Origin of the sequence: Natrinema altunense (assembly GCF_000731985.1) — an archaeon.
Classification (GTDB): domain Archaea; phylum Halobacteriota; class Halobacteria; order Halobacteriales; family Natrialbaceae; genus Natrinema; species Natrinema altunense.
Window position 1 is genome coordinate 384,230 of the sequence record NZ_JNCS01000001.1, and the last position, 52,441, is coordinate 436,670.

The 52,441-nt window shown below is 66.2% G+C and carries 66 protein-coding genes and 1 pseudogene (2 of these 67 cut by a window edge); 32 read left to right on the plus strand and 35 right to left on the minus strand.

Annotated elements, in window-relative coordinates; all coding sequences use genetic code 11:
• On the plus strand, positions 1-227 hold the final stretch of the coding sequence (locus ALTAJ2_RS01980; protein WP_007110515.1) for a TIGR00341 family protein. The gene continues 1,114 nt to the left of window position 1, outside the view; the window shows 227 of its 1,341 coding nt (coding positions 1,115-1,341); its start codon lies off the left edge, out of view; its stop codon occupies positions 225-227.
• Positions 228-235: 8 nt separating this feature from the next.
• Here ALTAJ2_RS01980 and ALTAJ2_RS01985 read toward each other — a convergent pair whose 3' ends face one another.
• The 3 genes from ALTAJ2_RS01985 to ALTAJ2_RS01995 all read right to left on the minus strand — a co-directional run bounded on the left by ALTAJ2_RS01985 (position 236) and on the right by ALTAJ2_RS01995 (position 2,222).
• Entirely contained in the window at positions 236-424 is a 189-nt protein-coding gene (locus tag ALTAJ2_RS01985) for a hypothetical protein (RefSeq protein WP_007110514.1), read from the minus strand.
• Positions 425-503: 79 nt separating this feature from the next.
• A complete protein-coding gene (locus tag ALTAJ2_RS01990; RefSeq protein ID WP_007110513.1) occupies positions 504-710 on the minus strand; it encodes a dodecin family protein in 207 nt (68 codons plus the stop codon).
• Between the two features lie 81 nt (positions 711-791).
• Positions 792-2,222 (minus strand): MATE family efflux transporter, encoded by a 1,431-nt coding sequence (locus ALTAJ2_RS01995; RefSeq protein ID WP_007110512.1) that lies wholly within the window; start codon positions 2,220-2,222, stop codon positions 792-794.
• 109 nt (positions 2,223-2,331) lie between these two features.
• On the opposite strand from ALTAJ2_RS01995, the gene ALTAJ2_RS02000 reads away from it, so the two are divergent.
• Entirely contained in the window at positions 2,332-2,913 is a 582-nt protein-coding gene (locus ALTAJ2_RS02000) for a hypothetical protein (protein ID WP_049900869.1), read from the plus strand.
• Here the strand turns inward: ALTAJ2_RS02000 and ALTAJ2_RS02005 are convergent.
• Entirely contained in the window at positions 2,902-3,987 is a 1,086-nt protein-coding gene (locus tag ALTAJ2_RS02005) for a geranylgeranyl reductase family protein (RefSeq protein ID WP_007110510.1), read from the minus strand. The two genes, ALTAJ2_RS02000 and ALTAJ2_RS02005, sit on opposite strands and share 12 nt — an antisense overlap.
• 61 nt (positions 3,988-4,048) lie before the next feature.
• Between ALTAJ2_RS02005 and ALTAJ2_RS19370 the strand changes: the two genes are divergently transcribed.
• Positions 4,049-4,219, plus strand: coding sequence for a hypothetical protein (locus ALTAJ2_RS19370; RefSeq protein ID WP_007110509.1), 171 nt, complete (start codon positions 4,049-4,051; stop codon positions 4,217-4,219).
• Here the strand turns inward: ALTAJ2_RS19370 and ALTAJ2_RS02010 are convergent.
• The 6 genes from ALTAJ2_RS02010 to ALTAJ2_RS02035 all read right to left on the minus strand — a co-directional run bounded on the left by ALTAJ2_RS02010 (position 4,211) and on the right by ALTAJ2_RS02035 (position 7,639).
• The gene (locus ALTAJ2_RS02010; RefSeq protein WP_007110508.1) at positions 4,211-4,567 is read right to left on the minus strand and encodes a hypothetical protein; all 357 of its coding nucleotides are present in this window, start codon (positions 4,565-4,567) and stop codon (positions 4,211-4,213) included. The genes ALTAJ2_RS19370 and ALTAJ2_RS02010 overlap by 9 nt on opposite strands.
• An 82-nt stretch (positions 4,568-4,649) precedes the next feature.
• Complete coding sequence (locus ALTAJ2_RS02015) at positions 4,650-5,234, minus strand: GTP-dependent dephospho-CoA kinase family protein (RefSeq protein ID WP_007110507.1); 585 nt, start codon at positions 5,232-5,234, stop codon at positions 4,650-4,652.
• Between the two features lie 5 nt (positions 5,235-5,239).
• Complete coding sequence (gene spt4 / locus ALTAJ2_RS02020; protein ID WP_006185929.1) at positions 5,240-5,437, minus strand: transcription elongation factor subunit Spt4; 198 nt, start codon at positions 5,435-5,437, stop codon at positions 5,240-5,242.
• Between the two features lie 2 nt (positions 5,438-5,439).
• Positions 5,440-6,009, minus strand: a complete 570-nt coding sequence (locus ALTAJ2_RS02025) for a DNA-directed RNA polymerase (protein ID WP_007110506.1) — start codon at positions 6,007-6,009, stop codon at positions 5,440-5,442.
• The gene (locus ALTAJ2_RS02030) at positions 6,010-6,402 is read right to left on the minus strand and encodes a PIN domain-containing protein (RefSeq protein ID WP_007110505.1); all 393 of its coding nucleotides are present in this window, start codon (positions 6,400-6,402) and stop codon (positions 6,010-6,012) included.
• 4 nt (positions 6,403-6,406) lie between these two features.
• The gene (locus ALTAJ2_RS02035) at positions 6,407-7,639 is read right to left on the minus strand and encodes a translation initiation factor IF-2 subunit gamma (RefSeq protein WP_007110504.1); all 1,233 of its coding nucleotides are present in this window, start codon (positions 7,637-7,639) and stop codon (positions 6,407-6,409) included.
• A gap of 186 nt (positions 7,640-7,825) precedes the next feature.
• Here ALTAJ2_RS02035 and ALTAJ2_RS02040 point away from each other — a divergent pair, with 186 nt between their 5' ends.
• Positions 7,826-8,830 (plus strand): DUF5787 family protein, encoded by a 1,005-nt coding sequence (locus ALTAJ2_RS02040; RefSeq protein ID WP_007110503.1) that lies wholly within the window; start codon positions 7,826-7,828, stop codon positions 8,828-8,830.
• 34 nt (positions 8,831-8,864) lie between these two features.
• Here ALTAJ2_RS02040 and ALTAJ2_RS02045 read toward each other — a convergent pair whose 3' ends face one another.
• The 4 genes from ALTAJ2_RS02045 to ALTAJ2_RS02060 all read right to left on the minus strand — a co-directional run bounded on the left by ALTAJ2_RS02045 (position 8,865) and on the right by ALTAJ2_RS02060 (position 12,132).
• The gene (locus ALTAJ2_RS02045) at positions 8,865-9,689 is read right to left on the minus strand and encodes an MBL fold metallo-hydrolase (protein ID WP_007110502.1); all 825 of its coding nucleotides are present in this window, start codon (positions 9,687-9,689) and stop codon (positions 8,865-8,867) included.
• 81 nt (positions 9,690-9,770) lie between these two features.
• Complete coding sequence (locus ALTAJ2_RS02050) at positions 9,771-10,100, minus strand: hypothetical protein (protein ID WP_007110501.1); 330 nt, start codon at positions 10,098-10,100, stop codon at positions 9,771-9,773.
• A gap of 56 nt (positions 10,101-10,156) precedes the next feature.
• Positions 10,157-10,552 carry a DUF2237 family protein gene (locus ALTAJ2_RS02055; protein WP_007110500.1) on the minus strand — a complete coding sequence of 132 codons (396 nt, stop codon included), beginning with the start codon at positions 10,550-10,552 and terminating at the stop codon, positions 10,157-10,159.
• Positions 10,553-10,716: 164 nt separating this feature from the next.
• The gene (locus ALTAJ2_RS02060) at positions 10,717-12,132 is read right to left on the minus strand and encodes an ATP-binding protein (RefSeq protein WP_007110499.1); all 1,416 of its coding nucleotides are present in this window, start codon (positions 12,130-12,132) and stop codon (positions 10,717-10,719) included.
• A 147-nt stretch (positions 12,133-12,279) separates the two neighbouring features.
• Between ALTAJ2_RS02060 and ALTAJ2_RS02065 the strand changes: the two genes are divergently transcribed.
• Positions 12,280-12,651 (plus strand): universal stress protein, encoded by a 372-nt coding sequence (locus tag ALTAJ2_RS02065; protein ID WP_049900864.1) that lies wholly within the window; start codon positions 12,280-12,282, stop codon positions 12,649-12,651.
• Between the two features lie 2 nt (positions 12,652-12,653).
• Entirely contained in the window at positions 12,654-13,250 is a 597-nt protein-coding gene (locus tag ALTAJ2_RS02070; protein WP_007110497.1) for a GNAT family N-acetyltransferase, read from the plus strand.
• Between the two features lie 21 nt (positions 13,251-13,271).
• Here the strand turns inward: ALTAJ2_RS02070 and ALTAJ2_RS02075 are convergent, their stop codons facing one another.
• Entirely contained in the window at positions 13,272-13,730 is a 459-nt protein-coding gene (locus tag ALTAJ2_RS02075; protein ID WP_007110496.1) for a universal stress protein, read from the minus strand.
• 116 nt (positions 13,731-13,846) lie between these two features.
• On the opposite strand from ALTAJ2_RS02075, the gene ALTAJ2_RS02080 reads away from it, so the two are divergent.
• Positions 13,847-14,314 carry a universal stress protein gene (locus tag ALTAJ2_RS02080; RefSeq protein ID WP_007110495.1) on the plus strand — a complete coding sequence of 156 codons (468 nt, stop codon included), beginning with the start codon at positions 13,847-13,849 and terminating at the stop codon, positions 14,312-14,314.
• Between the two features lie 170 nt (positions 14,315-14,484).
• Positions 14,485-15,681, plus strand: a complete 1,197-nt coding sequence (locus ALTAJ2_RS02085) for a DHH family phosphoesterase (RefSeq protein ID WP_007110494.1) — start codon at positions 14,485-14,487, stop codon at positions 15,679-15,681.
• A 32-nt stretch (positions 15,682-15,713) separates the two neighbouring features.
• Here ALTAJ2_RS02085 and ALTAJ2_RS02090 read toward each other — a convergent pair whose 3' ends face one another.
• Complete coding sequence (locus ALTAJ2_RS02090) at positions 15,714-16,151, minus strand: DUF5807 family protein (RefSeq protein ID WP_007110493.1); 438 nt, start codon at positions 16,149-16,151, stop codon at positions 15,714-15,716.
• A 297-nt stretch (positions 16,152-16,448) separates the two neighbouring features.
• On the opposite strand from ALTAJ2_RS02090, the gene ALTAJ2_RS02095 reads away from it, so the two are divergent.
• Positions 16,449-16,949, plus strand: coding sequence for a PadR family transcriptional regulator (locus ALTAJ2_RS02095; RefSeq protein ID WP_007110492.1), 501 nt, complete (start codon positions 16,449-16,451; stop codon positions 16,947-16,949).
• Between the two features lie 6 nt (positions 16,950-16,955).
• Here the strand turns inward: ALTAJ2_RS02095 and ALTAJ2_RS02100 are convergent, their stop codons facing one another.
• Complete coding sequence (locus tag ALTAJ2_RS02100) at positions 16,956-17,393, minus strand: DUF7112 family protein (RefSeq protein WP_049900861.1); 438 nt, start codon at positions 17,391-17,393, stop codon at positions 16,956-16,958.
• 27 nt (positions 17,394-17,420) lie between these two features.
• A complete protein-coding gene (locus tag ALTAJ2_RS02105) occupies positions 17,421-17,819 on the minus strand; it encodes a 30S ribosomal protein S6e (protein ID WP_007110490.1) in 399 nt (132 codons plus the stop codon).
• Between the two features lie 411 nt (positions 17,820-18,230).
• Here ALTAJ2_RS02105 and ALTAJ2_RS02110 point away from each other — a divergent pair, with 411 nt between their 5' ends.
• The 4 genes from ALTAJ2_RS02110 (at position 18,231) to ALTAJ2_RS02125 (ending at position 20,715) form a co-directional block, all read left to right on the plus strand.
• Positions 18,231-18,509 carry a hypothetical protein gene (locus ALTAJ2_RS02110; protein ID WP_007110489.1) on the plus strand — a complete coding sequence of 93 codons (279 nt, stop codon included), beginning with the start codon at positions 18,231-18,233 and terminating at the stop codon, positions 18,507-18,509.
• Between the two features lie 53 nt (positions 18,510-18,562).
• Positions 18,563-18,907 carry a hypothetical protein gene (locus ALTAJ2_RS02115; protein WP_049900858.1) on the plus strand — a complete coding sequence of 115 codons (345 nt, stop codon included), beginning with the start codon at positions 18,563-18,565 and terminating at the stop codon, positions 18,905-18,907.
• Positions 18,908-18,982: 75 nt separating this feature from the next.
• Entirely contained in the window at positions 18,983-19,399 is a 417-nt protein-coding gene (locus ALTAJ2_RS02120) for a hypothetical protein (protein ID WP_007110487.1), read from the plus strand.
• A 77-nt stretch (positions 19,400-19,476) separates the two neighbouring features.
• Positions 19,477-20,715 (plus strand): MBL fold metallo-hydrolase, encoded by a 1,239-nt coding sequence (locus ALTAJ2_RS02125; RefSeq protein WP_007110486.1) that lies wholly within the window; start codon positions 19,477-19,479, stop codon positions 20,713-20,715.
• A 39-nt stretch (positions 20,716-20,754) separates the two neighbouring features.
• Here ALTAJ2_RS02125 and ALTAJ2_RS02130 read toward each other — a convergent pair whose 3' ends face one another.
• From ALTAJ2_RS02130 to ALTAJ2_RS02145, 4 genes are all read right to left on the minus strand, one after another.
• Positions 20,755-22,047 (minus strand): DUF5305 domain-containing protein, encoded by a 1,293-nt coding sequence (locus ALTAJ2_RS02130; protein ID WP_007110485.1) that lies wholly within the window; start codon positions 22,045-22,047, stop codon positions 20,755-20,757.
• Positions 22,048-22,085: 38 nt separating this feature from the next.
• A complete protein-coding gene (locus tag ALTAJ2_RS02135; protein WP_144240177.1) occupies positions 22,086-23,246 on the minus strand; it encodes a signal peptidase I in 1,161 nt (386 codons plus the stop codon).
• A gap of 241 nt (positions 23,247-23,487) precedes the next feature.
• Positions 23,488-24,033 (minus strand): DUF1102 domain-containing protein, encoded by a 546-nt coding sequence (locus ALTAJ2_RS02140; protein WP_007110483.1) that lies wholly within the window; start codon positions 24,031-24,033, stop codon positions 23,488-23,490.
• A gap of 11 nt (positions 24,034-24,044) precedes the next feature.
• Positions 24,045-24,575, minus strand: coding sequence for a hypothetical protein (locus ALTAJ2_RS02145; RefSeq protein ID WP_049900856.1), 531 nt, complete (start codon positions 24,573-24,575; stop codon positions 24,045-24,047).
• Between the two features lie 518 nt (positions 24,576-25,093).
• Here ALTAJ2_RS02145 and ALTAJ2_RS02150 point away from each other — a divergent pair.
• Together ALTAJ2_RS02150 and ALTAJ2_RS02155 are read left to right on the plus strand one after the other, a co-directional pair.
• Positions 25,094-25,765, plus strand: coding sequence for a DUF7344 domain-containing protein (locus ALTAJ2_RS02150; protein WP_007110481.1), 672 nt, complete (start codon positions 25,094-25,096; stop codon positions 25,763-25,765).
• Between the two features lie 86 nt (positions 25,766-25,851).
• Positions 25,852-26,427: a hypothetical protein gene (locus ALTAJ2_RS02155; RefSeq protein WP_007110480.1), complete on the plus strand. Its 576-nt coding sequence runs from the start codon at positions 25,852-25,854 to the stop codon at positions 26,425-26,427.
• A gap of 118 nt (positions 26,428-26,545) precedes the next feature.
• Here the strand turns inward: ALTAJ2_RS02155 and ALTAJ2_RS02160 are convergent, their stop codons facing one another.
• Positions 26,546-27,469 carry a TIGR03571 family LLM class oxidoreductase gene (locus ALTAJ2_RS02160; RefSeq protein WP_007110479.1) on the minus strand — a complete coding sequence of 308 codons (924 nt, stop codon included), beginning with the start codon at positions 27,467-27,469 and terminating at the stop codon, positions 26,546-26,548.
• A 171-nt stretch (positions 27,470-27,640) separates the two neighbouring features.
• A complete protein-coding gene (locus ALTAJ2_RS02165) occupies positions 27,641-29,614 on the minus strand; it encodes an aconitate hydratase (protein ID WP_007110478.1) in 1,974 nt (657 codons plus the stop codon).
• Between the two features lie 285 nt (positions 29,615-29,899).
• Here ALTAJ2_RS02165 and ALTAJ2_RS02170 point away from each other — a divergent pair, with 285 nt between their 5' ends.
• From ALTAJ2_RS02170 to ALTAJ2_RS02200, 7 genes are all read left to right on the plus strand, one after another.
• Positions 29,900-30,382: a deoxyuridine 5'-triphosphate nucleotidohydrolase gene (locus ALTAJ2_RS02170; RefSeq protein WP_007110477.1), complete on the plus strand. Its 483-nt coding sequence runs from the start codon at positions 29,900-29,902 to the stop codon at positions 30,380-30,382.
• A gap of 79 nt (positions 30,383-30,461) precedes the next feature.
• Positions 30,462-31,016: a hypothetical protein gene (locus ALTAJ2_RS02175; RefSeq protein WP_007110476.1), complete on the plus strand. Its 555-nt coding sequence runs from the start codon at positions 30,462-30,464 to the stop codon at positions 31,014-31,016.
• A gap of 124 nt (positions 31,017-31,140) precedes the next feature.
• Positions 31,141-31,605 (plus strand): hypothetical protein, encoded by a 465-nt coding sequence (locus tag ALTAJ2_RS02180; protein WP_007110475.1) that lies wholly within the window; start codon positions 31,141-31,143, stop codon positions 31,603-31,605.
• Between the two features lie 95 nt (positions 31,606-31,700).
• Positions 31,701-32,138 carry a hypothetical protein gene (locus ALTAJ2_RS02185; protein ID WP_007110474.1) on the plus strand — a complete coding sequence of 146 codons (438 nt, stop codon included), beginning with the start codon at positions 31,701-31,703 and terminating at the stop codon, positions 32,136-32,138.
• Between the two features lie 103 nt (positions 32,139-32,241).
• Positions 32,242-33,141, plus strand: coding sequence for a phosphogluconate dehydrogenase (NAD(+)-dependent, decarboxylating) (gnd, locus tag ALTAJ2_RS02190; RefSeq protein ID WP_007110473.1), 900 nt, complete (start codon positions 32,242-32,244; stop codon positions 33,139-33,141).
• Between the two features lie 196 nt (positions 33,142-33,337).
• Positions 33,338-33,643 (plus strand): HalOD1 output domain-containing protein, encoded by a 306-nt coding sequence (locus ALTAJ2_RS02195; protein WP_007110472.1) that lies wholly within the window; start codon positions 33,338-33,340, stop codon positions 33,641-33,643.
• 561 nt (positions 33,644-34,204) lie between these two features.
• A complete protein-coding gene (locus ALTAJ2_RS02200) occupies positions 34,205-35,431 on the plus strand; it encodes an orc1/cdc6 family replication initiation protein (protein ID WP_006185974.1) in 1,227 nt (408 codons plus the stop codon).
• A gap of 656 nt (positions 35,432-36,087) precedes the next feature.
• Here ALTAJ2_RS02200 and ALTAJ2_RS02205 read toward each other — a convergent pair.
• On the minus strand, positions 36,088-36,453 hold the full coding sequence (locus ALTAJ2_RS02205; RefSeq protein WP_007110471.1) for a 4a-hydroxytetrahydrobiopterin dehydratase: 366 nt from the start codon (positions 36,451-36,453) through the stop codon (positions 36,088-36,090).
• 139 nt (positions 36,454-36,592) lie between these two features.
• On the opposite strand from ALTAJ2_RS02205, the gene ALTAJ2_RS02210 reads away from it, so the two are divergent.
• Entirely contained in the window at positions 36,593-38,032 is a 1,440-nt protein-coding gene (locus ALTAJ2_RS02210) for an HNH endonuclease (protein ID WP_007110470.1), read from the plus strand.
• A gap of 168 nt (positions 38,033-38,200) precedes the next feature.
• On the opposite strand, the gene ALTAJ2_RS02215 is transcribed toward ALTAJ2_RS02210, so the two are convergent.
• Complete coding sequence (locus tag ALTAJ2_RS02215) at positions 38,201-38,644, minus strand: hypothetical protein (RefSeq protein ID WP_007110469.1); 444 nt, start codon at positions 38,642-38,644, stop codon at positions 38,201-38,203.
• 281 nt (positions 38,645-38,925) lie between these two features.
• Between ALTAJ2_RS02215 and ALTAJ2_RS02220 the strand changes: the two genes are divergently transcribed.
• The 3 genes from ALTAJ2_RS02220 (at position 38,926) to ALTAJ2_RS02230 (ending at position 39,842) form a co-directional block, all read left to right on the plus strand.
• A complete protein-coding gene (locus tag ALTAJ2_RS02220; RefSeq protein ID WP_239647684.1) occupies positions 38,926-39,162 on the plus strand; it encodes a hypothetical protein in 237 nt (78 codons plus the stop codon).
• Positions 39,163-39,296: 134 nt separating this feature from the next.
• A complete protein-coding gene (locus ALTAJ2_RS02225; RefSeq protein ID WP_007110467.1) occupies positions 39,297-39,569 on the plus strand; it encodes a winged helix-turn-helix domain-containing protein in 273 nt (90 codons plus the stop codon).
• A 108-nt stretch (positions 39,570-39,677) separates the two neighbouring features.
• Entirely contained in the window at positions 39,678-39,842 is a 165-nt protein-coding gene (locus tag ALTAJ2_RS02230; RefSeq protein WP_239647686.1) for a hypothetical protein, read from the plus strand.
• Positions 39,843-40,100: 258 nt separating this feature from the next.
• On the opposite strand, the gene ALTAJ2_RS02235 is transcribed toward ALTAJ2_RS02230, so the two are convergent.
• Positions 40,101-40,613 (minus strand): SHOCT domain-containing protein, encoded by a 513-nt coding sequence (locus ALTAJ2_RS02235; RefSeq protein WP_049900848.1) that lies wholly within the window; start codon positions 40,611-40,613, stop codon positions 40,101-40,103.
• A 209-nt stretch (positions 40,614-40,822) separates the two neighbouring features.
• Complete coding sequence (locus ALTAJ2_RS02240; RefSeq protein ID WP_050031415.1) at positions 40,823-41,218, minus strand: PadR family transcriptional regulator; 396 nt, start codon at positions 41,216-41,218, stop codon at positions 40,823-40,825.
• Positions 41,219-41,443: 225 nt separating this feature from the next.
• Here ALTAJ2_RS02240 and ALTAJ2_RS02245 point away from each other — a divergent pair, with 225 nt between their 5' ends.
• The 4 genes from ALTAJ2_RS02245 to ALTAJ2_RS02260 all read left to right on the plus strand — a co-directional run bounded on the left by ALTAJ2_RS02245 (position 41,444) and on the right by ALTAJ2_RS02260 (position 42,819).
• A complete protein-coding gene (locus tag ALTAJ2_RS02245) occupies positions 41,444-41,710 on the plus strand; it encodes a transcriptional regulator (protein WP_193365025.1) in 267 nt (88 codons plus the stop codon).
• 7 nt (positions 41,711-41,717) lie between these two features.
• Positions 41,718-41,984, plus strand: coding sequence for a hypothetical protein (locus tag ALTAJ2_RS02250; RefSeq protein ID WP_007110463.1), 267 nt, complete (start codon positions 41,718-41,720; stop codon positions 41,982-41,984).
• 275 nt (positions 41,985-42,259) lie between these two features.
• A complete protein-coding gene (locus ALTAJ2_RS02255; RefSeq protein WP_007110462.1) occupies positions 42,260-42,508 on the plus strand; it encodes an IclR family transcriptional regulator in 249 nt (82 codons plus the stop codon).
• A gap of 53 nt (positions 42,509-42,561) precedes the next feature.
• Positions 42,562-42,819: a hypothetical protein gene (locus ALTAJ2_RS02260; RefSeq protein WP_007110461.1), complete on the plus strand. Its 258-nt coding sequence runs from the start codon at positions 42,562-42,564 to the stop codon at positions 42,817-42,819.
• A 409-nt stretch (positions 42,820-43,228) separates the two neighbouring features.
• Here ALTAJ2_RS02260 and ALTAJ2_RS02265 read toward each other — a convergent pair whose 3' ends face one another.
• The 3 genes and pseudogenes from ALTAJ2_RS02265 to ALTAJ2_RS02275 form a co-directional block, all read right to left on the minus strand.
• The gene (locus tag ALTAJ2_RS02265) at positions 43,229-43,630 is read right to left on the minus strand and encodes an HVO_A0114 family putative DNA-binding protein (protein WP_007110460.1); all 402 of its coding nucleotides are present in this window, start codon (positions 43,628-43,630) and stop codon (positions 43,229-43,231) included.
• A pseudogene (locus ALTAJ2_RS20400) lies at positions 43,627-43,977 on the minus strand (toxin-antitoxin system TumE family protein). The gene ALTAJ2_RS02265 and the pseudogene ALTAJ2_RS20400 overlap by 4 nt, the downstream one beginning before the upstream one ends.
• 127 nt (positions 43,978-44,104) lie before the next feature.
• Entirely contained in the window at positions 44,105-45,364 is a 1,260-nt protein-coding gene (locus ALTAJ2_RS02275; protein ID WP_007110458.1) for a hypothetical protein, read from the minus strand.
• Between the two features lie 148 nt (positions 45,365-45,512).
• Here ALTAJ2_RS02275 and ALTAJ2_RS02280 point away from each other — a divergent pair, with 148 nt between their 5' ends.
• Positions 45,513-45,899 carry a DCC1-like thiol-disulfide oxidoreductase family protein gene (locus tag ALTAJ2_RS02280; protein WP_007110457.1) on the plus strand — a complete coding sequence of 129 codons (387 nt, stop codon included), beginning with the start codon at positions 45,513-45,515 and terminating at the stop codon, positions 45,897-45,899.
• Between the two features lie 86 nt (positions 45,900-45,985).
• On the opposite strand, the gene ALTAJ2_RS02285 is transcribed toward ALTAJ2_RS02280, so the two are convergent.
• Positions 45,986-47,224, minus strand: coding sequence for an MFS transporter (locus tag ALTAJ2_RS02285; RefSeq protein WP_007110456.1), 1,239 nt, complete (start codon positions 47,222-47,224; stop codon positions 45,986-45,988).
• Between the two features lie 110 nt (positions 47,225-47,334).
• Between ALTAJ2_RS02285 and ALTAJ2_RS02290 the strand changes: the two genes are divergently transcribed.
• Entirely contained in the window at positions 47,335-47,838 is a 504-nt protein-coding gene (locus ALTAJ2_RS02290; protein WP_007110455.1) for a TIGR03668 family PPOX class F420-dependent oxidoreductase, read from the plus strand.
• Positions 47,839-47,854: 16 nt separating this feature from the next.
• Here the strand turns inward: ALTAJ2_RS02290 and ALTAJ2_RS02295 are convergent, their stop codons facing one another.
• The 3 genes from ALTAJ2_RS02295 to ALTAJ2_RS02305 form a co-directional block, all read right to left on the minus strand.
• Positions 47,855-50,395, minus strand: coding sequence for a heavy metal translocating P-type ATPase (locus tag ALTAJ2_RS02295; protein WP_050031425.1), 2,541 nt, complete (start codon positions 50,393-50,395; stop codon positions 47,855-47,857).
• A gap of 144 nt (positions 50,396-50,539) precedes the next feature.
• Positions 50,540-51,787, minus strand: a complete 1,248-nt coding sequence (locus tag ALTAJ2_RS02300) for a WD40/YVTN/BNR-like repeat-containing protein (protein WP_007110454.1) — start codon at positions 51,785-51,787, stop codon at positions 50,540-50,542.
• Between the two features lie 91 nt (positions 51,788-51,878).
• Positions 51,879-52,441, minus strand: the 3' portion of a protein-coding gene (locus ALTAJ2_RS02305; protein WP_007110453.1) for an LUD domain-containing protein. 103 nt of this gene lie beyond the right edge of the window; only the last 563 of its 666 coding nucleotides appear in the window; its start codon lies off the right edge, out of view; it ends in the stop codon at positions 51,879-51,881.

Sequence of the window (52,441 nt, forward strand, 5' to 3'; positions counted from 1 at the left end):
AAGTCGAACTCGACGGCGACTACCCGATACAGTCGGTCGAGCGGATCGTCGTGACGGTCTCAAGCAGCGAGCCCGGTCCGGTGCCGGGGCTCGCCGACCGACTGTACGAGGAGATCAGCCCTCACAGCGACGCGGGAGTCGCGGTCGAGGTTCAGTACGTCGTCACCCAACAGCGAGGGGGGAACGGCGACCAACAGGTGTCGATTCGATCCGCGGACGGACCATGAGGGCCGTCTCAGTGTAGCGCCGCTTCGAGGCCGGCACCGATCGCAACGCCGAGCGGCAGCCACAGTGCCAACTCCCCCGTTACAACGCCGATGACGACGCCGATCGCGATTCCGACCGCGATGCCGCTTCCGATGGGAGTCTCATCGGCGTCGTCTCCCCCCGGTGCAGTCGTCGGATCGTCCTCCCGTTCGACCATGGATCGCCGAGAACGCCGAGCACTAACAGCGGGTTTCGGTTCGGGGACCGGCAGGACGGAATCGGTCCATCTCGAGAGCCTACCGCTGGAGTCCGAACGAGACGTGAATCGTCGTCGTGTACTCCTGAATCCGGCCGTCCTGTACGTCGGCCGTCTGAGACTCGATTTCGATTCCGGTGATCCCCTCGAGCGTCTCGTCCGCGTCGTCGAGCGCGGACTGTGCGGCGTCTTCCCACGACTCGGTGGAGGTACCGACCAGTTTGATGACTTTGGCGGTTTCGCTCATGGTGCGCGGGAACGGACGCCGCCGGCGAACATAGTCCTTGGCCGGGGGCATGCCGGCACGGGGTGTCCCACCCGAGGAACGTTAGCCGGGTCCAGAGGACGGCCGGTACCGGCGGCTCACCGCCTTCCAGCGGCCGATCCGGAACAGCCAGTAGTTGATCCCGCCCGGGACGGCGGTCTCGAGGAACAGGGCCAAATAAAGCCCGCCGATGCCAAGCGGCGTGACGAGTCCGAGCGCGGCCGCCGGGAGCGCGAAGGCGTAGCGACCGAGCAGGGAGGCGACGAACGGCCAGCGAGTGTCGCCGGCTCCCAGTAGCGCCCCCGCGGCGGCCCCGTCGATGCCGTAGCCGATCGAACTGAGCGCGCCGACGGCGACGAAAACGGCGGCCTGTGCGACCGCCGCGGGGTCGGTGACGAACAGCCCCGCGATCGGCCGCGCGAAGAGCACGACCAGAACGGTCACTGCAGTGTAGATCACTGCCGAGAGCCGAATGATTCCCGCGCCGTACGCTCCCGCCTCGGTTTCCTCGCCGGCACCGAGGTGTTGCCCGACGAGCGAACTCGAGGCGAGCGACAGCCCCCAGTTGACGCTGTTGATCAGGGCCCGAACCCGACGACCGACCTCGAGGGCCGTGACGACGACGGGGCCGAACGAGGCGGCGATCCAGAGCAGCGGGAAAACGATCGCGCCCTGTGCGAGCCGGCGGCCGATCTCCGGCAGCGAAATCTCGATCAGTTGGCGGAGCAGCGTCGGCTCGAACCAGGGACCGCCTCGAGCGATCGGGACGGGGCTGGGCTCCATCCCGAGCCGGCCGTACGACCGGCCGACCATCCCCCACGCGAGGACGAGCGTCACGAACCCGCTCGCGAGTGTCGTCCCGATCGCCGCGCCCGCAGCGCCGAGTCCGAACCCGAAGATGAGCGCACCGCTGAGGACGATATTGAGGAGCGCCCCGCCGGCGCGGGCGACCATTTCGGTGAACGTGTCGCCGACGCCCGTATACGTTCGACTGGCGATGAGGTTGAGGAGTTCGAAGACCACGGCCGGCGCGACGTAGACGAGGTAGACGCTCCCGTGACGGAGTGCGGCCGGCCCCGCACCGAGCAGGCCGATCAGCGTGTCTGGGACGGCGAGAAAGAGGCCCACGATAGGAAGCGAGACGCCGAGCGCGAGCAGGACGCTCTGGTTGACCGCCAGCGACGCACGGGCGGTCTCCTCGCCGCCGTAGTTCTGCGAGACGAGCGTCACGGTGCCCCCCGCGAGACCGAGCCCCAGCAGCGTCACGATCTGCCAGTAGCCGAGCGCGAACGCCAACCCCGCGGTCCCCGCCGTCCCGACGGCGATGCCGACCATGGCGAGGTCGGCCGTCTGCTTGGACATGATCGCGAAGCCGGTGACGATCCGGGGCCACGCCAACTCCATCGTCGGGCGAAACCGCTCGGCATCGATGATCCCACAGCGCTCGAGCGTGCGTGCGACGAACTCGACCGCGGTCCTGCGCCGCCCAGTCATCCCTCTCCCGTTGCAGCAGAGGCCCCTTCCGTCTGTCGTTCGCCGAACCGACCCACGGATATGGAATAGTGTCTACACTTATCCTGCTTCGATGTGAGGTGCCAGACGTATGCGTCCGCCCTTCGCCTCCGGCCCTGCCGTAGCGATGACGTCGCCGTCGATAGCGAGCCACGAGTCATCGGTGCCGCTGGCACTGCACGACCTCGACGACATCGAAACCGTCATCGATGCGGTCGCCGGCTCCCCGTGGTACGTCCAGTCGACTATCGCTGCACTGTTCACGCTCAGTATCGGTGGCCTCCTGATCGCGACCGCACCGGCCGGAACGCGACGGCGGACGGACCGGGCACTCGAGGTCCCCCTCACCGCGTTTCTATACGGGTGTCCGCTCTTGAGCGGCGTCATCGGCCTGTCGCTGCTGATCGCGATGACGGTGACCGAACGGACGCTCGTCGTTCTCGCGGTCGTCGCGTCGCTCCTCGTGGCGGTGATCGTCAGCGTGCCCGGCTATCTGGCGATCGGCCGCCTCGTCGCCGACGACTGGCTACCGGCGTTGGGTGTCGCGGTCGCCGTCTCCGCGGCCGTCGGTGCCGTCCCCACCCTCGGGACCCTGGCCGGGTTTCTGATCAGCAGTTTCGGGATCGGGACGGTCGTCATGGGACTGGTGCACGGCCGCGACTCAGCGACGTGAGAGCATCGTCTTGAGGTGCTCGAGCGAGACGAGCGATGTCGGCCGATCCATGTGGACGCCGATTTCGCCCGACAGCGACCCCAGTCCGAGCCGTTGGACGGGTTCGGGCAGCGAGTACGCCCGCCGAATCCAGCGGCCGAGTTGCTGTTCTCGCTCGAGATCGGCGCGCCAGGCGCGTTCGTAGGCCGCGAGCGTGGCCGGTCGATCCGGATCGATCTCGCGGACCGCGTGATCGGCGCTGGTCATGCCGTAGAGGATGCCGCCGCCGGTGAAGGGCTTGGTCTGGGCGGCCGCGTCGCCGATGAGAAAGCCCCGACGGGACGTCACGCGATCGGGCGGACCGATCGGGATGGCCCCCGAGCACCGATGGGCGACGTCGATCTCGTAGCCGTCGATCAGGTCCTCGAAATGCTTGGTGACCTGGACGCCCGGCGGGGCCGCCAGCCCGTACTCGACACCGGCCTCGCCGCGGGGGATTCGCCACGCGAAGAAGGTCGGGGGCGTGAGGTGGACATCGACGAAGTCCTGGTGGTCGTCCTCCTCGGAGAACGCGAGCACCCCGTGAAGCAACTCCTCGGGCCGGGGAAGGTCGAGTTCGTCTCGGACCCTCGAGCGCGGGCCGTCACAGCCCGCGAGCATCTTTGCCTCGAACTCGCGGGTGCCGTCGGGGCCGCTGGCGACGACCGCGACGCGGTCGCGGTGTTCGGTGACCGACGTGACCGTGTGTGCCTCGCGAACGTCTGCACCCGCCTCGCGGGCCAACGCCGCGAGATGGCGGTCCAACCCCACGCGGTCGATGACGTTCGACGCGACGTCCGTCTTGTAGAACGGGTAGGCGTCGCTGGTGGGGCCGCCGACGTGGAACCGCGCGCCGTAGATCTCGTTTTGAAACAGGTCCTCACGAGCGTCCTCCCCCGTGAACTCCCAGATGTCCGTACTCACGTGGCCCGAACAGGCCAGCGGCTCGCCGATCCGTCCCTTCTCGAGGGCGAGGACGTCGTAGCCCTCCGCGGCGGCTCGACGGGCGAACCGCGCGCCCGGCGGGCCGACGCCGACGACGAGGAAATCGTACATGCTCGGGACGTTCACGGCGGACGGTAAATAGGTTCTCGAGATACGCCCGGAGCCAATACCGATGCCGCTTGTCGAGCGTCGCACGAACGAATCGGTACCGCCGTCGGGGTGGGGGTTGGAGTTCGGACAGCGGCTCGAGGACGGGGACGCGGTCGCACTCGAGATCGAGGGGAGTGGCACGCTCGAGTACGCCGTCGTGGAGCGAGCGGCCACCGCCGGCCGATTACGGTGAGCGATGCCCGTCACGCCGATCGCGTGCGGCACTGGCGGTGAGGAGGAAGCCGATCACGCCGAGATAGCCGACGAAGGGGACGATACCGAGTCCACTGGTGTCGAAGGCCGTCGCGCCGAAGAGACTCGCTCCGAAGAGGCCGATCGCGTACCCGATCCTGTCCGGTGTCCGCCCGAACGAGAGCCCCTCGAGCGAGAGCAGTTCGGGCGTCCGGACGGCGAAGTACGACCAGCCGGTGTACAGCGCGCTCACGCCGAGGCACACGCCCCAACCGGCGTCGGTGAGGAGCGACGCAACCGTTCCAACGCCGATTCCGATACCGACCGCGATCGGGAGGGCACGATCCATGATCAAACCGTCACCGACATCCCCGATAAGAGCGACGACCCTGATCAGCTAGCCCGGCCGCGAGTCGATCGCGACCGACGCGCTACGCCCCGTCGTCCGTATCCTCGAGAAGCGCCCAGAATCGTTCGGTGTCGCCCTCGAAGCGCTCGAGCAGGTCGCGCATCTCGGCGCGGTGGTCGTCGTCGACTTTCACGTGGACCATCCCCTCGTCGGGCTGGCCGTAGACGACGCTCGCGCCCGAGGGCGCGGCGACGATCGCCGGTAGCGCAACGAGGTCCTCCTCGCCGTCGACCAGAATCGTGGTCGGCTCGTCGGTCGCGAGCGCGCGCCGGAGCGCCCGGACGACCGGCGCGCCGAGTTCGGCCGGCGGGTTCCGAACCTCGATACTCGCACCCTCGGTGACCGCATCGTGGATCTCCTCGTCGACCGCGCTGCGTTTCGTCCGCCCGTCGACAAGCGCGACATCGGGACGGTGGCCCGCCTGCAGGAGGTGGTAGGTGACGACGTCGCCGACGGCGATGACCGGACCGTCGACGGCCTCGAGGAGCCGTTCGGCGTCCGTCTCGATCGGACCCATCGGCTCCTTGAGTTCGTGACGAAGGTCGTCGGGCAAAACCAGTAGCTGTTCGTCGGCGGCGAGCGTCGGCGCTTCGTCGTCGCGGGTCACGCGAGTCAGCGAACCTTCAGGGCGTACGCGCCCGGTTCGGTGATCTGCATCTCCGTCGCGATCTGACTCTCTTCGGGGTGGGCGATGATGACGTAGCCCGCCCAGTCTTCGGTCAGCGACGAGGAGTTACAGGCGTCACAGGTCTCGTTATCCGGTTCGTTGACCCGGTGACACTCGCGACAGACGAGACGGTCGGATGCCATGGTTATTCACCTGCAGCCGCTTCGCGTTTTTCGCGTTCGTCCTCGAGCCAGCCGTGCTTGCCGAGCCCGGGCTGTTTCGCGGTGAGCCCGATCTTCGAGTCGCGGGGGTTGCGCTCGTCGATGCTCTTGGTGACGATGCGGGCCCGGACGGCGTCCTCGACGCCGAGCGAGCGGGCGGATTCGTTCGAGGCGAGTTGCTGGTTTTCGCCGTCGAAGGCGAGATACTCGTCGCTGATCTGCGAGACGTGCAGCAATCCGTCGACGGGGCCGATCCCGACGAAGGCACCGAACTCGACGACTTCGACGACGGTGCCGTCGACGACTTCCTGCATCTGCGGATCGAAGGTGACGGCGTCGAACTCGGCCTCGTAATAGACGCCCGGACGGTTCGGCAACACCGTTCCTTCACCGATATCGTGGACCTCGGTGACGGAGACGACGCTGCCGACCTCCTCGTCCATCCGCCCCTCGAGTTTGTCCTGGAGCAGTCGTTTGACTCGATCCGGCGAAACGTCGCCGAGCTCTTCCGGCGGTACTTCTACTGTGTCCTTCAGTCTAACCCGTTTGTACATCTATGGTTGAGTGATCGCTAACTTGTTTCTCCCGCGTAATGCAATTACCGGTCTGCTCGCTTCGAGCACTCGGTCGCGCAGCGGGCGGTCGTTCGTGACGACGTAGTCGACGGTTCCCTCGCGGGCGAGTTCGACCAGCGCGTCGTCGGCGTACGATGCCTCCGTGTCGACGACGAGACAGCGTTCGGTCGCCAGATCGTGGCCGACGGTCGCCGCCGTCCCCTCCTGGCCGCCCTTTTCCGAGAGCCGCCGGAGTTCCTCAAGGACGGCCTGTGGGATCGTCGGTTCGTAGGCATCTAGCAACCGCTCGAGTTCCTCGAACAGCCGCACGTCGAGTTCGACGGGCATCATGAGCGCGCTCGTGTCGATGGCGACCCGCGTCGGCGTGCTCATCGCCTCAATCCGTGAGCGTTCCCAGGCCAATCAGCCGCCAGCGAGCGCCGATACGGCGGTTGATCGCGATTTTCGTGCCCGGATCGGCCGCGACGGGCCGCTTGAGCGCGACCTCGCATTCGCCCTCGCGAGCGCTGGTGACCGAGCCGACGGTCGTCGCCGTCCCGACAGTCATCATCAGCGGTTCACCGGTGCTGATCTCGTCGACCGTCTCGCCCTGGTCCGCGCCGACGACCCGCTCGAGCAGGTCGACGTCCATGGTGAACTCGTTCCACGTCGGCGGGAGCGAGCCCGGCGGACCGGCCATCCGGCCGGCCAGCGCGTCGCCTTTGGTCAGCGAGGGGTCGAGCCCGGTCCCGACACCGAGCAGCCCGCCCGGCGTGACGGTGTCGGCGGCTTCGCCGCCGGCCTGCAGCGAACGGATGGTCGTCTCGATCGGGACGTACTCCGTTTTGCCGCCTTCCTCGACTTCGCGGCCGGGTCGGATCTCGATATCGTCGCCGACCTCGAGTTCGCCTTGCACGAGGCTGCCGCCGAGAACGCCGCCGGCGAGGTCCGTCGCGGTCGTCCCGGGTTTGTTGATGTCGAAACTGCGGGCGACGTGCATCCGGGGGTCGGCGTCGGGGTCCCGATCCGGCGTGGGAATCTCCTCTTCGATGGCCTGCATGAGCAGGTCGAGGTTGACCTCCTGGCCCGCGGAGACGGGAACGATCGGGGCGTCTTCCGCGACGGTCCCCTCGACGAACTCCTTGATCTGCTCGTAGTTGTTCCGCGCGGTCTCGCTGTCGACGAGGTCCACCTTGTTCTGTGCGATGACGATGTTGTCGATCCCGATGATGTCGAGCGCCATCAGGTGCTCTTCGGTCTGGGGCTGTGGGACGGGTTCGTTGGCGCTGACCACCAACACGGCACCGTCCATCAGCGACGCGCCCGACAGCATCGTCGCCATCAGGGTTTCGTGCCCCGGGGCGTCGACGAACGAAACGGTCCGGAGCGGCTCGCTCGGCGTGCCGTCCGCACACTCTTCTTCGACGGTGTAACACTCGGGTTCGTCCAGTCCCTCGCAGTGACGGAACGTGGCGTCGGCATAGCCGAGCCTGATCGAGATCCCGCGTTTCATCTCTTCGCTGTGTTGGTCCGTCCACGAGCCGCTGAGCGCTTGCACCAGCGTCGTCTTGCCGTGGTCGACGTGACCGACGAGTCCGATGTTCACCTCCGGTTGTCGATTTCCTACCATAAGACGATGAGTAATCTTGGGTAGTGATTCCGCTGTGCGACTGATAAAGGTTGCGAGCTATCGCTTGGCTCGGACGGGGCGGTGTGCTGACAGTCCCCAGCCAACCGGGCGCCTCTCACGGGTCGGGTCCGGTCGACGATTCGAGCCCGCCGAATCCGACGACTTATTTCGGTTCCCACACTCCCTGTGACCGTGTCGGAGTTCGCCTTCGAACTCGAGTTGTGCGCTCGCCTCGAGGAGCGACGCGACGATATCGTCGCCCGCCAACTCGGCGGCGGCGTCGCCGAACCCGGTGGGCGAATCCTCGATATCGTCCGCGTCGAACCCGGACCCGAATTCGAAGAGCGCGTCGCGATCACGAGCGAGACGATCCCGGACGCCGCCATCGAGTCGGCCGTCGGCACCGGGCAGGCGCGCTACTGGAAGGACGCCTTCGACTGCCATCCCGAGCGCGCTCGCAGCGCCACGGAGCGGGCGCTCGAGATCGACTTCTTCGAACGCGACCACAGCGCCAGCGCGGCCAGCAGCCGCGAGTACGTCCGCCAGGTCGCCCGCTACCCGGATTGGTACGACCGCATCGTCGGGATCGAGAACAAGCCGGATCTCGGCCGTCCGGGGGATCTCGAGGCCCAACTGCGGACGGACGTCAGCCTCGGCCTGGTCGACGAGGTCGTCCTCGCGACCGAGAGTTACGTAACACGCGCCCACCTGCACCGGCTCCCCGATGCCGTGGGCGTCTGGCGAGTTCACCGCGACGGGGCCGATGCGGGCCGCTCGCTCGAGATCGAGGTGCTCCGCGAGCCGACGCCGTTGGCGGTCGACGAACCCGGGATCGAGCCCCTCGAGTCCCAGCCCGGTCGGACGGAGATCGCGACCGTCTCGCCCGCCGCGAAGGCGCGGGCCCGCCGCCGGATCGCCGAACGGGCCTACGGAAAGGGCTGGCGGACGTACGACTTCCCCGGGTGTGCGGCCTGCCACCCGGCCGACGCGAGCGGCGCGACGTTACCGTACTGCGAGTGGAACGGTCGCGTGATCGACGCCGGATCGGAGTGTGGGAGCGCGTGTCCGGGCTACGAGGCGGCGTCGGCGACCACCGTCGATCTCGAGGCCGAACGCGATCGGAAAACGTCGTGGGAGGCCGAGCCGAGCGGCAAGCGTCGACGGCAGTCGGGGCTGGATCGGTTCGGCTGACGCTCGCGTCAGCGGCGTCGAAGGACGGCCGCAGTCACAGGACGTACTGCTCGCCGTCGATCGCCAGCGGCTCCTCGAACGCCTCCGCGGCGGGATAGAAGTGGGCCAGATGGACCAACCGCGTCCGCGCGGCGTCCAGTTCCGCGGCCAGTGCGAGGGCTCCCTCTCGAGTCATGTGTTTCGTCCCGAACGTCCGGGCGACGCCGGCGGCGTCCTCGTGGCGGCCGCCGAGGGGGTGATGCTCGCAGAGGCTCGCCGGGACGATCGCGTCGGCCAGCAGGAGATCCGGATCGGCCAACACTGCGCGGGATTCCTCGGGAACCGCGTAGCTCGTATCGCCGGTGATCGACAGTTTCGCGCCCGTCTCCGGATCTTCGACGGCGAGCCCGTAACAGACCAGCGGCGGATGTTCGACCGGCACCAGCGTCACGTCGAGCCCGCAGATCCGCTCGGTCTCGAGGGGCGTCGTCGGCACGACGGTAACGCGATCGAGGTAGTGATAGTCGTCGCGAACCGTCTCGGCAACGCTCGCTCCCGTCCGGGGATCGGTCTCGTCGGCCGCGTAGACCGCGAGGTCGTCCAGCACGCGGAAGACGTTGCCCAGTCCGTCGAGGTGGTCGAAGTGGATGTGGGTGATGACGGCGGCGTCGGGCAGCGGGACCTCGTCGCGGAGGAACTGATACCGGAAATCGGGGCTGAAGTCGATCAGCAGCGACTCATCTGTCCGGTCATTCTCGACGTGGACCGAGAACCGCGTGCGCTCGACGCCGCGCTCGCGTGCGGCGGTACAGGTATCACAGTCGCAGCCGACGGTCGGCGTCCCCGTCGTGTCGCCGGTTCCGAGCAGCGTCACGCGCATCGTTACGTCACCCCTCCGCGTGCGGTCACGGGACGGCACGCGAGCGAGCACCGGGAGCCCGACCCCGCGGCTCGCCGGTCCCTACACATACGATCGCCCGTCCTCGAGCGCCGTTCGGATGAACGGGTGGTCCGACTGCGCGTCGAACCGATCGGCCGGGAGGACGTGGACCGAGAAGACGACGCCGTGCTCGAGCCCGACGGTCTCGGCGAGGGCCTCGAGCCGTCGCTCGATCTCCTCGTCGGCCTCCATGAGGACCAGCAGTACCTCCACGGACGTGTGGACGCCGCGGTCGTCACCCCGGACGGCATCGCCGAAGACGACGAGGTCGCGGATCGACTCGCCGTAGTCGGCCCGTGCCCGGGCCGCGAACGCGTCCGCGGCGTCCCCCTGTGGTGGAGCATCGCTCATAGGGGGTGATTGACAGCCGTCACATAAAGGGTATTCCCCGCGGGACGGGGCGGTCCCTACACCGTCCCGGAATCGGCGTCATCGCCGGCGTCGTACTCGTGGTCGCGAAGGAGGTCGGGGTCGACGTCGCGCAGGACCGCCTCGTGGGTCGCCTCGAGCACGACCGGCGGCGCACAATCGGCCGCTTCGGCTTCCAGCCACCGTGCGAGGCAGAGACACCATCGATCTCCGGGCTCGAGCCCCGGAAACTCGAGCGCCGGCTGCGGCGTGAGCAGGTCGTTGCCCTGCGCGCGGCTAAAGCGGAGAAACTCCTCGGTCATCACGGCACAGAGTTCGTGGCGGCCCCGATCGGAGTCGACCCGGCGACAGCACCCGTCCCGCAGAAAACCCGTCATCGGGTCGGTACAGCAGGGCTCGAGTTCGGTCCCGTATACGTTCCGGTCGTCGGGCATGTGCCCCGCAACGGCAGGCGAGTGGAAAAGCGTGGCGTCGGGCCGCCGACGAGCAGCCGCGTCATCCTCGAGTCGCCGTCCGGCGGAAACGGTGCGAACGGTCGGGCAGCAACGGCCTCAAGGAAAACAGCGGGTCCGGTCCGAGACGGGAGTGCGATCGATCGTCAGTGATCGTGGTCGTGGTCGTGGGAGTGGCCACCGTCGCTGGCCTTGTCGATGTCGCCGCCGGCGACGAGCGCGTCGTGGTCCCCCTCCATCATGTCCATGTTCTTCAACGTGTCCCGTTCCTCGAACTCCTCGACGGCGTTCAAGAGGTCCTCCTGGGTCAGCGTCGTCCGGTCCTCGGTCAGCGCCTCGAGGACGGCTTCCCGAAGCACCATCCGGAGGTCGCTGCCGGTCAACCCCTCGGTGACCTCGGCGATGAGATGCGGGTCGAACTCGTCGATGTCCATTGTTCGCGTGATGAGGCCGAGAATGTCGGCCCGCATGCCCGAATCGGGTTTGGGGAAGTTGATGATCTCGTCGAACCGTCGCCAGGCGGCGTCGTCTAACTGGTCGGGATGGTTGGTCGCGCCGATGAGCAACACGTCGTCGTCGATGAGCGAGATGTTGTCGATGCTCTTGAGGAGGGTGTTGACCGCGCGCTTGAGCGCGGCGTGTTCGTCGCTGCGGCGGGTCTTGGCGACGAAGTCGAACTCGTCGATAAAGAGAATACAGGGCGACAGTCGCTTCGCCACCTCGAACGTCTTGTCGACGTTTTTCGCCGTTTCGCCCAGATATTGGCTCGTAATCATCGAGAGTTTGACCTCGACGAACGGCAGATCCATGTCCTGTGCCAGCGCCTGCGCGGTGGACGTCTTCCCGGTTCCCGGCGGCCCGACGAACAGCAGTTTCCCGATCTCTCGCAGCCCGATATCGGCGAGATAATCCCGGTGTTCGATCGCCTTCGAGATCTTGTCGAGTTCGTTCTGCTGATCCTCGGTGAGCACGAGGTCGTCGAGGGACATGTCGACCTCTTCGGGCGCACGAACTTCCACGAGGTCCAACATCTCCTCGTCGTCCTCCTCGTCGAAGTACTCGTTGAGGAGGCCATCGATCCAGACGCGGTCGGCCTGAATCGGCCGGTTCCGCTCGCGAGCCGCCTCGTGGGTTACGTCGAACTCGTAGTCGTCGTGGGACGCGAAGTGTTTCGCCAGCGTCGGGTTCTCGAGCAATCGGTCCGCGTCGACGCGCTCGGCGAACCACTCCTCGGCCATCCCCTGCTGGGCGAGGGTGATCGTCCCGGAGAACTCGTCGCGCTCGGTGAACATCAGTTCGGAGACCGCCTCCCACGGGCGGTCGACGCCGGTCGCCTCGCGGGCGGTGGTGGTCGTGACCGATAGCGGGCGGTCGATGCCGGCGGGTTTTCGAGTGGTCCCGTTGCCGCCTTCGGTGTCGCTTCCGTCCTCGTTGCCGACGCCCCCGGTCCAATAGACCCGCCGGAACGACGGCGGGAGGTCGTTCTCGTCTAGCGTCCGGTCGTCCGAATACACGCTCGTCGTGAGCAGGAACTCCACGACATCGAGCGCTGCATCACTCATTCGGTGAACGTAGTCACTACACGTTCTTAACAGCGTCGTCCCGTGCAACGTATGTGAGGGGGTTCCATTCTCGGCGGCCCCACGAATGGCGTGTCGGTCCCGGTCATCGGCACAACCGTTTTCGTGTACGGGCTCACAGTCACCCGTATGAACGTGTTGCTGGGTCTCGGCGGCAGCGACGAGTCGGTGAAGACGCTCCGACGAACCATCGACCGAACGCGCGAGGTCGGTGACGAGTTGACGATCGTCGTCGTCGAGAAACCCGAGTCGAAACGCTCACAGGACGAGATGTACCGGCAGGCGGTCGACGCACTCGAGGAGGCCGACATCACCGACGTCGAGGTGGAGAAGCTCGACGGCGACCCCGGAAGCGCGCTGGTCAACTACGCCGAACAGGGAGACTACGATCAACTGGTCATCGGCGGCGGAACCCTGAGTCCGATGGGGAAGATTCAGCTCGGCCCGATCACCGAGTTCGTCCTGCTGAACGCCCCGACGACGGTTAAGCTGGTGCGATAACGATGGCCGGTACGCGTCAGTATCCCGACGACCCGTCCGGCCCCTTCCCCTCGCCCCCGACGACGGTCGAGGATCGAGACGGACGGTCGATCGAGGTTCGGGCAGCCGAGTCGTTCACCGGCGAGACGCTCGACGACGTCGTCGGGATGTACACCGAGTTCGATCCGACCGACCGCGCACAGGGGATCCCGCCGACCGGCGAGGAGCGGATCCGGACCTGGCTCGAGACGATCGGTGACGACAGCGTCAACGTCGTCGCCCGCCACGACGGGGACGCGATCGCACACGCGATGCTCGTTCCCGACACCGACGATCCGGCCGCGGTCGAACACGCGTCCGACATCGAGTGGGAACTCGCGATCTTCGTCCTGCAGGCCTACCAGCGGGCCGGGATCGGGACGGTCCTGCTGAAGAACCTCCTGGGCCATGCAAGCGACATCGGCATCGAGCGGGTGTGGCTGACGGTCGAACGCTGGAACAACCCGGCGATCGCGCTCTACGAGCGGGTCGGGTTCGAGTCGACCGGTACCGAGAGCTTCGAACAAGAGATGGCGATCCGCCTCGCGGGCGACGGTAACGGTGTGACCGGCGACGGCTGACCGCGTCGGATTCCCATACAGTTAGACCGAGAGGACGGGCTGGCTCGCGTAGGAGAGGACGTACTCGGCGGCTTTCTCGAGGACCTCGGCCTCGGTTTCGGTAACCGGCTCCCGAGGGAGGACGATGAAGTCGGCGTCGATCTCGTCGGCGGTGTCGAGCACGACGTTGCCCGGGTGACGCGTCTTCCGCGTTTGCGAGAAGCCCTCGTCGACGGAGGTCGCAAGCGGCACGTCCGCGTCAGCGGCGATGACGCCGATATCGTCGAAAAATCCCTGCGTGTTCTCCGCGACGGCGGTCTCGTCGACCGTGCCGGCGTCCAGTCCCCGGACGACGCCGCGTCCGAGGACGAACAGCGCGTGGACGGAGGCGTCGTAGCGGTCGGCGACGGCGACGGCGTATTCGACGGCGGTGGCTGACTCGTCGCTCCCGTCGACGGGTGCGAGAACGGTGTCGACGGTAAACGGCTCGCTGGCGTCCATACGCGGCAGTGGGCGGCCCGTCACAAAAAAGCCACCCCACCGCTCCGAGGCCGAGTCGGCTGCCGCAGCCCCGTCGAACGGGAGTATTTAAGCAACCGCGACCGTAACCGCGACGTATGTTCGATACGGTCGTGGTCGCCACCGACGGCTCCGACAGCGTGAAACGGGCCGTCGACATCGCGCTCGATCTCGCCGACCGGTTCGACGCCGAGGTCCACGCGCTCTCGGTGATCGACGCCAGCGAGGTCGACGCCTCACCCCAGCAGCTCCGGGACGAACTCCGCACCGCCCTCGAGACGACCGCCGACGCCGCGCTCACGACCGTCGAGGAGCGGGCGGAGAGAGACGTAACGACGGCCGTCCGCGAGGGGCGGCCCGCCGTCGAGATCTGCGACTACGCCCGCGAGGTCGACGCCGACGTGGTCGCGACCGGCACCCGCGGTCGCCACGGCGAGAACCGTCTCCTGCTCGGCAGCGTCGCCGAACGGATCGTCCGTACCTCGCCGGTCCCCGTACTAACGGTGCGGCAACTCGCGCCCGCGGGCGAAGACGACGGGGACGACGGGAACACGACCGCCGCCTGACCGCCCGTCCCACACGACCGCGCTCGCCGACCGACGGTGACGATCGGCGAGCGCGTCCGCGACGCGTATCCGGGCTCGGCCGGCGGCGTCGCACGACGGCTCGGCGCAGCGACCGACCGACGAGCCGCGAGACCGGCGATTACTTCCCGGGCGGTCTCCCAGTACGCAGCATGTACGACGAACTCATTCGGAGCGGCGATCTATCGCTCTCGCGAAAGTCCGTCCTGCCGGGGACCGGCTTCTTCCTGCCCGATACGCTCGAAGACGACCTCGCGGAGCAACGAACCGAGGCCGCGCTCGAGGGGGCCGAAGCCGCGGTCATCGCCGATCCGGATGCCGACGGGCTGGCCTGTGTCGCGCTCGTTCGAGAGGCCTACGACGACGTACGAAACGTCCCGGAGCCGGACGAGATCGACGACGACGGCGACGCGACGGACCCGGCCGGCGAACCGCTCGAGGAGCCCGAGCCGACGCCCCACGGCGTCGCGTTGCTCCCTGCAAGTCCCCACGACGTGGAGGATGCGCTGGCTCGCGTCGCCGAGTACGGCGACGACGGGATCGATATCTTCGTGTGCGATCTCGCGCCCGATCGGTACGAGTACGTCGAGGAGGAACTCGCGGCCGCGCTCGAAATCGCCGATCGGCTCGCGTGGTACGACCACCACCAGTGGGGCGACGACGTCGCACGGGCGGTCCGGGACACCGGGGTCGACCTCGTGATCGGCGACTCCGACGAGGAGTGTAGCGCCGACGTGGTCGCCCGCTCGCTCGAGTACGAGTTCGGGCCGATGTACGAGGAACTGGCCGCCGTGACCCGGGACCACGACCTCTGGCTGCGCGAGGACCCGCGCAGCGACGACCTCGCGGATTACGCCTACTGGACCGATCCCGCGGAGTACGTCGAGGTCGTCCGCGAGTACGGCGTCGACCTCCCCGCGTGGGTCGAGGAGTACATCGCCGAGCGCCGCGTCGAGAAGGAGGCGCTCATCGATCAGGCCGTCGGACGCGCCGAACTCCGCGAGATCGGCGGCTACACGGTCGGGATCACCTACGGCCGCTGTTCGCAAAACGAGGTCGCCGAAGCGATGCGGGAGCGGGGTGCCGACGCTTCGATCATCGTCAAGCCCGCCGGCTCGGCCTCCATTCGCGGGACCGACGAGTTCGAACGCTGCCACGAGGTCGCGGGCAAGGTCAACGGCGGCGGCCACCCCAAGGCCGCGGGCTGCAAGCCCGAAATCTACGACGACATGCTCGACTACGCGAACCACTGGACGACGCGGGGTGCCGTGACGAAACGCGTCATCCTCGACGCCTTCCGTGATGTCGTTACGGAAGCGGCCGCGGAAGCCGACGACAGCGCGACCTGACCGCTGTGAGAGGTTCCCAACTCGACTGAGGGCTACCGGTCGGTCTCGTCAGTCACGTTCCACCGATCCGAAAACGCCGTGCCGCACGTACACTGGGCGTAGGCGTGGACGACGGCACCGTCGGCGTAGATGCCGCCGACCTCCTCGTTTTGATCCTCGGCGAACGCGAAGACGAACTGCACCGCGTGCTCCTCGTCGTCCGCCGCGTCCGGGCACTGACCGCCCGCCAGATCGGCCGCGATCTCCCCCTCGTTGCTCATCGCGGACTTGGCGAACTCCATCGCACCGGTTCCCGTCGCCGCCTGAAAGGCGCTCCGACCGCGCTCGCCGTCGACCACGATCACGATCCCGTCGTCGACGCGATCGCCGAACCGTTCGAGTCGATCGTCCGAGACGTAGGATTCCGCCAGAAACAGCGCAACGTCCTCGAGGCGGTCACCCGCCAGAAACTCCTCGCGTGGGTTACTCATGGCCACGGATTCATGCTCGACGTGGAAAAAGGGCGGTATTCGCGTCGCTCCGCTCGGGTCCGACACCGGACCCACAGGCCCCCGTCTGGTTACAGACATGCCAACGTTTGACATTTGTCGTTTTCAGCACGAGATATTAATTTATGAAGTCGGCTGACCGTTCGTTTCCCTGCCGCTTAATACGTCTCAGTGACACGGACTCAGTAGTCGTATCTCCGTCCCGCGCTCGCTCGCCCGTTGGTCGACCACAGCCGGCGGCCGAGGACGACCATCTCACGACCCCACCAGTGATCGTCAATGTATGAAAACAGCCCCGCCGTCGAATCCGTGCTCGACGAACTCACGAGGAGGCTACTCGCGGACAGTCAGTCGGAACCGACCGATCCCGCCCTCGAGTCGACCGAAGACGAACCGAAAGACATCGAACGGCAACTCGACGAACTCGTAGCGCAGGTCCACGGAGCGTTCCCGGCCGACGACATCCAGTTCGACGAGGCCATGATCAGGGACAACCTGGAAGAACTCCTCCTGGTGCTCATCGCGCTCCACGGGGAGACCCACGGCAAGGAACTCATCTCGGCGTTGACCTCCCTCTTCGAGACACAGCTCAGCCCAGGGACCGTCTATCCGACCCTCCACGAGTTAGAGGACGCGGACGTGCTCTCGATGCACGCCAAGGTTCGAACCAAGGAGTACTCGATCGCAGACGAGGCGTACGTGCGTGCGACCGTCGAACAGACGATGGTCCAACACCTCGCCTTCGGGCTCTTGCTGTACGCCGTCCTCCCGCGCCTGTAACTCGGACTACTCGTCTTCGAGGCTGTCCGCGATCTCGCTCAGGCTCTCGGTTGGCGGCTCGCGGGCGTCGTAGTAGGTCGTCTCGCCGGGCGACCGGAGGCCATAGAGGAACTCGGGTTCGACGATGTCGATCAGGACCGAACCGCCTGCCGGAACGTCGTGGTCGGCGGTCCACTCGGTGAGCCGGTCGGTCCCGCCGCTGGGGTCTCGAGCCAGGTCCGGCGTGTCGTAGACGCCCGGGATCGACAGGTCGTCGCCGGTCAACGCCCGTTCGACTCGCGCGAACAGTTCCTCGCCGTCGAGGACGACCCGGACGACCTCGTCGGTCGGGAACGCCTCGCGGTCGTCGGCTGGCACCTCGAGTTTGACGCCTGTCGCCGTCTCCGTACACGTCGACCGGACCGTCTGCACCGAGGGATGGTCGCTCGCAACTCTGTCTGTCATTGAAAACGAATGAATGCGGGCGGCGACTTACTCGTCGTCGCCGTCGTCGCCGAGCAGTTCGTCGACGTCGGTACTGCCGCGGTCGACGATCGAGGCGTTGATCTGGGCGACGGCGTCGGATACTTCGCGGCCGCGGACGGTGATCCGGCGTCGCTCGCCGTCACGGGACGGTTTGTAGCCCGTCTGCTCGTTTTTCATCATGACCTCCTTCAGGTTCGGCCCCGCAACCTCGTCGGTGAGCGGGCGGCCGGCCTCGTCGGAGCCGCCGGTGATCTCGAGCGTGTAGCCGTCGAGCCCGACCGCGCTCCCGTCGACTTCCTCGCCGATGGACTTCCCGATAAAGCGGTTCGCGTCCTGTTCCTCGGCCTCGAGCTGGTGGGCCAACCCGGAGTCCGGGTCGCCGACAACGACAGTGAAACTTGCCATGCCCGACGGAAGACGGCCGTCGCTCAAAAGATCATCGATCGCCACCGGAATTTTGCGCTGCGGTCTAGCCCGCTGTGCGGCAGCTACGCTGCCGTCAGCGGGATGTCCCTCGGCAAACGTTCGATAAAAAGCACCGGAAGACGCGAAGCGTCTTCCGAACTCTCGTTCACTCCGTTCACGAGACACTCCGCCCTCCGCCGAGCGCTCCGCGCGTACCACATCGGTCGTCGGCCCGCTCGCTCGCCCTACGGGCTCGCTCGCGGTCGGCTTCGGGCACTCGCCTGCCCTTCCCCGGGTCGGACGGCTCTCGCAGGGCTCGAGCCGTCCTCCCGGCCAGTAAGAATCGATTCGTTTCGATTCGGCATCCGGTATGCTCGAACAGTCAAGTAGCTACAACGCCTCGGTCGACACGTGTTCATCGATCCCGAGCGACTCGAGGTTCGCCTGCGCGAGGAGTTCGGCGGGACGACGGACCAATCGCGGGTCGTCGTCCGGCAGGCCGTCGATCTCGCGGACTCGGGCGCGTACGAATCGGACGTCGGGACCGCCCTGACCAACGAGATCGTCCTGGAAGAACTGGCCGATGCCCCGGAGGGAACCCCGCCCGAGCGGTGGAACTGGTGGATCGGCTCGCTCGAACTCGCGTACGGCGGCTACGGCCGGTTCGACATTCGACAGTATCGGAAGTAGCGCCTCGCAACGAAGGGTAACACCGATTGTCCTCCGGACCGTAGGTGATTCCGATGAGCGAACTGTCGCGACCCGTCTGGCCGGCGTACCCGTTGTCGGTCCTCGTCGCTGGCCTCGGCCACTGTTATCTCGGCCGGTGGAAACGCGGCGGGATCTGGTTCCTCTGTTACGGCCTCGCGATCGTGTTCCTGAGCGCGCGAACCGTCTCGGGTGCGCTCAGCCTCGAGGAGCCGTTCGTGGTAACCGCACTGCAGTTCGACGCCGTGAGCTACGCGGACGTGGCCGTCCCGCTGACGATTCTCCTGGTCTGTCTGCTCGACGTCTATCTCATCGGGGTAGTCGAACGGACCACCCTCCCGCCGGCCGGCGCGGACGACCGTCGCTCGAACAGTTCCTGACGTTCCCGCGTCGGCGACGCCAGCTTCGAGTGACGGCCCCGCGTGGTTTTTGTCCCTGTCGACCGAACGACGAGTATGGGACGTCTCAGTTCCGTCCTGCTCAAAGGGCTCGGCGCGCTCGTCCTCGTGGCCGTCGTGCTGAGCGTCGTCGGCACGATCGTCGGCATCGCCCTCTCGCTGATCGCGGCCGTCCTCTCGTTGGTCCTGACCCTGGCCGTCCTGTCGGTGATCGCGCTGGCGGCCGTCGGACTGCTCTCGCTGTTCGGCTCGGACTCGAGCGCCGGGAGCGGCGCGGACACGCCGGCCGAAAACCGCCCCGATCCCGAAGACCGCGTTCGCTCCCGGTACGTCGACGGCGATCTCGACGACGAGGCGTTCGAACGGGAACTCGAGCGAGTCCTCGATGCCGAGGACCGATCGACCCGGCCGGGTGTCGACGGGTCGCGGACCGGGAGTCCGGCGGGCGAGCGGGATCGACTTCGGGATCGGTGACGGACCCGCTCCGTCGCGGGCCATGACTGACGACCGGAACCAACGGACGCAAGCCGCTCGAGGGCGAAGTGCCGGTAATGGACGGACGGTTTCTCGGCGGTGCCGGCGAGATCGGTCGGAGCGCGCTCTGTATCGACGACAAACTCGTGCTCGATTTCGGGATGGACTCGGGGAATCCGCCGTCGTTTCCGATCGACGACATCGATCCCGAGGCCGTCGTCGTCAGTCACGGTCACCTCGATCACGTCGGCTCGGTGCCGGCGCTGTTGTCCGGCGATGCGCGCCCCGAGATCAACTGGACGCCGCCGACGTACGACCTCACGATGGTCCTCGCTCGGGACACGCTGAAGCTCCACGGCGGCAGCTACGACTGCCCGTTCACCGAGGCGGAACTCGCCCGCGTCGCCGAGGTCTCCGAGACCCACGGCTACGAGGAGTCCTTCGAGGCCGCGGGCTACGAGATCACGTTCTTCGATGCCGGCCACGTCCCCGGCAGCGCCCACGTGCTGGTCGATGACGGCGACACCCGACTGCTCTACACCGGCGACTTCCACACGGAGGACCAGCGGCTGCTCGCCGGGACGACCGCACGCCCCGACGCCGACGTCGTGGTCTGTGAAAGTACCTACTCGGACGTGACTCGACCGCCCCGCGAGGAGATCGAACGCGAGTTCGTCGAGAGCCTCCGGACGACGATCTGGGAGGGTGGGACCGTCGTCGTGCCGGCCTTCGGTATCGGCCGTACGCAGGAGGTGCTGTGTCTCTGCGAGGCGTACGACCTCGAGTGCTACGTCGACGGCATGGGCAAACGCGTCACGGAACTGTTCCTGCGGGAGGCGAACCGCGACTATCTGCGCGATCCGGACCTGTTGCGTCGGGCGAAGGGCAACGCCCGGTTCGTCGACGGCCGCGACGGCCAGCGAAAACGGATCGCCGAGCAAAACACCGTCATCGTCACCACCAGCGGGATGCTCCACGGCGGCCCCGCGATGACTTACGTCCCCGCCGTCCGCTCGCATCCGACCAACAAGATCGCCATGACCGGCTACCAGGTCGAGGGAACGCCCGGCCGGGATCTGCTCGAGACCGGCAGCGCCGAGATCGACGGCCGAATGCTACCAGTCAGCGCGCAGGTCGAACAGTACGACTTCTCCGCGCACGCGGACCGCAACGGGCTCCGCGACTTCCTCGCGGCCTACGAGGACGCGCGAATCCTCGTCAATCACGGCGACCGCTGCGAGGCGTTCGCCGCGGAGCTTCGCGACGACGGCGTCGACGCCGCCGCGCCGGCACTCGGCGAACGCCTCGAGTGGTGACGAGCGGACGGGTCGGACGCCGGGCCCGGTCCGGCACGTTCAATGCCGGCCGTTTTCACCCGCCGTCGGCGTATCTGCGCCGGTCGAACGGGTTCGATTCCGACCCTCGCTCGGAGTCGGGTCATCGTCACCGGCCGCGTCCGCTTCGGACCCGGACTCGGAAATCGAGCCCGGGCGGTCACCGGTGCCGTCGTCGCCGACCGCCGTCGACGGCGGTCGCGGCGGTTCGAAGACGGCCACGAAGTCGTCGCGGCGAACGGCGTACACCGCCCGGTCCGGGTCGAAGACGATCGCGGTGTCGACGTCGATGCCGTACGCGACCAGCGCCGCCAGGGAGTCCACGTGCGCGCGCGGTCCTTGGAGCGCCGCGTCGGGGAGCGGCAGGACCGTGACGACCTCGTCGAACTGCTCGCGGTCGTCGCGGTACGCGAGCCACTCACGGTCGCATCGCGTCGGTTCCCCGAACCGACGGCGACCGACCGCAAGCGCACCGAGGCCGCCGAGCCCGACCGCAACGAGCACCGGTCCGCCGAGGGTTCGCACGGGGCCAGCAGCGGGGGACGCGGACACGGTTTCGTATTCCTCGTAGGGCTCGTCGTAGGCGTCGCTCGCTCCGTCCTCGACCCGATAGGTCCCGTCCTCGACGGTGATCGGGACCGTGTACTCGTCCGCGACCGACCGCTCCGCGCCGTCGATCGTCCCGTCGATCTCTCGCTCGAGGACGAGGAGGAGTTCCGTCTCCCCGGGACTCGCCCCGAGGTCGGATTCGATCCGGTCGATTCGTGCCGTGATGGCGGAGACGTTAACGTCGAACGCTGCGGTGACGGATTCGCCCGGCTGGACGGCCGTTTCGTTCGTCGCCGTGAGCGATTCGCGCTCGTGCCAGTACACGGTCCCGTTGTCGGGATCGACCGACTGATACACCAACTCGACCGTCAGGGAGACGCTAACGTCCGCGGCGCTGTCGGCCGCGTAGCCTCCGACGAACGTCCCGTCGACCGTCGGACTGACGGCCGAGTAGTACAGCGGTTCGTTCTCGAGTCGCGTCCCCGCCGGATAGACCGCAGTCGGTTCGGTGACGGGGGCACCGTGAGAGACGTTCCCCGTGGCGGTCCAGGTCGTCTCGACCTGACGGGTCGTTTCCGTCTCTCCGGTCGGGGCCGCGTAGGCACCGTAACTCACCCACGCGCCCGCTGCGAGTAGGCAAACCAGGACGACGACGGCCGGCGTTCGATACGTGGCTAGCAGGACGCGGAGCCGCACCCGACGCTCCGCGTCCGCCCTCGGTCGCCCCTCCGTCTCGTCGTCGGTGTCGGTCGATCGGAATCCCATAGTTCGTTTTTCGATACTTCATGCTCTGAGACGTGGCCTCAGTACAACCGTCGGACGAACGATCGCGCCCCCGTACAGCGACTGCGGACCGCCGCCCGTTTCGAGCGGACGTCACCCGGACCGAGGAGCCGTCGACTGAGCAGATAGGTCCCGCCTCCGAGCAGCGACACGATCGTCGCGAACGGGAGCCACGGGTGGCACTCGTAGAGCGCGTCGATGACCGGCGCTGGAAGGACGTACAGGTAGCGATACTCGGTGACGTACGTCGGGTAGTGGCCGGTCTCGTCCGGGGCCGTGATCGAAACCGCAACCGTCGTCTCCCCGCGTGGCCCGACCGTCGCCCGTTCGGGCTCGAGGCGGACGTTCTCGTCTCCGGACTCGACGTAGGACCGCGTCGGGACGATCCCGCCGTTGGCAATCGAATAGGGGACCTCGTCGGTCGTTCCTCGTTCGATCACCAGCGGGCGGTCCGACTCGAACTCCGCGCTGATAACGTCGTAGGACTGGGTCCCCGCCGGGACGATCATCGCCGCGGCGGCGGCGAGAACGATCAGCAGTGCGAACCCCACCGCGAGCAGTCGGGGATCGATCCAGCCGTCTCCGGTCCCGCGCCCGTCGCCGATCCCCCCCGACTCGAGGGAGGGAGAGCGCCGTTCGCGAACCGTTTCGACGGCGTAGAGGACGATCGAGAGCCCGAGGATCGGCAGCGCGAGTGCCGACGCGTCGCCGGATTCGCTGACGCCGAGTCGGGTTCCGACGCGCTCGATCGTCTCACCTGCCGTCATCACGGTCGTCCCCAGCAGCGGAACCGTCACGACCTCGCCGTTGACTTGCCAGCCCTCGGCGACGAGCTGGGCGTCCCGGACGTGGGGCTCGCCACTGTCCTGATCGGTAAACGGGTTCGCGTCCCCGCGCGTGACGTAGCCCTGCGAGGTCTCCTCGACGACCCGATGAGTCGTGAGACCGCCGCCCTGGATGTTCGTCGCCTCGAAGACGATGACGTCGCCCGGCTCGGGATCGTCGGTCAGTTCGCTGGGGATCGCCACGAACCCGTCACCGGTGTCGATCGTCGGCTCCATGCTCCCCGTTTCAACGAATCCCAACAGGATCGGCTGGCCGAGTAGCTGCCCGACGACGAGAGCACCGAGGGTAACCAGTACAACTGCCTGGCCCCCTCGTATCACCCCTCGCCGAATCATGCCTCGTCTAGTGCACCAATATTATACTACTTATATATTTGTGATAGTTATCATGCTAGGTGGATAGAAGTGCGTCCCTCACAGTTCGAGGCTACCGCCGGTCGGGACCGAACCCGGCCTATCACTCCCCGCCACCGATGACTCGAAGTGGGGATACCCGTGGTCGCGTCCGTAAGGGCGTGCGAATCGTCGAAACCGGCTCTCGTTTCTTACCGAGTCAGGAAGAGAGAGGGACGGCGCGTTACGTCGCCTCGGCTCTCACCGTCGCGTCCGCATTGAAGTTCTCAACGGTCGGCTCTCCGGTCTCGATTCTGAGGCCGATCACTTGTGCGGTGCCCGTTCCGAGGGTAATTGGATCGTCGTGAAGCGGGCTATCGACGTCGGTCCCGGGGTAGAACTGGACGGTCAGTCCGCTCGCAGTCGGGTCGAAGTCGTCGTCCACCAACTCACTGATCGACACCTCGATCTCCTGGGTGCCCTGGTTCTCGATCCGGAACACTTCGTCGAACTCGTAGACCGAATTCGGCCCGACGCCGTCGCCGTTGTCCGCCGTTCCGGTCGCGTCGTTGATGTCGATCGAAAGTTCGTTGTTGGCGCCGCTGTCCTGGTTGACGAACGTCGCATTCGCCGCCTGCGTCGGACTGAGTGCGAGGTACGCCTGATCGTCGTCGGCAACCGTGACCCCGACCGATCGATCGGCTTCGGCGCTCGTGAACGCGCCCGTCCCGAGCGCGACTCCGCTGGTGGCGACCGCGCCGAGTCCGGCCAACAGCCGTCGTCGATTCATACTCGGCGACCTCATCGGGCCTCCGCCCCGATCGTCAGCGTCCCCGAGAGATTCGACGTCCCGGAGTTGATGGCGAAGTCCACATTAACCGACTCGCCGACCCCGAGTTCGTAGGTAGCGTCACCGTCGCCGTCGTCCTCCGCGAGCGCGACGGTGATACCGTCCGAACTCGGTGCCGAGATACTCCCCGGCAACTGCGCACTCAGGTCGCCAGACCCGCTCAGACTGACCTCGACGGGTTGGGTCCCCTGGTTCGTGATCGTGAACACGTCCTCGGCGACGGTGTCCGCGTTCGGGTTCACACCGTTACCGCCGTTGCCGGACTCGACGAAGTCGACGGCGTACTCGTCGCCGGACGTATCGAAGTACATATCGTTCGCCTCCCCCGAGTTGTCCAGTCCGAGGTACGCGTTGGCGTCCTCGGTGACCTGCACGTCGACCTGTCGGTCGGCCTCGACGCTCGAGAACGCGCCGGTACCGATAACCGCGGCTGTTCCCGATGCCAGTGCTCCCATTCCGATGACGAATTTACGTCGTTGCATTGGTGAATCCTCCGTTGTCGTTGTCGCTCGCGTGTGACCGCTCGTCACCGACGCCGCGACTCGTCGCGTCTGATCCCCGCCGCGGGGATCACAGGTCAGGGATGGCTGACAAGGGATATTGTAATACGTTCGTGTCCGAACTCTCAACCCCTCCTTCGGCGTATTCAACCGTCTGCCGACCGACTCGGAACGAGCGGCTATGCCCGGTTGACCTGACCGAAGCGGGACTCAACGGCACATGCCCTGCGGCCCGGTGCCCGTCGGTTCGGAGTCAACGGGCCACTGACCGAGCGATTGCTGCCGTATCGGGATCGTTAACTCCCGTTTCCGATCGTCCCTGCAGCGCCGAGAGTCGGTCTATCGATGGTTGATACGTCGATATGCCGGCATTTCGTCTCGCGATACCAGTCGCTACGAGAGAAAGGAGCCGATGAAAACGGGATTCTCGAACCAGTCGCGGACAATATCTTATTTACGTCCTAACACTTTTATCGGGGAATGTAGTACGTCGATCCGAAATGGGGGCGACTCAGATCGAACCGTCCGGGGACGCTGACGCATCGGAGCCGGAACCGGACCCCGAAGCGGACGAAGTGAGGGTGACCGCCTCGGCGGCGGCCGCCGACTCGCTCACCGAGGACGAACTCTTTACCATCCTCTCGAACCGACGACGGCGATACATCCTCCACGAGTTGATGCGGGCGGACGAACGGCTCGATATCGGTACCCTTTCGCAGGAGATCGCCGCCTGCGAGGACGACATCGAACTCACTGAGGTCTCGAGCAGCGACCGCAAACGGGTGTACACGGCGCTTCGTCAGTCGCATCTCCCGAAGATGGACGAGGCCGGCGTCGTCGATTTCGACCGCGACCGGGGAACGGTCGAACCGACCCCCGCACTCGAGGACGTCGAGATTTACATGGACATCGTCCGCGGGCGCGAGATTCCCTGGAGCGACTACTATCTCGGATTGGTGGCGCTTTCCGGCCTGTTGTTTGCGGCCGTGTCGTTCGGACCCGGCCCGTTCGCGTCGCTCTCGCCCTCGGCGTGGGGCCTGTTCGTCGTCGTCTCCTTCGGCGTCTCCGCGGTCGCCCACCGCTACTACGCGCGACGAACCCGACTCGGAATCGGAGACGATCCGTCGGCCGTGGCCCTCGAGTACCGGGACGAGACGGACCCGGACGGCTGACGGCGCGTCGACCGGTCGACGCGGTCTCGAGATCACACTCGCCATCGACAGCGACCCCGTACGAACGCACCGGACACGAACGGCCCATGAAACGAACTCGGCGCGCCGCGCTGGCCCTGATCGCCGGTTCGAGTAGCGTCCTCGCCGTCGAGACGTTCGGGTTCTCGAGCGCGGACGCCGACCGCGACGTTCGCGTTGCCCCCGTCGGCGACGGGAACGCCTACCTCGGATTGACCGAGGACGGGGTCGAGGACGACGGCGTGCTGTTCGGAGGGGACCCGCGCCACCCGCCCGTCCGGTTCGATCTCAGCAACCAGTGTCCGGCGTCGCTCACCGTCACGCTTACCGTCGACCCGTTCCGGTTTCGGTCGGCCGACGGGGAATCGATCGACGGCAGCCGGTTCGTCGTCGACGGCGAGAGCGGGGGATTGGGACCGGGCGAACGGGTCGACGCCGTGACGATCGGGGTCCCGCCGGACTCGGTCGACGGCGGGGAGACGGTCACCGGGCCGGTCACGATCGATGCGCGGGGGGACGGCATCCGCATCGAAGCCGAGCGCAAACTCACGATCGCGGTCCCTGACACGGGGTCGAGACGGCAACGCTCGGTCTCGAGCGGGCAGTCGGGGACGGGATCGGCTTCGAACTCGAGCGAGCCCTGACGAACGCCGGCCCGCCGGCAGGCCCCGACGGCGAAAACGGCTCTCCTAGCGGGGTAGCCGTCGCACTCGTCGGGGGTCGGCGTCCGGCTCCCAGTAGAAACGCCGCCACCGGCAGCGACTACAGTTCGCCGATGATCTCGTCGGCGAACGTCGACAGCGCCGCCTCCCGGTCGTCGTTTTGGAGTCCGATGATCGCGTGGTCGAGCCCGTAGTCCGCGAGCCGGGCGAAGTACGCCCGGAACCACTCGACGCCGGCGTGGAATCCGAGGTGGAGCGGCTCCGGTTCGGCCGTCGGATCGTCGGCCAACTCGACCCGGACGGCGATAGCGAACGGCTTCTCGCCGGCGGCCTCGCGCCAGTCCACGAGGTAGTCCTCGAGCGTCCGTTCGGGCAGGTGATAGAACAGCCAGCCGTCGCCGTGCTCGGCGATCCACTCCCGGGACTGCCGGGCGTGGCCGGTCGGGAGCAGCGGCAGCGTCTCCGTCGTCGGCGTCGGGACCACGTCGAGGTCGCCCTCGAGCCGTCCCCATCGGCCCTCGAGTTCGGGAAAGTCCTCGCGCCAGACGGCGCGAAGCGTCTCGACGGACTCGCGGAACAGGTGGCCACGCTCCTCGCGGTCGACGTCGAAGGCGGGGTACTCGGGGTCGCGGTCGCCGGAGGCGACGCCGAGGACGAGTCGCCCGTCCGAGAGGCGGTCGACCGTCGCCGCGGCCTTCGCGACGTGGAGGGGATGGCGGAGCGTGAGTACGACGCTCGAGGTCCCCAGCGCGATGTCGTCGGTGTGGGCGGCGACGTGCGAGAGCCACGGCCACGTCTCGAACGTCTGACCGGCATCACCGAACTTCGGCCAGTAGGTCGGGACATCGCGGGCCCAGAGCCCGTCGAACCCGACCGACTCGGCGTGGTTCGCGAGGTGCAGTTCGTCTTCGATGGGCGGCGACGAACGGGTCGCTCCCGTGAGCGGAAAGCCGGCACCGAAGGTCAGACCGTCGCGATCGAACAGGCGTCGATAGCCAGCGTTTTCGTGTCCACCGGCAGGCATTCGACTGTGCTATCGGCCGGAACGGTATGACGATGGCGTTGGCCGGCCGCCGTTGCCGGTACCGGGGCGTCGGTCGTGCGGACGGGAGCCCCGTCGTGTGGGCTCTCGAGGGAGCGTCATCACTCATCGGCGGTGAGAAAAAAGGAAAGAATCGAGAGAGTCGCCGGGTCCTCAGTCGTCGGCGGGCGTCGCGCCGCTGCCGCCTTCGGCCTGCTCTTTCGTCCAGGACAGCTTGCCACCGGCAGCGAGGATTGCACGCTCGCGCTCGGAGGCGTCGAGCGTCGCCGTGTACTCGTCCTCGCCGTTGATGCGGACGGTGAACTCCTCCTGACCGCTGGTGACGGCGTCGTAGACGTCGTCGACGATCTCGACGTCGTCGCCCTGATCGATGTTCTCGTAGGTGTCCTCGTCGATCGTCAGCGGGACGATCCCGAAGTTGAAGAGGTTCGCGCGGTGGATGCGTGCGAAGCTCTGTGCGAGGACGCCCTCGATACCGAGGTACATCGGACACAGCGCGGCGTGTTCTCGCGAGGAGCCCTGGCCGTAGTTCTCGCCGGCGACGAGGAAGCCGCCGTCGGCCTCGAGCGCGCGGTCGGCGAAGGTCTCGTCGACCCGGGAGAGGGTGAACTCGGAGAGTTTGGGGACGTTCGACCGGTACATCAGGATGTCCTGGGTCGCGGGGATGATGTGGTCGGTCGTGATGTTGTCCTCCATCTTCAGGAGCGCTTCACCCTGAATGTCCGTGCCGAGCTGGTCTTTCAGCGGCACGTCGCCGATGTTCGGGCCCTTGATGAGTTCGTCGTCGACGGCCTCGTCGGGACTGATGAGGTCAGTCTTGGAGCCGTCGTACTCGTCGGGGAGTTCGACGCCGGGTGCCTCGAGATCGTCGAGTTCGTCGGCGAGGTCTCGCGGGTCGACGATTTCGCCCTTGAGCGCGGCCGCGGCCGCGACCTCCGGCGAACAGAGGTAGACGTTGTCGTCTTCGATCCCCGAGCGGCCCTCGAAGTTGCGGTTGAAGGTCCGCAGCGAGACCGAATCCGAGGAGGGGACGTGGCCGATGCCGATACAGGCACCGCACGTCGCCTCGGAGAAGTTGACGCCGGCGGCCATCATCTCCGACACCCAGCCCTCGCGGGCGAGCATCTCGGAGGCCTGCTTGGAGCCGGGCGCGACGATCGTGTCGGTCTCCATCGAGGTCTCGCGACCCTCGAGCATCTTGGCGACGGGGAGGATGTCCTCGTAGCCGCCGTTCGTACAGGAGCCGACGATGACCTGCTCGACGTCCTCGCCAGCGGCCTCGCTGACGGGCACGACCTTGTCCGGCATCGAGGGCTGTGCGATCAGCGGCTCGAGGTCGGAGAGGTCGACGACGATCTCGTCGTCGTAGTCGGCGTCGTCGTCGGGCTGGAGCTCGACGTACTCGTCGCCGCGGCCGACGCGCTGGAGGTAGTCCTCGGTCTGCTCGTCGGTCGGGAAGATCGACGTGGTCGCACCGAGTTCGGTGCCCATGTTGGTGATGGTCATCCGCTCGGGTGCGGTCAGGGTCTCGACGCCCGGACCGGTGTACTCGAGGATCTTGCCGACGCCGCCCTTGACCGAGAGGCGACGGAGGAGCTCGAGGATGACGTCCTTCGCGGTGGCCCACTCGGGGAGCTCGCCCTCGAGACGGACGTTGACGACTTCGGGCATCTCGATGTAGTACGGTGCGCCGCCCATGGCGACGGTAACGTCGATCCCGCCGGCGCCGATGGCGAGTTCGCCGAGGCCGCCGGGCGTGGGCGTGTGGCTGTCCGAACCCAGCAGCGTCTTGCCGGGGGCCGCGAAGTTCTCGCGGTGGACGTTGTGGCAGATACCGTTACCGGGTCGGGAGAAGTGAGCGCCGTATTTGCCGGCCGCAGAACGCAGGAAGCGGTGGTCGTCGGTATTTTTAAAGTCGAACTGATAGGTCTGGTGGTCGCAGTACTGCGCCGCGATCTCGGTCTGGACCTCGTCCAGCCCCATCGCTTCGAACTGGAGCCAAACCATGGTCCCGGTCGTGTCCTGGGTAAGTACCTGATCGATCTCGATCCCGATCTCCTCGCCGGTCTCGAGTTCGCCCTCGACGAGGTGGTCGTCGAGAATCTTCTCGGTGAGAGTCTGTCCCATAGCACTCTGAACTCGGCCGTCCGTCCTGATAAATCCAGCGTGTTTCTGTGAGCAACGACCGGCGTGTGGGGGGTTGAAACGTGGGGTTTCGAGTAAGTATTGCCGGACGAGTGAACGGGCGTCGAGAGTGTTCTCATAGCCCGCCATATGACCCCAAAAAACGGCCGCGCGCTCGGCTCGACCCGTCGCGCCCACGCTGATCGTGACAGGTGGTACCGAACCGGGTGGTCGATTCGAACGGATACGTTTTTCTCGTCGCCGCGGCGTTGGGTGGACAGACAACGCATGTTCCGTTCCGGTGCTTTCGTCGCCGACCACGTCTCGCCGACGACCGACGCGCAGATCCAGCCCAACGGGGTGGATCTGACCGCCGACGTCGTCTTCGAGCAGTTGGAACCGGGCCGTATCGGCCGGGACGGCAAACAGATCGGCGACCGCGTCGCTCGCCCGCTCGAGGAACTCGAGGAGGCCGACCCCGACACCTACTACCTGCCGACTGGGGCCTACATCGTCCGCTACGGCGAACGGATCGCGATCCCCGAGGGGCATATCGGCTTCGTCTACCCGCGCTCGTCGCTCATGCGCAACTCCTGTATGCTCAACACGGCGGTGTGGGACGCGGGTTACGAGGGACGCGGTGAGGGACTGTTGCAGGTCCACCACGATATCGAACTCGAGCGCGGTGCCCGAATCGCCCAACTGGTCTTCGCCGAGGCCGACCACGAGGGCGTCTACGACGGGAGCTACCAGGGCGAAAACGTCGAGTGAAACCCAGACAGCGCGATCGAATCCCTGCCGGTTCGCGTACCGTTTTGCCGCTCGCTCGCGTTCCCTCGAGTGACACACGATGATGGCGACCACCCACGTGTTCGCGGGACTCGCGGTCGTCGCGCCGATCGCGTACGTCGTCCCCGAGTTCGCAATCGCGCTCGCGGCGGGGGCGATCCTCGGCGGCCTCGCTCCCGACCTCGATCTCGTTTTCGTTCACCGGCGGACCTTCCACTTTCCCGTCGCAGGGCTCGGGGTCGCCGTCCCGGCGGTCGGCGTCGCGGTCGTCGCTCCCTCGGCGCTCACGCTCGCGGTGGCCGCCTTCGCCGTCGCGGCCTGGCTCCACGCCGCGAGCGATTCGATCGGCGGCGGCCCCGAACTGGACCCGTGGAACGAACGCACCGAGCGGGCGGTCTACGATCACGTCCGCGGACGATGGCTCCGCCCCCGACGGTGGATTCGCTACGACGGCGCACCCGAGGACGCCGCCCTCGGACTCGCGCTCGCGGGGCCGGCGCTGCTCGCCTTCGACGGTCCGCTCCCCGCCGTGATCGTCGGCGGGATCGGCGTCTCGCTGCTCTACGCGGGCTGCCGGCGTCGGCTGGTCGCGTGGACGCCCGACTGGCTCGAATGAGTGACGCAGGGGGCGCGCTCGGACGGCCGGCGACCGCATCCCGCGCTCGGACGTGACAGCGTTTCCGACTATCCCTCGGCCGGAAGTCGGAACGCTGATACGCCCGCTGACCAACCGGCCCCGTATGGTCGACGTACTCGCCGCCAGAACGGCACACCTGGTCTTTGCCGCCCTCTGGGCCGGCAGTGTCTGTTTCGTCGCCGCCGTCGTCGTTCCGCTCGCACGCGACGGCGCGTTCAACAGGACGCAGCCGCTCGAGGTCATCTCGGGGAAACTGACGAGTATTTCACGGGTGAGTTCGCTCGTTCTTCTTCTCACGGGGGGCCATCTAGCGGGGAACGGCTACACGTTCGAGGGACTCGTGGGCACGACCAACGGCCGACTGGTGCTCGCGATGGTCGCGCTCTGGCTGCTCCTGACGGCGCTCGTCGAGATCGGCGTGAAACGGTTCGAAACCGGCCTCACCGGCAAAAAGATCCGTGAGCCGGCCCGGGACGCGCTCCCGGTGTTCCGCGCGGCGGCCGTCGCCGCGATCGCCTTGCTGATCGTTGCGGGCCTGCTCTCGGCCAACGTCGCTCGCCTGCTCTGATCGCCGCTCCCGGCGCTTCGTTTCCATTGCCCGACACGTCAGTACAGAACATTTTTGCGAAAGATACTTAGCCGGTTGCTGTAACGTACTCGCTAATGATCAGGGGTAAAGACATCGCCCTGTCGGTCCTCGCGGTGGGGACGGCTGCCGTGGCCGGCTACGTCCTGCACTCGGAGCGGTCGGCGAGCCACACGTCGCGATCGAAGGCGGACCTCGGTGCGCGAGTCGTCGGGCCCGACGACATTCCGGACGACGCGACCATCGTCGACGCGTCCGCACAGCGACTCGGCGAGATCCCCGGCGCGCGGCGGGCGCTCGACCGGGCGATCCGCAACGGTGCACGCGAGGAATGGGAACACATCACCCTCGAGCGCGACGGTGCCTGGTCCGTCGTCGACCGAGTCCGCCAGACGCTGCCCTACTACGACGCCGACGACGACGGCGAGTACAACGGCGTCTACGTCCGGTACAACGATCGAATCCTCGTTCTCGATGCGATCGGCTGGGCTCGACTCGAGGAGCCGATCGCGTAGGCGTTTCGCCGACGGCCGCGCTTCGATCTCTTTCACGGCGGTCGCGGCCGTCGACCGCCACGGAACCGCAATCACTACCACACCGGACGGCCGACGCCTATCCATGCAACTGGGCCTGATCGGACTCGGACGGATGGGACGGATCGTCGTCGACCGCACGCTCGCAGCCGGCCACAACGTGGTCGCTTTCGATCTGGACGACGCGGCCGTCGAACGGGCTGCCGACGCCGGTGCCGAACCCGCCGACTCGATCGACGACTTCGTCGACCGGCTGGGCGCGACCAAGCGCATCTGGCTGATGGTCCCCGCCGGCGAAGCGATCGACGTCACGCTCGAGGAACTCGAGCCCCATCTGGACGGCGACGATATCGTCGTCGACGGCGGCAACTCCTACTTCGAGGAGTCCGTCCGCCGCGCCGAGTCATGCCCTGCGGCGTATCTCGACTGCGGCACGTCCGGCGGTCCGGCGGGGGCCGAATTGGGGTTCTCACTGATGGTCGGCGGCCCACAGTGGGCCTACGACGAACTCGAGCCGGTCTTCGACGCCGTCGCGACCGGGCCCGACGGACACGAGCGGATGGGTCCCGCCGGTTCGGGCCACTACGTCAAGATGATCCACAACGGCGTCGAGTACGCCCTGATGCAGACCTACGGCGAGGGGTTCGAGTTACTCCACGAGGGTCGGTACGACCTCGACCTCGAGACCGTGGCCTCGGTCTGGAACAACGGCGCGGTGATCCGCTCGTGGCTGCTCGAACTCTGTGAAGAGGCCTTCCGTGAGGAGGGGACCGACCTCGGCACCGTCGCCGACCGCATCGAGGGCGGGTCGACCGGTACGTGGACCGTCCAGGAGGCCCTCGAGCAGGAGGTCCCCCTGCCGCTTATCTACACGGCGCTGTCCGAACGGTTCGGCTCGCGGGCCGACGACGGCCGGTTCTCGCGACGACTGGCGAACCGGCTCCGGTACGGCTTCGGCCGCCACGAGGTCCCCCGCCGGGAGTAGGGGTCGAGGCAAGTCATTGCACACCTGATCGCACGAGGGCGTTGCGATCAGTGTGTCAATCGTTTCAGTTGCTACTATCGGTCGCAGTCGTGCTCGCCCGTCCGGTGTTCCAGCGTATCGAATCATTCTTTTCTCCATGAACGAATGGTTGAAACATTGGGGCATCTTCTTTACTCTTGGTCCCCGACCAGGAGTTATGAATTCGCTCGAGCCCGCAGCAGACCGCGACACAACCGACGATCGACTGAGCATGGCCGTCATCGATCTCGTCGCCCGGACCAGCGACACCGATCCGGTCGAGTTAGAACCGCTGTACGACGCGATCGATCCCGACCTCCTCGATTCGCTTCCGGCCGAGGACGGCTTCACCAGTCTCGAGTTCGCCTATCACGGTTACACCGTCACGGTCACTGCCACGGGCGAGAGCGTCGAGGTCTCACTCGAGGACGCGGGGGGTTCGGCCGACGAGTCGACGGACAATCGCATCGATTCGTCTCCGTAAACCGCCTGAGACTCCAGCGGCTGGCAGGCGGACCGGGTCGTCTCCGACGATCCGTGGCTTCGATCGTCGAGTCGGGTTTCGACCGTGACTCCGCGAACGCCGGTCGGGGTCGTTGGGTGCGTCGCGGCGGCGTCGATCACCGGGACCCGACCGATCGACGCGGACACCTCGAGCCCGGCCGACGGGACGGATAACAGACACACACCACTGTTGCAAGTGAAGTGCCGTCGTGCAGGGTGGGAGTGGGGGGCCTGCGATGGAGAACTGTCCCGTCATCGGTCGTCGTCCGGCCGCTCGAACCGGTTTCGAACTCGAGAAGAGCCATCTCACGTCGTGCCGACCCGTATATTTGGAAAGCGATCCGTATACGCTGAAAACGAGCCGCAGTCCCGGGAAAGTATCTCCACAGTCCAGGAAAGTATCACTGCTTTAGATGAAAGAGCGGACTGTTCTCTAGTCCTCCCCCCTACACTAGTCTTCACGTGAAACAGTGGTGTGTCTGAGTTCACTTGCATCATATGAAAAGGTGGTTTTAAATATTGTATCTCGCTTGGTACGGACATGCCTCGGTTCGAGCGGAAGCAGAACATCTTCCAGAACAAGGACGCCCTCGGGGAATCGTATCAGCCCGAGCGGATCGAAGAGCGGGACGAGGAGATCGAGGCGTACATGGACGCGCTCCAACCGATCATCGACGGCTGGGAGCCGAACAACATCTTTCTCTACGGGAATACGGGCGTCGGTAAGACCGCCGTCACCGAGTATCTCTTGGACGTCCTCCAGGAAGACGCGACCGAGTACGACGACGTCGACCTCTCGGTGTTGGGCGTCAACTGCAAGACGCTCAACTCGTCGTACCAGGTCGCGGTCGAACTCGTCAACACCCTTCGGCCCGCCGGTGCCGAGATCAGCACGACCGGCTACCCCCAACAGACCGTTTTCAAGAAGCTCTACGGCGAACTGGAAGCACTCGGCGGAACGGTGGTTATCGTCCTCGACGAGATCGATTCGATCGGCGACCGCGACGAACTGCTGTACGAACTCCCGCGAGCCCGCTCGAACGGTTACCTCGAGTCGACGAAGGTCGGCCTCATCGGCATCAGCAACGACTTCAAGTTCCGCGAACAGCTCGATCCGCGCGTCCAGGACACGCTCTGTGAGCGTGAACTGCAGTTTCCCCCCTACGAAGCGTCCGAACTGACCAACATCCTCGAGTCCCGTGCCGAGGTCGCGATCACGGAAGGCGGCTGCGACGCCGGCGTCCTGAACCTCTGTGCCGCGCTCGCCGCTCGCGACAGCGGGAGCGCCCGCCAGGCACTGGACTTGCTCCGTCTGGCCGGCGAGGTGGCGGAGAACAACGACGACGCCGGAATTCGGGAGGAGCACGTCGAACGAGCGCGGTCGAAACTCGAGCAGGAGCGAGTCGAGGAGGGGATGCGGGAACTGACCACGCACGGTCGGCTCGCCCTGTTGGCGGTCGTCTCGAAGGCCGCCAAGGAGTCGACGCCCTGTCGAACCCGGGAACTCTATCAGGAGTACGAAGCCCTCTGTGAGTCGTCGGGAACCGACTCGTTGGCCCAGCGGTCGGTCCACAACCACCTCTCCGATCTCCGGATGCTCGGCATCCTCTCGGCGAAGGAAAACCGAAGCGGCTCCCGGGGGAACTACTACAGCTACGAACTTGACGTGCCCTTCTCGAGCGCCGTCGATGCGATGGCCGACGTGCTCTATCTCGACGCCGAGATCGAGACGATCCGCGACATCGCACGGATGAACAGCGTCGCCTGAGGCGGGTTCCGTAGCGGTGGTTCCGGAGACCGTCGGGGATGGTACTGTCCGTCCCACACCACCGTTGCAAGTGAACGGCGATCGACACGACGCCGACCGCTGCTCCGTGCTCTTGAGATCCCGTTTCACTTGTACCAGTGGTGTGTCACGGTGACCCATTTCAGACGAATGCGTTCGATCGGCACCCGACCACGTAGTTGTCGGTCCGTTTCACGCGAAACGGTGGTGTCTCGAGTGACCGCTTCGCAGGGATTACTCCAGCCACCGCGCCGTGACGACGGCGTCCGTTCACGTGCAGGAGTGGTGTCCGTCGGCCCCGACTCCGAGCGACCCTCCCACCTGTCCCCGCTCGTTCAGATGTAACCGTGGTGTGTCCCCGTCCGGAGTCGGCTCCGTCCGACCGTGTCCTCGTTACCACCCGCCCTCATTCTCGTTCCTGCCCAACCGTATCTCCGTCTCTGCCGCCCTCGTTCTCGTTCCGATTCGATTCCACCGCGTTCACATCACCGCTCCGGCATACGGGATGTGCGAGTCCGTCGTCTCGGCTTTCAGTTGCAGCGGTGGTGTGTCGGCGGTCGAAGCGACTACGAGGATATCGACTTCGACCGTCCGGCAATCGGAGTGCCGCAGATCGGAGCGGTGTCGCGGCGTCGGCGCTATGCCTCCTCGTCCGGTTCGTAGTCGTCGTAGATGCGGTCCATCCGGGCGGCCATCACGAAATCGGTCTTGTGGAGGCCGTCGATCTTGTGCGTCCACATCTCGATCGTCACCTCGCCCCACTCGAGTTCGATATCCGGATGATGCCACTCCGCCTCCGCCAACTCGCCCACCTCGGAGGTGAACTCGAGGGCGTCACGGAAGTCTTCGAACGCGTAGGTTCCCTCGAGATGGTGGTCGTCGACCACCGTCCAGACATCGTCGCGGAGCTCCGCGCGGTAGTCGGCGTACTCCTCGGACTCGAGTGGCTCGTCCTCGCTGGTACAGGCCTCACATTCCTGATCGGCGAGCGCTGGCTCGGACATAGGTCGGACTACCACCGGGACCGACGTGAAGATTTGTGCGGTGACTCCCCCTGTCTCGAGCGCTGTCCGGTCGTGTCGCTCGCTCGTGCCGCTCGTTTTATACTGCGTCCTCGTAACCACAGCAACACAGAATCTCACGATGGGAGGGGACAAACGCAACATCGCGGTTCGGTTTTTCGGCGGTGCGGGCAACTACACGGAGGTCCTCGAGCGCCTCTGTACGTACGTCCTCACCGAGGGGCCGACCGAAGCGGCGGTTCTCGAGTGGCTCAAATCGAACACGCGAGCGACGAGCGATGACGGCATTCGGCGTCGCCTGACCTTTCTCGAGGGACTCGGGCTGCTCGATCGCGACGGCGACAGCGTTCGGCTCACCCAGCAGGGGATGGCGTGGCTTTCGGAGACGGACCCGGCGGTGCTCTATGAACTGCTCTCGAGCACCGTCTACGGGTTCGATACGATACTCGGGGCGCTGCTCGACGGGCCGAAGACGGACGCCGAACTAGGCGACGCGATCGCGTCCGAACATCCCACGTTCGATTGGAACGATACCTCCGGGCCTGCCCAACACAGGGGCTGGCTGCAGAGTCTGGGTTACGTCGAGCGCTCCGACGGTGTGAACTCGCTGACGGATCGTGGCCGAGAACTGGCGCGGCGTCGGACCTCGGCATACCCGAGCCTCGAGCAGGGTCAATTCTATGCACAGACCGATCTCGAGGACGCCTTCGACACCAGTTTCGGCTCCTACATCAAGGGCATCAGTCCGCGAACGGCCGACGATGGGGAGCTAGCCTACATCATCGTGAAGGCTCGCGAGGACGGCCCCTACGGCGACGAGATCGACGGCGATCGGTTCACCTACATCGGGGAGGGGGTCCCCGAAAAGGGCGACCAGCAGTTGACCGGTGCCAACGGCGCGCTCCTCGAGCAGGCCGACCGATCGACCGTCCCGGTGTACTTCTTCTACCAGCCGGCGGACAGCGACGCCCTCCGGTACGAGGGACTGGTTGACGTCGTCGACGCCGAGTACGTCTCACGGGACGGGCGGATGGTCTACCAGTTCACGATGGAGCGGCTCGGGCTCGAACCGGCTGAATTCGAGGCGCTTTCGGAGTCAGTTTCCGAGGGAATCGACGACGAGGACGACGAACCGCCGCTCACCGACGACGGGGAAGCGTTCACCGCGGTGCAGCGACGGGTTCGCTCGAGCGCGTTCCCGAAGGAAGTCACGGCCGCCTACGACGGCCAATGTGCGATCTGCGGGAAATCGCGCGAATCGCCGAGCGGGACGATCGACATCGAGGCGGCCCACATCTATCCGAAGCGGGCGAACGGCCGGGACAAGGTACAGAACGGCCTCGCGCTCTGTCGGCTCCACCACTGGGCGTTCGACACCGGCTGGCTCGCGGTGTCCGACGACTACCGAGTGCTGGTCGCCGACCGTCCCGATCTCGAGGGGTACGAGGAGTTCGCGGCGCTCGAGGGGGACTCGCTGACGCTGCCAGCGGACGAGGACCGCCGTCCGCACGCGACGTTCCTCGCCGCACATCGGGAACGGCACGGGTTCGAATCGCCGTAACTGACCGACTCCGCTCGAGCGTCTACTCGCGAGACGGAGAATGCGATTAGACCGACCGATCCCAGGGGTAGTCTTGTGCCGCGCACAATAACAGTAGTTACAGGAGCATATCGCTGCTAGTTCCGTCTCCTCGAACTCCTCCAATTTCGGACCACCGCCGCGTCGGCATTATTTCTCATCACAGTCATCCTCACGCTCCCCGCGCTGGCGCTCGAGTTCGCGCTCGTGGGCCTCCGCAGTGGGTCCGCGATAGGACGTCGTAAACGAGCGCGACCGATCAGTCGACGACGGATCGCGGTCGGGATCGTCGCCCGGCCGGTAGGGGATCATCGCCTCGGGACCGACCAGCAACAGCGCGACCTGGCAGGCCTCCGATCTGATCCCGCGGACGTGTCGCGCGGCCTCGCGACGCGTCTCGCGGTCGGCGTGCTCGAGGGCCGCGTCCTCGTCCTGGATGGCCGCGAGCAGCGTGCGCGTGAGATAATCGATCGACGCGAGGCAATCGCGGATGGACTCGGGTCGGTGCCCACCATCGGCACGGACTCGAGCGGTCGTCGGCGATACGTCTACTCGGTCGGGGCCTTCAAGGCCCCGCGAATCGTGGTCGGACATGGCTTCCGGAGCGCTGAGACGGGAGCTACTGCGGGTCGGTGCCGTGAACACCGGTCCGTTTCTCGAAGCAACCCACCTGACCGAGTGGGCGGTCCGTAGCTTCCGTCCGGATAGGGTTTTATCCCCGACTGACTTAGATTCTTTGCATATGCGAATCTTGAAAATCGTATCTGCGTATGTGAGTGTGTGAAAATTCCCATACGAGTGTATTTTTGATCGCATGGGCGGGTTCTATTGGCGAGTAGCACACGGATCTCGCTATGCGAGAACGCGCTGACTGGATGGTCCCGACTGACGACGCGATTCTGGAATACGTCCGGGATGCAGGTGAGGTTCCGCCAGCGGTTATTGGACGGAATATCGACTCCCATCCGAATTATACCGGTCAGCGCTGTCGCGATCTTGCGGATCATGGATTACTCGACCGGCAAAGCGATGGCTACTATTCACTCACCGAACTGGGTGCTCGCTATCTCGATGAAGACATCGATGCAGGCGAGTTAGATACTGACCACTGACTCGCCTCGGAAGCCGACCAGCAACAGCGCGACCTGGCAAGCCTTTGATCTGATTCCTAGCAACTGCGCAATGAAAATAGTCAAACGGGGGGAGAACGTCGTGATGGCAGATGCGCCCGAGGTTAGCCGACTGGATGACGCCGGTCGACAGGGACATCCTCGAGTTGCTCCACAACGACGGGGGAGTCCACGAACTCGTTTTGTCCCCTCGAATCATCGCAGAGAATATCGACTGGAGTCGTCAAACAGTCCGGGAACACGTGATGACGCTTCGTGAGCACGGACTCGTCGAATACTACGACGAAACCGGTGGGATCTACCAACTCACTGACCGCGGCCGTTCGTATCTCGAGGGCGACCTCACTGCCGATGACCTCGAGAAAAGAGACCACGAATACCCATCGTGAAACGAGACACGACTGTGGATATGAGAGAACGCGCTGACTGGATGGTTCCGACCGACGATTCGATTCTGGGGTACGTCCGGGATGCAGGCGAGGTCCCACCGGCAGTTATTGGACGAAATATCGATTCGCATCCGAACCGGTCAGCGCTGTCGCACCCTTGCCGATCACGGGCTACTCGAGCGCAAGAGTGACGGCTACTATTCGCTCACCGAGTTGGGTGCCCGCGATCTCGATGAAGACATCGATGCAGGCGAGTTAGATACTGACCACTGATGTCTACTCGGAGAGTGGGTACGCGACTCGAGCACGGCGACTACGAGATCGACGACCCCGATGGGCAGTCTCTCGAGGGCGAGCTCGACGGAGCCGACCTCGAAGCAGGTGACGACTGATTGCTGCATTGAGACACGCGACCGCGTGAATCGAGCGGATTGGCTGGCGACGCGATTCTGGCTCGAGAACGATGTTCGCGCTGATCCCGACTGCGCCACGGCACCGGTCGCCCGACGCCGATCCGTCGACGGCAATCGCTTACCGGTGACGGTCCTCGATGTCGCTGATCGACTGCGACTCGGACTGTGAGCGGGTATCCGACGACGAATCGTCCATCAGTTCGGCCACTTGCCGCTCGAATTCGGATTCACTGATTTCGCCCGCAACGTACTGCTCTCTGAGCTGTTGTTTCCGATCGTCGACCGTCGGTTCGACTTTCCCGGCGGCATCGAACTGTCGGAGCAGCGGGTACCGCTGTTCGAGCCGTTCGACGATCGAGACGAGTCGATCGTCACGCGGGAGCGACGCATTCCGGAGCACGGAGACGACGGTTGCGGCGAGAAATCCCACCGCGATCACGCCGAGGACGAAGACGATCATGACCCACTCGGCGGCTGCGCCGAGCATCGTCAACACGATCATCACCTCGTTGGCAGGGACGCCGCTGGAAAGTGCCGCCAACCCGTCCAGTATGCCGATCAATCCAGCTCCGGCTGCCAGAATTCCAGTGATGACGAACCCGGCGAAATACACCCAGTGGCGAGCGACCATATCTCACTGAAAAGCGCGAAAGGAGATTAAATTCACGGAACCGACGAAACGGTTTAATTGGCCGCGTCAACGCACGAGCGCAGGTGTTCCTTGTTCTGTACCTGCGTCCCGTGGGGTCAGCGCGCGGACGCGAGGGCGTGGCGAGAACCGACGGCAGTCACCCGCTCCCTCTCATCTCGAGTCACGGATGCTCGGTCGGTGGGTGTCGCTCACGCGGTGGGCTCGCGGCCGAGGTCGCAGAGGGTGGCGAGGCGTTCGGCGCGCTGGATGAGCAGCGCGCGGCCGGTGTCGGTGAGGCGGTAGGCGGGGACGTGGTCGGCGAAGCCATCGCGCGAGGTGATGAAGTCGCGGTCGGCGAGGATGCGCAGGCTCGGTTTGACGCGGGCGCGGCTGACCGTCGGATACCGTCGCTCGAGGGTGCGGGCGATGCCCGAGGCGTAGCAGGGGTAGCCGTCGCGTGCGCGGCGGGCGACGGCCTCGAGACAGTCACGCTGGAAGCCGCTGAGTTCGACCCACGCGCGCCGGCCGTCTGTTGTGTGTTCGTTGTTGGGTGATTCGGCTGCTCGAGCGGGGGGTTCAAGGTCCCGCGAATCGTCGTCGGGCATGGCTTTCGGGTGGTTTACGGAAGCCACGCGGGCCGGTGGTTGGGCACCGGTCTACGTTTCGGGGTATCCTGAATTCGGTCAGGGCCGCGTGGATTCCCGTAGTTATGCAATCATGACTCTGGCACTATAATTGTTCACATGAATTAATGTGGTTATCCACTCGTATTCATTATTCAAATCTGATATATTGGTTCGGACATGACTGTGGAGCAGGTGACAAGGCGAGTGCGACAACCTGCATCGTGGATGCAGTTGCCGATCGACGACCGAATTCTCGAGGCGCTCGAGTCATCGGGCATGATTCTGTCTCCCGCGGTTATCGCAATAAATATCGACAAATCTAGAGATGAAGTGAACCGCCGGCTTTCGATCTTAGTCGAGTACGGAGTCGTCACTCGAGTCAAACGTGGGTACTACGAGATCACTGACACCGGTGAGGAGTATCTGTCTGGAGAGGTAGACGCGAGTACCCTCGAGCCGAACGAGAGTTGATCACTGAATGCGCCCGCTGGTATCGTGGATGACGAAATCCGATCCCGTACTGCTCGAGTTCTTCGAGGAAACGGGGATAGCGATGCCACCAGCGGTGGGCTCGTACAACATCGACGGCGTCTCCCATCCGACAGTGAAACGCCGTTTGCCGGTCTTGGACGACCATGGGCTCCTCCGGAAAGTCGACGAAGACCGAGGCTATTACCGAATTACGGATCGGGGTCGTGCCTATCTCAATGGGGAATTAGAGAGCGACGATCTCGAATCATCATAACAGACTCGCACCTGCGACACTCGAAATCTGACTTTCCGGCTTCCTAAACAGTCTACTTCGGATCCCAACCAGCAGGATGTGCTGGATGTCCAAGATGAGCGGTTGGGAAACTGATTGATTGATGCATACTGTTTATACAAGATCTATTCGTCCCTGCAGTGAGTATCCAAGTACAGAACATAGATCAGTATATACACCGTTCTATTTCGTGACAATAATAGTTCTAGAAGGAGTATTCGCGCCCAAGCGTGTCGATTCGAGAACGACCAAGTTGGATGTCACGTGAAGATTTCCGTATCCTCGAAGCGGTAGGCGATCCCGAGATTCTCGTAGTGCAGTCGCCTGCGATAATTGCTTACAATCTGGACATGACCCGCCCCCACGTCTCAAATCGTCTTTCTGTGTTCACGGAGCATGGTCTCGTCGAAAAGATAGAGAATGGACGATACCAGATGTCAGACCTCGGTTACGCGTATCTCGAGGGTGAACTCGACGCCACGGACTTAGAACTGAACGAAGACTAATCAGCGCTGATCCGGTGACTGGATGCAGAATGCGACGGCCACGGGTGGACTGGATGACACGAGCCGATGACGCGATCCTCGAGTTCCTTCTCAACGAGGGAAATCGACCACTCATCGCGAATCCGTCCACTGTCGAGGCCAACATCGATTACAAAATCTCACACGTGAGACGCAGACTGCGAGCATTGCAGGACGGTGGGCTCGTAGAATATTACAACGAAGATCGCGGTCTCTATCGGATCAGTGAGCGGGGTCGGCGGTATCTCGAGGGCGAACTCGATGCCGACGATCTCGAGGCAACCGACGAGTAACGGCCACACTGAGCGCCACCTGCTTGCGCTCAGTGGCACTATAGTAGCAACTGAAACGATTTACACACTGATCGCAACGCCCTCGTGCGATCAGGTGTGCAATGACTTTCAGTTGCTACTATAGAGGCAGCGATAGCTGGTGTCCCAAACCACCGCTGGGCGGGACTTTCGACGTGGGACAGGGTCATCCTCATTTCGACGCATACTCACAACAACACCCTGAAAGCCCCTTCCACGGTCGGCTCCCAGGACTCGCTGCGCTCCTCACTTCGTTGCGGTGCTTACGTCGTCCGGGTTCGCCGACCGTGGAAGCCCCTTTCAGTCCCACCCGGCATGGCTAGCTGCATCGCTTTCGCCTGTTCAGTTGCAAGAAGGCTACGCAAGTGACGAACGCCGACCACTGTCTCTGTTATGGCGTCGCAGGTGCCGTATCGCCGTCGTCGTGTGCGAACGGACTGATGATGAGGTCGTCGTAGGGGAAGACCGGTCGCTTCGATTGGCCGTCCTCGTCGAAGCGGATGATTCCCAGTGCCTCGAGAGTGGTCACCTCTTCATGGACGTTTTTCACGTCGCGACCGACAAGGCGTGCGGTCTCGCGAATGCTATCGGGTTCGTCGGCGCGGATCACGCGCAGGAGCGTGAACGTCCGCTCGTTGAGCACGTCGCTCAGTTGTTGTTCGTTCGCAAACGTTACGATCGCCGGTTGGTCGACGGGGTTACCGCCCTGAAGCGTTCGAATCGCTTCGCGCCCCTCTTCGTAGAGCGACGCTGCATCCCCGATCGTGACCAGTAGTACGTTGGTACCTGTCATAAGCTCTCACCCTCGGTATCGGATGGTCCGAACCGTTGCTTCGGAATGTCGTCCCAGAACCGCTCGTACAGGGCTTCCATCCCCGGGAATTCGATCAGTTGCGGTTCCGGGTCCGGCGCGACGTGCCGTTCGTGACCTTTCGTATCCTGTGGGCGTTGTCGTATCGACGGAGTGTGCCGTCCTCGAGCGTCTCCGGCCCGGGCGTGAGTCGTCCGTAGTGGAGCGTGTACCGCCATCCCGACGGATACGCGTCGTCGTCCGTGGCGGATCGACAGCCGGACGAGCGTCCCATCCTCGTAGACGTGCGAGTGACTGTACCCGTCGAGATCGTCGGCAACTGGTGCCATCCGCTACTGTGTTGGTTCGTCAACCAACGGCAAAACCGTAACGGCGGTCCGTCCAGTCACGCCCAGCGGTGGCTACTGCCAGTCGCGTTTGTACGGCGTGTCTCGATCACTCAGAAACGAACCCGAATCAAACGGGCTCCCGAAGCGCCCAGATATCCGCGCGGGGCTCGAGCCGACTCGGTTCCGCCCCACGCTGCGTAAGAATGCCCGCGTGGTACAGCATCGCTTTCAGCTGGAACACCGTCGGCGAGTGGTAGACGGAGCCGTCCTCGAGTGCCGCGGGTCGAAGCTCACCGTCTTCGGTGAGCACGCGGCTCCGGACGCCGTCGGTCCCGCGGATGAACAGCTCGACGGTAAACGAGGGATGCAACTCGTGCAGGTATTCCACGACGTCCACGAGCGACGGCTCCGCGAACCCGTCCTCGTGCATGGACTGGAGTTCGTGGACGAGCAACTCCGTCGCCTCGTAGTCGAACAGCACGCGGCGGGCCAACTGGCCCCACGCCGGCGCGAGATCGACGAACCGCGTTCCGGAGCGGTACCAGTTCTCGAACTCCGCGAGGGCCGCCTCGACGGACCCGTAACGCCCCGTCGCGAACCGGACGACTTCCTCGCCGAGCGAGGTCAGTTCGACACCCGCGCTGCCTTCGACACCGACGCCCTCCTCGATCAACCCGAGGAACGCGGCCCCCTGCCGGGCGCTATCGACGGCGCTCACGACATTGTACTCCGACAGCAGCGTCTCGGTGTTGCCGGCCGCGTAGTGTGCCAGCGGATAGCCCAGATAGTTCTTCGGATGGTTCAGGCCGAACGACGCGTCGGCGACGCCCTGCGCGCTCGCCTGAAACCGCAGCGCCGTCGCCTCGGTCGTCGTCCGGTTGCCGACGACGCGGGGCACCTCGAGCGCGGCCACGCTCCCGGCGGCATCGACGCCGAGCACGCCGACGTTCAACTCCCGCGCGAGCGTCCGATCGGTCTCGGAGATGGCGGCCGCCGGCGCGGCGAGATACGCCGCGTTCGCCTCGTGAAGTCGATCGTAGGCCTGGAGGATTCCACGCTGCGTATCGACGCCGTCGCTGGTCTCTCCTTTCGCCTCGATGGCGATCAACGGCGGCTCGTCGCCCAGTCGCTCGACGGCGAGGAGGTCCGACTCGAGGTCGCGGACCCCGACGAGGTCGGGATACCCGCTCCCGATCCGAACGTGGTTGAACGGTGCCAGACGGTCGCGGACGGCCGCGTCGACGGGCTGTCCGGGGAGCCACTCCGCCATGGCGAACTGGGTGTCGGCCACCGCGTAGGCGGTCGACTCGTCCTCGTCGGGAAAGAGCCGCCGCTTCGTGTGGGCCAGCACCTGCGGTTCCGACAGCGATCGGGCCGCGCTACTCATGGCTCAGCATTGGCCACCGGTCCCAAGAAGGTTCTGGCGAGCGAAGCGAGCGCGCCGGTGCTCGTGGTGCGCACCTGTCACCGCCGAACCGGTCGGCCGGGGACCGTCGCGGGCCATGCGTTTGTGTCTCGAGCCCGTGCAGACGAGTATGACCGAGGCGACACTCGTCTACGACGACGACTGCGGCTTCTGTACGTGGTGGGCGGCGTACTTCGACGAGCGGACGGCCCTCCGCAGCGTCGGCTTCAGCGACTGCACCGACGACCTTCGCGAGCGGCTTCCCGCGGAATACGAGGACTGTTCGCACCTGGTGACCGACGACGGCGTCTACTCCTGTGGGGCCTCGATCGAGGAGGCGATCGTCCGTACCGACGTCGCCGAGCCGGTGGGGGACGCCGTCGAGTTCCTCCGCCAGTTCGAGGAGTACGAACGGATCCGCGAGCGCTCCTACCAGTGGGTCGCCGACAACCGCGGTCGCTTGGGAACGTCTCTCTCGAGGACGCCGCCGGTGCGGCAGCAGGCCGACGACGGCTGATCGAGCGACGGCCGGAACCGCGGACCGAAATCACGGCTCCGACTCCCTCGAGCGAGGACGGGGTCGCTCGACCGTCGCCACGCCGGTCAGGAGTCGCCGTACCGAGATCGCAACACGCCACCGGCGACGGCGACGACGAGGCCCGCCGAGGCGAGGAGCCCCAGCCCCGGCACGTACGAGCCGGTCACGTCGTGCAGCGTTCCGACCAGCACCGGACCGAGGAACCCCCCGATCTCGCCGACGGCGAAGATGAAGCCGACGGCGGTACCGGTCAGGCGCGCACCGATCCCCTCGAGTTCCGTCGGGATCGCCCGAATGAGCGGCGAGAGCCCGCCGAACCCGAACCCGGTGACGACGACGCTCGCGAGGAGCAGGAGACCGAGCCCGCTCGAGAGGACGCCGGTGATGCCGAGTCCCGCCACGAGCCCACAGCCGATCAGGGCGGTGCGGCGAACGCCCAGCCGATCGGCGGCCGCGGGGACCATCAGCACGCCGACGACGTTGGCCGCGACGAGCAGGCTCGTCGTCCGTCCGGCCCGCGCCGGCGAGTAGCCCCGCGACTCGAGCAGCGTCGGGAGCCATCCCTGCATGCCATGGGCGATCAGCAGGTACATCGTGCCGACGACGACCACGAGCTGTAGCTCGCGGTGGGTGAGGACGAGCGTGAGATCGCGTCGGATCGCCGCGAGCGAGAGCGACGAGTCCGCCGGGTCCGCGTCGTTGGCGGCGCGATTGCGAGCGTCGATGCCCAATCGGCGGGCGACGACGAACCAGCAGAGGCCGTATCCGATCGCGACGACGCCGCTCCAGAAGAACAGGCCGCGCCAGCCGCCGAGCACCGGGCCCAGGATCGGCCGGCCGACGGCGAAGACGCTCGCGGTCCCCGCCGACGCGCCCACGAGGTAGATCGAGGACGGAAAGCCGGTCTCGTCTGGCGGGAACAGCACCGAGACGAGTTTCGGCAGCCCGAACGTGATCGCCGTCGCGCCGACGCCGATTAGCAGCGTCGCCGCGAGGAGTGACGGGAAGCCGACCGCGAAACTGCGAGCGACCTGGGCGACGCCGTAGATGAGTACGCCGACCGCGAGGCTTCGTCCCGGACCGACGCGGTCGACGACCAGCCCGGTAACGAGCGCGATCGGGACGTAGGTCAGCGGGATCGCTCCCGCGACCACGCCGGCCTGCGCGCCCGACAGCCCGAGTTCGTCGATGATCGGCGAGAGATACGCCGGCAGCGAGAACCAGACGAACATCAGACAGGTGTAGCCGATCGTCCCGACGGCGACGGTCCCGTACGCGCGGCGACGACGCATTCGATCGCTCATCCGCCCGTGGATGGGTGACGCCGGCCCGAGTAGTTTGTCGTAGCGGTACGACGCTCCGGCGTCGACCCGTCGGCCCCACCGCTTTCCGTCAGCGCGTCGTGCGTTCCCTCATGACGCCCGAAGAGCGCGCCTTCCTCGAGCGGGGCCGCGTCGCCGCGTTAGCGACGGTCGACGACGAGGGGCGACCGCACGCGGTGCCGATCTGTTTCGCGGTGCTCGAGCCCGCGGCTCGATCGGCCCGTCCGGAGCCGGCGACTGCGAGTGGGACCGGGAACGGCGCTCCCGACGACGGAACCGACGGGATCAGAGTCGTCTCGGCGATCGACGAGAAGCCGAAATCGACCGCCGACCTCCAGCGCGTGCGGAACGTTCGGGTGAACCCGCGGGTGACGGTGCTCGTCGACCGCTACTGCGAGGACTGGTCGCGTCTCGCCTGGCTTCAGGGTCGCGGCTGGGCGCGGGTTCTCGAGTCCGACGCATCGAGCCACGCCGACGCCGTGAGCGCGCTCGAGGAGAAGTACGACCAGTACGGACCCCACGAACTCGGCGACCGTCCGATCGTTTCGATCACGATCGGGCGGACCGTCTCGTGGGGGGCGCTCGCGGACGGGTAAGCGCGTGCGGACGCGGTCAGTCGTCGACGAGCGATCGCTCCGCGTTCCCGACGATGAGAAGGGTCCCTGCGACGACGGCGACGGTCGTCACCAGCGGGTTTACGACGCCGAGGGCGGCCGCGGGGACGGCGATCGCGTTGTAGACGAACGCGAGCCCGAGGTTCTGCCTGAGCCGGGCGCGTGCGGCCCTCGCGAGGGCGAACGCACGTTCGACCGACGCGAGGTCGTCGTCGACGATCGCGACGTCGGCCGCGTCGGCGGCGAGCGCCGTCCCGCTGCCCAGCGAGATGCCCAGATCGGCCGCGGCGAGCGCGGGCGCGTCGTTCGTCCCGTCGCCGACCATCGCCACGCGGCCCTCGGCTTGCATCCGCTCGACCGCCGCCGTCTTTCCGTCCGGCGAGACGCCCGCGAAGACGTGATCGACGCCCGGATGCCGGTCGAAGATGTCGGCCGCCGTCCCGTCGTCACCGGTCAGGACCACGACGTCGATTCCGTCCTCGTCCAGGGCTGCGACCGTCTCGTCCCACGCCTCGCGGGGTTCGTCGCCGACGATCACGACGCCCTCGGCGGCCCCGTCTCGGCCGACGACGACCGGGAGCCGGCCGGCACCGCGCGCCCGGTCGACCGTCGCCTCGAGATCGGACTCGACCGTCCACCCGCGGTCCCGAAAGAGGTCGGGGTGGCCGACCAGTACCGTCCGGCCGTCGACGATACCCTCGACGCCGGTCGCGTGGGTGTGAAACTCCCGGACCGGCAACTCGCCGGGGACGGCCGATCCGCCGTCGGTGCGGGCCGGTCCGTCGGCGTCGTCGATCGCACCGCCGTCACCGCCGAACGCCTCGGCGATCGCCGCCGCGGCCGGGTGGGCCGCCCGCTGCTCGAGGGCGGCGGCGGCCGCGAGCAGGTCGTCGGGGGCGTCTGCTTCGCGAACGGTCATCTCCCCGGTCGTGAGCGTCCCGGTCTTGTCGAAGACGACGATATCGACCGCGCGCAGGCGCTCGAAGACGGTCTCGTCGAAGACGACGATCCCTCGCTCGAGGGCCTCCTGCAGGCTCGCGGCGACGGAGTACGGCGTCGCGAAGCCGAGCGCCCACGGGCTGGCGACCATGAGCGTCATGAGGGCGGCCAGGGAGGCAGTCAGCCCGCTCGCCCCGGTGAGGAACACGCCCGCGCCGACGACGACCGCGGCGGCGATGACGACCGGGACGAGGGTCGCAGCGAACTCGTCGGCCCGGTGTGTGACCCCGTGGTCCGCGCTCTGGACGTTCCAGACGACCCGCGTGAGCCGCTCGATGCTGCTGGTCGTTCGCTCGCCGACGTCGACCACCGCTGCATCGGTGGTGACGACCGAGCCCCCGACCACGTCGTCGCCCGCCGTTTTCGAGATCGGGAGCGACTCGCCCGTCACGACGGCCTCGTCGACCGCACACTCGCCCTCGGACAGCGTCCCGTCGACCGGGATGCGCTCGCCCTCCCGGACGAGCACGCGGTCGCCGGACTCGAGGTCGGCGACGGGGAGGTCCGTCGTCGAGCCGTCGTCGGCGTACAGCCGGGCGGTGTCGACCTGCGAGACGGTGAGGTCGGTCAGCCGGTCCGTCGCGCGGCGTTTGACCGTCGCCTCGTAGTAGGTCGCGCCCATCACGACCGAGGCGACGATGATCGTCAGATCGAAGTAGAGATCGGTTCGCCCGAGGGCGGAGACGAGGACGCTGAAGACGTACGCACCGAGCACCGTCAGGGCCGCGAGCAGGTCCGTCGTGGGCCGTCGGAGTTTCAGACTGACGTACGCGCCCCGCAGGAGCGGGCCGCCGGTCAGGTAGACGATCGCGCCCGTCATGAAGAGAAACAGGGGCAGATACAGCGGCCCGCTGAAGCCGGTGAACGCACCCTCGAAGTGCTCGATCGCCCCCCAGTCGGTAAACGACGTCAGAAACATCGGATAGAGAACGGCCACGAACGGCAACAGGAGGAACGAGCCGAAGACGACGCCGACGACGTACCGCATCTCGAGCATGTCCTCCGAGCGGCGCTTCCGAAGCCCGGACATCTCCCGGGAGCGGCGGGTGCCGCCGGTCTCGTCGTCGGCGGTCGCGTCCTCCCGGAGATACGCCGTGTAGCCGAGCGTACTCAACGCGTCCGCGAGCGCGTCGGTTGGTATCCGTTCGGGATCGTGGTCGACTCGGATCGTCTCCGTGACGTAACTCGCCTCGGCCTCGAGCACGCCGTCGCGATCCTCGGCGACGGTCTCGAGGAAGGCCTCGCAGGTCGCGGAGTGCATGCCGTCGATCCGGAAGAACGTGCGGACGGTCCCGGCCGGTCGTTCGTCGTCCGTTGCGGTCGGCTGCGGGTCGGCCTGCGGGTTCGTGGACTGCGCGGGGTGGTCGGTGTCCACGGCGGAGCCGTCGCCGTCGTCGCTCGTCCCGAACGCGACGGCCACGTCTCGGCAGCCGGCCGAACAGAACTCGTCCGGGGCCGACTCGGCGTCGGGCTCCGGACGGGGTGTCCCGCACAGCCGACAGCGGTCGTCCCAGTCGCCGCCCGTGCGTCGATCGCTCACAGTGATAGCTGTGGGTTCGACGGCCATAACAGTGACCGATCGCACCGCCCGCGGCGTCGGCCGGCTCGCCGGCGCGTCGCGTTCTCCGACGGCGTTTCGGCGTCCAGTCCGTTCGCGAGCGGGGACGCCGTCCCGTCGCGGCGCTCAGCGTCGTTCGACGACGGTCCCCTCCTCGCCGACTGCAACCGCTCGCTCGCCGGTGGTCGCCATCGAAACGGCGATGAGTGCGTCCGGTGCCTGCGTCCCGACCCGTTCCCAGCCGGCCGCGCGCCGTTCGTAGAGTACGCCGTCCGCGTCGCAGGCGATCGTCTCCCCCTCGCGGCGGGCGATCCCACAGATCGCCTCGTCGCCGACCCGTTCCGGCGTCCACGTCGAGCCGCCGTAGCGGTGGACGACCCCGTCGTCGTCGCTCACCAGACAGTCGCCCTGGCCCAGCGTCGCGAGGTTCTCGAGCGTGCCGCCGGCCCCCTCGAGACCGACGCGATCGAACGAGTGGCCGCCGTCGGTCGTCTCGAAGACGCCGTCGTTCGTGTCACAACAGTAGCCGATAGCGGCATCCGCGAGCGCGATCGCGCTCAGACTCGCGCCGCTGCCCGGCGTGATCGGGTCGTCCCACGCGCACTCGCCGTCGCGATATCGCCCACGGAGGACGGCCCCGGAGCCGGTGATCAACAGCACTGTCTCGTCGCCGCTCGCCCCGCCGACGGCGACCCCCACCCAGTTGTCCGTGATGTCGGCCGGTGCCGTGTAATCCGTGTGACGCCCCGTCTCGCCCTCGAGCCGGCCTAGCGAACCGCTGTCGCCCGCGACCCAGACCGCCTCGCCGCCGTCAGTGGCGTCGACGCCGGTGAGGTCGTCGCCCGCGGCGGCCGGCCCGTCCTCGAGAACGATCGACCACGGGTCGGTGTCGGTACCGTCGGCGGGCGCTCCCGCGAGGACCAGCCCGTTTTCGCCCACCGCGTAGACCGCGCCGGTGTCGGTCACGCAGACGTCCCGGAGCGTCGCGTCGGTCGGCACATCGACGAGGTGCCAGTCAGCGCCGCGGTCGTCCTCGTCCGCCGTGGCCGCCGCGCTCTCGGCCCCGGCCCGCTCGAGGGGCGGGTCACCTCCGCCCGTGATAGCCGCGTCGCCTTCCCCGTCGGCAGCCGAATCGTCTTCTCCCTTAGCAGCCGCGTCGCCGTCGTTTCGACCCGCCGACGGCCGCCACAGATAGAGCGCGATCGGGGGCACGATGTAGGTGGCCAACGCGAGGGCGATGAACCCACGATGGAAGACCGCCAACGTCCCGAACGCCGTCAAACCCGCCGTCGCGACCGCGTGGACCCACGTCTTCGTGTAGTCGCGAACGAACGAGACGAAACCGCCGCGAGGGCGCGTATCCTGGGTCGCCATTGGGCGTGGCTGCTCGAGTGAGCGTACCGGACTGGCGCGCAAAAACGTACTGCCGGCACGTCCGCTTCGGGACGGGGACAGCGTGGGTCCGTCAGAACCCGTGTCGGTCGTCGATCAACACGAGTCGCGTGCGGTCGTCGACCCGCTCGTACTCGAGGGAGACGAGTTTTCCGACGACGCTGGCCTGCCCGTAGACTTCCTTCGCGCGGGCATCCTCGAGCGGGTAAGCGTACTCACGGACCCGCTCGACGGCGCTCGACCAGTCGTCGACGATTTTGTTCGTACTGCCCACCAGCACGAGCGACGCCGCCCCGAAGGCCCACGCGCCGACGGCGTTTCCCAGCGCGTTTGCCCCGACCAGTTCACCGGTCTCGGCGATCGCGTTGACGCTGTCGACGAAGACGTCGGCGGTGACCGCCTCGCGTCGCGCCTGGAACCGTTCCTCTTCGTCGTCGAGTTCCCGAATGTCCGTTCCGAGGTAGTCGAACCCGTTTTCGGCCTCGAGATCGTCGGTGAAGCCGATCTCCTCGAGCGTCGTTGAGTGGCCGTCCATCACCGTCGCTCCCGCCGGGAGTGTCGCCCGGAGGTGGTCACGTGCGGCCGCGCCGTCGTCGACCACCGTGACCTCGATGTTTCGATCCTCGACGTTCGAGA

Coding starts and splice junctions, on each gene's coding strand:
- ALTAJ2_RS01985 (WP_007110514.1), bottom strand. CDS start 424: ATGGTCGAACGGGAGGACGATCCGACGACTGCACCGGGGGGAGACGAC.
- ALTAJ2_RS01990 (WP_007110513.1), bottom strand. CDS start 710: ATGAGCGAAACCGCCAAAGTCATCAAACTGGTCGGTACCTCCACCGAG.
- ALTAJ2_RS01995 (WP_007110512.1), bottom strand. CDS start 2,222: ATGACTGGGCGGCGCAGGACCGCGGTCGAGTTCGTCGCACGCACGCTC.
- ALTAJ2_RS02000 (WP_049900869.1), top strand. CDS start 2,332: ATGCGTCCGCCCTTCGCCTCCGGCCCTGCCGTAGCGATGACGTCGCCG.
- ALTAJ2_RS02005 (WP_007110510.1), bottom strand. CDS start 3,987: ATGTACGATTTCCTCGTCGTCGGCGTCGGCCCGCCGGGCGCGCGGTTC.
- ALTAJ2_RS19370 (WP_007110509.1), top strand. CDS start 4,049: ATGCCGCTTGTCGAGCGTCGCACGAACGAATCGGTACCGCCGTCGGGG.
- ALTAJ2_RS02010 (WP_007110508.1), bottom strand. CDS start 4,567: ATGGATCGTGCCCTCCCGATCGCGGTCGGTATCGGAATCGGCGTTGGA.
- spt4 (WP_006185929.1), bottom strand. CDS start 5,437: ATGGCATCCGACCGTCTCGTCTGTCGCGAGTGTCACCGGGTCAACGAA.
- ALTAJ2_RS02025 (WP_007110506.1), bottom strand. CDS start 6,009: ATGTACAAACGGGTTAGACTGAAGGACACAGTAGAAGTACCGCCGGAA.
- ALTAJ2_RS02030 (WP_007110505.1), bottom strand. CDS start 6,402: ATGAGCACGCCGACGCGGGTCGCCATCGACACGAGCGCGCTCATGATG.
- ALTAJ2_RS02035 (WP_007110504.1), bottom strand. CDS start 7,639: ATGGTAGGAAATCGACAACCGGAGGTGAACATCGGACTCGTCGGTCAC.
- ALTAJ2_RS02045 (WP_007110502.1), bottom strand. CDS start 9,689: ATGCGCGTGACGCTGCTCGGAACCGGCGACACGACGGGGACGCCGACC.
- ALTAJ2_RS02050 (WP_007110501.1), bottom strand. CDS start 10,100: ATGAGCGATGCTCCACCACAGGGGGACGCCGCGGACGCGTTCGCGGCC.
- ALTAJ2_RS02055 (WP_007110500.1), bottom strand. CDS start 10,552: ATGCCCGACGACCGGAACGTATACGGGACCGAACTCGAGCCCTGCTGT.
- ALTAJ2_RS02060 (WP_007110499.1), bottom strand. CDS start 12,132: ATGAGTGATGCAGCGCTCGATGTCGTGGAGTTCCTGCTCACGACGAGC.
- ALTAJ2_RS02065 (WP_049900864.1), top strand. CDS start 12,280: ATGAACGTGTTGCTGGGTCTCGGCGGCAGCGACGAGTCGGTGAAGACG.
- ALTAJ2_RS02070 (WP_007110497.1), top strand. CDS start 12,654: ATGGCCGGTACGCGTCAGTATCCCGACGACCCGTCCGGCCCCTTCCCC.
- ALTAJ2_RS02075 (WP_007110496.1), bottom strand. CDS start 13,730: ATGGACGCCAGCGAGCCGTTTACCGTCGACACCGTTCTCGCACCCGTC.
- ALTAJ2_RS02080 (WP_007110495.1), top strand. CDS start 13,847: ATGTTCGATACGGTCGTGGTCGCCACCGACGGCTCCGACAGCGTGAAA.
- ALTAJ2_RS02085 (WP_007110494.1), top strand. CDS start 14,485: ATGTACGACGAACTCATTCGGAGCGGCGATCTATCGCTCTCGCGAAAG.
- ALTAJ2_RS02090 (WP_007110493.1), bottom strand. CDS start 16,151: ATGAGTAACCCACGCGAGGAGTTTCTGGCGGGTGACCGCCTCGAGGAC.
- ALTAJ2_RS02095 (WP_007110492.1), top strand. CDS start 16,449: ATGTATGAAAACAGCCCCGCCGTCGAATCCGTGCTCGACGAACTCACG.
- ALTAJ2_RS02100 (WP_049900861.1), bottom strand. CDS start 17,393: ATGACAGACAGAGTTGCGAGCGACCATCCCTCGGTGCAGACGGTCCGG.
- ALTAJ2_RS02105 (WP_007110490.1), bottom strand. CDS start 17,819: ATGGCAAGTTTCACTGTCGTTGTCGGCGACCCGGACTCCGGGTTGGCC.
- ALTAJ2_RS02115 (WP_049900858.1), top strand. CDS start 18,563: ATGAGCGAACTGTCGCGACCCGTCTGGCCGGCGTACCCGTTGTCGGTC.
- ALTAJ2_RS02120 (WP_007110487.1), top strand. CDS start 18,983: ATGGGACGTCTCAGTTCCGTCCTGCTCAAAGGGCTCGGCGCGCTCGTC.
- ALTAJ2_RS02125 (WP_007110486.1), top strand. CDS start 19,477: ATGGACGGACGGTTTCTCGGCGGTGCCGGCGAGATCGGTCGGAGCGCG.
- ALTAJ2_RS02130 (WP_007110485.1), bottom strand. CDS start 22,047: ATGGGATTCCGATCGACCGACACCGACGACGAGACGGAGGGGCGACCG.
- ALTAJ2_RS02135 (WP_144240177.1), bottom strand. CDS start 23,246: ATGATTCGGCGAGGGGTGATACGAGGGGGCCAGGCAGTTGTACTGGTT.
- ALTAJ2_RS02140 (WP_007110483.1), bottom strand. CDS start 24,033: ATGAATCGACGACGGCTGTTGGCCGGACTCGGCGCGGTCGCCACCAGC.
- ALTAJ2_RS02145 (WP_049900856.1), bottom strand. CDS start 24,575: ATGCAACGACGTAAATTCGTCATCGGAATGGGAGCACTGGCATCGGGA.
- ALTAJ2_RS02150 (WP_007110481.1), top strand. CDS start 25,094: ATGGGGGCGACTCAGATCGAACCGTCCGGGGACGCTGACGCATCGGAG.
- ALTAJ2_RS02155 (WP_007110480.1), top strand. CDS start 25,852: ATGAAACGAACTCGGCGCGCCGCGCTGGCCCTGATCGCCGGTTCGAGT.
- ALTAJ2_RS02160 (WP_007110479.1), bottom strand. CDS start 27,469: ATGCCTGCCGGTGGACACGAAAACGCTGGCTATCGACGCCTGTTCGAT.
- ALTAJ2_RS02165 (WP_007110478.1), bottom strand. CDS start 29,614: ATGGGACAGACTCTCACCGAGAAGATTCTCGACGACCACCTCGTCGAG.
- ALTAJ2_RS02170 (WP_007110477.1), top strand. CDS start 29,900: ATGTTCCGTTCCGGTGCTTTCGTCGCCGACCACGTCTCGCCGACGACC.
- ALTAJ2_RS02175 (WP_007110476.1), top strand. CDS start 30,462: ATGATGGCGACCACCCACGTGTTCGCGGGACTCGCGGTCGTCGCGCCG.
- ALTAJ2_RS02180 (WP_007110475.1), top strand. CDS start 31,141: ATGGTCGACGTACTCGCCGCCAGAACGGCACACCTGGTCTTTGCCGCC.
- ALTAJ2_RS02185 (WP_007110474.1), top strand. CDS start 31,701: ATGATCAGGGGTAAAGACATCGCCCTGTCGGTCCTCGCGGTGGGGACG.
- gnd (WP_007110473.1), top strand. CDS start 32,242: ATGCAACTGGGCCTGATCGGACTCGGACGGATGGGACGGATCGTCGTC.
- ALTAJ2_RS02195 (WP_007110472.1), top strand. CDS start 33,338: ATGAATTCGCTCGAGCCCGCAGCAGACCGCGACACAACCGACGATCGA.
- ALTAJ2_RS02200 (WP_006185974.1), top strand. CDS start 34,205: ATGCCTCGGTTCGAGCGGAAGCAGAACATCTTCCAGAACAAGGACGCC.
- ALTAJ2_RS02205 (WP_007110471.1), bottom strand. CDS start 36,453: ATGTCCGAGCCAGCGCTCGCCGATCAGGAATGTGAGGCCTGTACCAGC.
- ALTAJ2_RS02210 (WP_007110470.1), top strand. CDS start 36,593: ATGGGAGGGGACAAACGCAACATCGCGGTTCGGTTTTTCGGCGGTGCG.
- ALTAJ2_RS02215 (WP_007110469.1), bottom strand. CDS start 38,644: ATGTCCGACCACGATTCGCGGGGCCTTGAAGGCCCCGACCGAGTAGAC.
- ALTAJ2_RS02220 (WP_239647684.1), top strand. CDS start 38,926: ATGGTCCCGACTGACGACGCGATTCTGGAATACGTCCGGGATGCAGGT.
- ALTAJ2_RS02225 (WP_007110467.1), top strand. CDS start 39,297: ATGACGCCGGTCGACAGGGACATCCTCGAGTTGCTCCACAACGACGGG.
- ALTAJ2_RS02235 (WP_049900848.1), bottom strand. CDS start 40,613: ATGGTCGCTCGCCACTGGGTGTATTTCGCCGGGTTCGTCATCACTGGA.
- ALTAJ2_RS02240 (WP_050031415.1), bottom strand. CDS start 41,218: ATGCCCGACGACGATTCGCGGGACCTTGAACCCCCCGCTCGAGCAGCC.
- ALTAJ2_RS02250 (WP_007110463.1), top strand. CDS start 41,718: ATGCGCCCGCTGGTATCGTGGATGACGAAATCCGATCCCGTACTGCTC.
- ALTAJ2_RS02255 (WP_007110462.1), top strand. CDS start 42,260: ATGTCACGTGAAGATTTCCGTATCCTCGAAGCGGTAGGCGATCCCGAG.
- ALTAJ2_RS02260 (WP_007110461.1), top strand. CDS start 42,562: ATGACACGAGCCGATGACGCGATCCTCGAGTTCCTTCTCAACGAGGGA.
- ALTAJ2_RS02265 (WP_007110460.1), bottom strand. CDS start 43,630: ATGACAGGTACCAACGTACTACTGGTCACGATCGGGGATGCAGCGTCG.
- ALTAJ2_RS02275 (WP_007110458.1), bottom strand. CDS start 45,364: ATGAGTAGCGCGGCCCGATCGCTGTCGGAACCGCAGGTGCTGGCCCAC.
- ALTAJ2_RS02280 (WP_007110457.1), top strand. CDS start 45,513: ATGACCGAGGCGACACTCGTCTACGACGACGACTGCGGCTTCTGTACG.
- ALTAJ2_RS02285 (WP_007110456.1), bottom strand. CDS start 47,224: ATGAGCGATCGAATGCGTCGTCGCCGCGCGTACGGGACCGTCGCCGTC.
- ALTAJ2_RS02290 (WP_007110455.1), top strand. CDS start 47,335: ATGACGCCCGAAGAGCGCGCCTTCCTCGAGCGGGGCCGCGTCGCCGCG.
- ALTAJ2_RS02300 (WP_007110454.1), bottom strand. CDS start 51,787: ATGGCGACCCAGGATACGCGCCCTCGCGGCGGTTTCGTCTCGTTCGTT.